Here is a 57,671-nt window from a genome sequence, read left to right as displayed (position 1 = left end):
TAGGGCGCCAGACCAGCCAACCCAACAAAAGCGTACTGCCGATTCTGCCCGTCAGGCGTGTCAAAGCGCAGCCCAGCTTTGGCATCAAAGAAGGTGGAGACCGGAACCTGCAATGCCAGCTGATTTTCCAGCGTCTCGTAAACCTCTTCCTGGAGGTCATACTCCCCTTCGGTGATCCAGCGCAGCTTGAGATCATCGGTGCCGTAAAAGGCATCGGCACTCCAGTAACCCAGCTCCTCGCCGCGATCACCCGCGCGGTACTCCAACTCCTCGACCTGCACGCCATAGAAATAGCCGCTGTGCATCGAATGCTTCATTTGCGCTTCCATCGCCTGCAAGGGCAAGGCTGGCAGCAAGCCGGTTGCCAGCGCAAAAATTACTTTCCTCATTGCGCACCTCCTGCTGCTGTGGCCGGTCCACCTTCTACAATCACGGTGCGGAACATGCCCGCCGCCGCGTGGTAAGACAGATGACAGTGAAACGCCCATTTACCCGGCGCATCCACTTCGGTCTCCATGTATACGGTAGTGCCCGGCGCCACGCTGATCACATGCTTGACCGGGTTCCACTTATCCGCACCCACGTCCAGAATCGACCACATGCCGTGCAGATGCATGGGGTGAGTCATCATGGTTTCGTTGACGAATTTAAAACGCACCCGCTCGCCGTACTGCAACCGTATGGGCTCAGCATCCGACTCCTTCACGCCGTTGATCGACCAGATATAGCGCTCCATATTGCCCGTTAGGCGCAGTTCGATTTCGCGGGTGGGTTCACGGTCGGCGTATAAGGGTTTTTGAGCCCGCAGGTCTGCGTACGACAGAAACTTACCATCGTTGTAGGCGCTGGGAATCAGGCCGCTGCCGGCGGCGTAGAAAGGGTCGGCAGGCAGCGCCGCTTCGCCCATCGCCATCTTGGAGTGATCCATCCCAGCCATATCCATCTTCGAATGATCCATGCCCTGCATATTCGACATATCCATCTTCGAGTGATCCATGCCCTGCATATCCGACATATCCATCTTCGAGTGATCCATGCCCTGCATACCTGACATATCCATCTTCGAGTGGTCCATGCCCTGCATATCCGACATATCCATCTTCGAGTGGTCCATGCCCTGCATATCCGACATATCCATCTTCGAGTGGTCCATGCCACTCATGTTGCCGTGGTCCATGCCCATATCAGCCATGGTTAGCAGTGGCGCGGGGCGTAGCGCCGGTATTGCGCCTTGCATCCCCGGTCTTGGCGCCAAGGTGCCGCGCGCATACCCGGAACGCCCCATCGACTCGGCAAACAAGGTGTAAGCTTTGTCGTCCTTGGGCTGCACTATGACGTCATAGGTTTCCGCGACACCAATGCGCAACTCATCAACCTGCACTGGCTGCACGTTATTGCCATCGGCTTGCACCACCGTCATTTTCAAGCCTGGGAGCCGCACATCGAAGTAGGTCATGGCGGATGAGTTGATTAGCCGCAGCCGCACTCGCTCACCAGGATTGAACACCCCAGTCCAATTCTGCTCCGGTCCTTTGCCGTTTATCAGACCGGTAAAGCCCTGCACATCTTCCACATCAGCAGCCATCATGCGCATCTGCCCCCACATCAGCCGGTCATCCAGCGTCGCGGCAATACCATCACGTTTGCTGTCGGCCCAAAAACTGGCGACAGTCTGCTGCTGGCGATTGTAGTAATCGGGCATCATTTTTAAATTGCGCATGATGCGATCGCCCGAATGCGGATGCTTGTCGGTGAGTTGCACCACGTAGTCGCGGTCATACCGATAAGGTTCACGACCCTGCGGCTCGATGACGATGGCGCCGTAGGCCCCGTCCGGCTCCTGAAACCCGGAGTGACTGTGGAACCAGTAGGTCCCGGACTGCTTGATCGGAAAGCGATAAACAAAGGTTTCACCCGGCGCAATACCGGCATAGCTGATACCCGGCACGCCATCCATTTGAAACGGCAGAACCAGACCGTGCCAGTGAATCGAGGTCATCTCGTCCAGGTTATTGGTTACCTTGATGACAACGTCTTCGCCCTCTTTAAACCGCAACACTGGCCCCGGCGAGGCGCCGTTGTAACCGATGCCCTGTTTTTGGAAACTGCCGACATCGATCATCACCCGATCAACCGTCAGCGCGTATTCACCACCCAGCGCCATCATCGGCGCCAGTAACACCAGTAGCAGCATCTGCCGCATCACATTCATATACATCCGCGTCTACACCTCAGGTATTGGTCGATCCACCCCATCTGCTCACTGCACGCTAATCTCGCCCTGCATGCCCGCTTGATAGTGGCCTGGCACATTGCAGGCAAACTGCAGATTGGCCGTTTTAGCGAAAGTCCAGATGATCTCGCCCTGTTCACCGGGTTCCAGCAGCACACTGTTCGGATCGTCATGCTTCATGGTCTGGCCGTTGCCCATATCCATCTCCATCATGCTGCGATCCAGCTTGTCGCCTTTCAGCACACCGTGCTGCACCATCATCAGCATTTCGGCCTGATGCCCTTCGTGCATCGCCGCAGTACCAATATTGAACTCGTGTACCAGGCCGCCCTGATTGGTAATCTCAAACCGCACCGTTTCTCCCTCGCTGACGCTGAGGTCTTCCGGTTCGAAGTAGTTATCGTGCATGCTGACCTCAATAGTTCGCGTCACTTCGGAGGCTTTGCCCGGCTGGCCCATGGGCGCCGCAGCAGCGTGCTGATCGTGTCCCGCAGAGGCCTCTACGCCAGAAACAACAACCAATGCCAACAGTCCTGCGCCAGCCGATAATAAAATCTTCTTCATAACGTCCCGCCCCTGCTTCACAAGCGAATGCACACGACTCCGAGCACTCACAAAAAATCGGTTTGAATTGACAACCACCCTGGTGGCCGATGCACTCTCACTGCCAGCTAACCAGTGATTAGGCGCTCAGCATGTCGCGCGAAACTGAATCCTGACTGAACACACCTGAAAAAAGAGGCATCCCATGCGGCTGCTGTTGGTAGAAGATGATCCCTTGCTGCAAAGCAGCTTGCGCCAAAGTCTGGAACAAGCTGGCTTCGCGGTAGACGCCAGCGACTCGGCCAGCACGGCAGCGCAGTTGGGCTTGCAGGAAAGCTATCGAGTAGCCGTGGTGGATATTGGCCTGCCCGATGGCAATGGGCTGGAGGTCATGCAGCAATGGCGGCAGGCGGGCTGTGAGATGCCAGTGCTGCTGCTGACTGCCCGCGACAGCTGGCAGGACAAGGTCAACGGATTAAAAGCCGGAGCCGATGACTACCTCGCAAAGCCGTTCCACTGGGAAGAGCTACTAGCTCGGTTGCACGCACTGATCAGACGCAGCGAAGGGCGCACCTCCAGCACCATTGAGGCCGGCCGTTATCGCCTCGACGAAGAGCGTCAGCGGGTGTGCACCCCCGATGGCCAATGGCACGGTTTGACCGGCACGGAATTTCGTTTACTACGCTGTTTCATGAGCCGCCCCAACCGTCTGTTCTCCAAGGAAGAGTTGCTGGAGCAGCTCTACAACCTAGAAGCCGAGCCCAGTTTGAATACCATAGAAGCCTACATCCGCCGGCTGCGACTGTTGATTGGCCGCAACGCAATTCAAACCCAGCGAGGCCAAGGCTATGTCTTTACTGCCCAAGAGTAAGCCGGGCCGTTCGATACGCACCACCCTGCTGTGCTGGCTGCTGCCGTTCGCCGCCATCTTCATGGGCGTTGCCTGGGTTCTGCACGGGGTACTACTGGAGCGCATGACCCGCGACTTCGTAAAAGACCGCCTTTACCAGGAAGCCGCCTTTATCGAGCAGAATCTACGCGCCACCCCTGCCGGCGACGGCAACCAGATCGCCTTCCAGCACGACTCTTTTAACGCGGCGTCCCACCACGTTTATGCGGTGAGCCTAGCTGGCCGCGAGCTGTACTCACATCCGGACTGGAGCGCCCAGCTGCAACCCTGGCTGACCCAACCTGAAGAGGGCCTACAGACCTTGAGTACAAAGCTGCCCGGCCAGTCGGCCCCCAGTTACTTCCTCGCCTACCGCGCTACGTCTTCCGTAGAAGGCCAGCCCCTGATCATCGTGGTGGCAGAGGATTACAGCGTACTCAAGGCCGGAGAACAGGAACTCCACCTTTGGACCGCCCTGGTCGCCGTCGCTCTGCTATTGTTGTTGATCGGCATGATCTGGCTAGCAGTGCATTTGTCTCTGCGCCCCACCACTCAGTTGCGCCACCAGTTGCAACAGCTGCGCCAGGGCGGACGATCACGGCTAGACGAAGCCGTCCCAGCAGAGTTTCAGCGACTGACGCAACAGCTCAACCAATTACTCGACACACTGGACCAGCGCCTGGAGCGCTCCCGCCACACCAACGCCAACCTCTCGCACAGCGTTAAAACGCCGATTGCGGCCATCACCCAGATGCTCAGTAACACCCAACAACCCATCGATGACGCGATGCGCACGCAGATAACCAGCAAGCTGGCGGAAATCAACCTTCAGCTCGATACCTCCATGCGAAGCGCCCAAGCCGCAGGACCTCAAGCAGGTAAGAACGCCAACCCCGTAGTGCAGGCGCGCGACATGCTTTGGATGCTCGGACGCTTGTATGCCGACAAACGCTTTGAGCTCGACATCCAAATAGACGAGTACCAGCTGTGGCCGATTGAGGAGCAGGATTTGAATGAGTTACTAGGCAACCTGATCGACAATGCCGGCAAGTGGGCGCGCTCACAGGTCCTGGTGTGCTTGCAACAGGATGCACAGGCGTTCGAAATCCAGGTCGCGGATGATGGTATTGGCGTCGCGGAAGAACAACTCGAGCAGCTCGGCACACGCGGGCTTCGCCTGGACCAGCAAGTGCCCGGTCATGGCCTTGGCTTAGCCATAGTGAGAGAAACCGTCGCGCGCTATGACGGCACGCTGAGGTTTGCGGCCAGCGCTCAGGGGGGCTTACTGGCATGCGTTCGCTTGCCCCGCCAATCCTGATCTACAGACACAAACAAAGAGGGCGCCCGATGGACGCCCTCTTTGTTGTTTCCGGTATTGCCAGTCAGCTTACTTCTTGCTGCTGGTGAATTCCGGATAGGCTTCCATACCGCACTCGGAGATATCGACGCCTTCGTACTCTTCTTCTTCGCTAACGCGCAGGCCCATCACCAGTTTGATGATGCTCCATACGATCAAGCTAGAGATGAATACCCAGAGGAAGATAACTACGATGCCCAGCAGCTGCGCTTTCAGAGAAGCGTCGCCGTTGGTCAGGCATACAGCCAGCAGACCCCAGATACCGACCACACCGTGAACGGAGATGGCGCCGACCGGATCATCGATCTTCAGCTTGTCCAGACCCAGTACCGCGAAGACGACAATCACACCGCCTACCGCACCGATCAGAGTAGCTTGCAGACCACCAGGAGTCAGCGGCTCAGCTGTAATGGCAACCAAACCAGCCAGCGCGCCGTTCAGAGCCATGGTCAGGTCAGCCTTACCAAACAGGATACGAGCAACCAACAGACCTGCAATCAGACCACCGGCAGCCGCCGCGTTAGTGTTCAGGAAGATCTGAGCAACCGCGTTGGCGTCAGCAATGTTGGAAATAACCAACTGCGAACCGCCATTGAAGCCGAACCAGCCCAACCAAAGGATGAACATACCCAGGGTAGCCATCGGCAGGTTAGAACCAGGGATGGCACTGATCTGACCATTAGGACCGTACTTGCCTTTACGAGCACCCAGCAGCAGTACACCAGCCAGTGCAGCGGTAGCACCTGTCAGGTGGACCACACCAGAACCGGCGAAGTCGAGGAAGCCAGCCGCGTTCAGGAAGCCACCGCCCCATTTCCAGAAGCCCTGGATTGGGTAGATGAAGCCCGTCATGACGACGGCGAAGATCAGGAATGCGAACAGCTTCATGCGCTCGGCTACCGCACCCGAAACGATCGACATAGCTGTAGCGACGAAGACCACCTGGAAGAAGAAGTCGGATGCAACCGAATAGTAAGGTGCATCATCGCCGCCGGCGAGTACGTCTTCAACCGAGTTTTCTGGCCCGATCAGTACGCCAAAGCTCGGGAAAATGCCGCCTTCCGGACTGGAGTACATGATGTGGTAACCAATCAACAGGTACATGGTGCACGCAATAGCGTACAGGGCCACGTTCTTGGTGAGGATTTCGGTGGTGTTCTTGGCGCGGACCAAGCCGGCTTCGAGCATGGCGAAACCTGCCGCCATCCACATAACCAGCGCGCCGCAAATCAGAAAGTAGAACGTATCAAGTGCGTACTTGAGTTGTACGATATCTTCCATTTTTCAAGCCCCCCATATAGGCTTTTTTACTGCATTCGGTGAAAGAGCGTGCCTTAAATGGCGTCGGTGTCGGTTTCGCCGGTACGGATGCGGATAGCCTGCTCGAGGTTCACCACAAAGATTTTGCCATCGCCGATCTTGCCGGTGTTGGCCGCTTTAGTGATGGATTCGATCACGCGATCAAGCATGTCGTCGCCGATGGCTACGTCAATTTTTACCTTAGGCAGGAAGTCCACAACGTACTCCGCACCGCGGTATAGCTCGGTATGACCTTTCTGCCGGCCAAAACCTTTGACCTCAGTCACAGTGATGCCCTGCACACCGATCTCGGATAGCGCTTCACGCACATCATCCAGTTTGAAAGGCTTGATTACCGCCGTTACTAGTTTCATTTTGATACTCCCGTGGAAATGGACTGCCCTGGGGGACAGGACAAGTCTATGCCGAGTTAGAGGCTTTTAGAAACGGACAATACAAAAGTGCTGCCGCAGTAGTCAGAATCACCGGCAAAGCCGGCACATTCATCCGAGCTCATATATGTTTCGGCATATGGCAAGTCCGTGGCGCTCAGAGCGATGGCCGATTTAGCCAGGGTCAAACGCTTCATTGTTATGCTCCTGATGTGATCAACACTGTTCTGGCTGCGATTTGGTGTTGCGCCCTGCAATAGGACTGCACACCGCCTTCAGCTACAGCACACATTGCAGAAAACCTGCCAATTTTGTTTTCTTCTTAAAAATCAATGATATGAAAAATATCGTACAACAAACAACCAGCCTTCACGCCCTCTCTTGCACCAGTGTAGTGCACGCCTGTAGGGCGCGCGCGCATTCGGCGCACGATCAGGGAGCGCGTTTCGGTCTGCCTGCACTCAGTGCTACACTGCGGTGCTAGCAAGGGCATATGCCCAACCAACACTAATCATCGCCGCAGGTATCCGGGATGCTGCATAAACTTGTAATAGACGCCGTCAGCAGCCAAGCAAGCAAGCTGCTAATGAGCGAAAAGGGGCTGCCAGCCCCCGACGTCGAAAAGCATCTCAAAGCCATGCTACAAAGCGCTTTGAGCAAGTTAGACGTGGTCAGCCGCGATGAATTTGAGACCCAACAGGTCGTGCTCATGCGTACCCGTGAGCGTCTGGAGGCATTGGAGGCGCGCGTCGCGGCCTTCGAAAACTCGAGCTCCGAACACCCCGATAAATAACCTTACCTACGCCTGAGCCCGGCTGTATCAGGCACCAGATTTAATGATCAAGGAGTGATCATGTCACTGGCGATAGTCCACAGCCGCGCCCGCCTGGGCATCCAGGCTCCTCCGGTTAGCGTTGAAGTGCATCTTGCCAACGGCATGCCTAGCCTGACCTTGGTTGGCCTGCCCGAGACGGCCGTACGCGAGAGTAAAGATCGCGTGCGCAGCGCTCTACAGAATGCTCAGCTGGATTTTCCGAGCCTCAAGCGCATCACTATTAATCTCGCACCCGCCGATTTACCCAAGGAAGGCGGCCGATTCGATCTTGCCATCGCATTGGGGTTGTTAGCGGCCAGCGGACAAATACCCCCTGAACGGCTCGCGGACTGTGAATGCATTGGCGAGCTGGCGCTATCCGGTGAGCTGCGTCCGGTACAGGGTGTATTACCCGTTGCCTTAGCCTGCCGCGACGCCGGGCGCACACTCATACTGCCGCGCGCCAATGCCGCCGAAGCAGCATTGGTCAATGGCGTAGAGCTGATTGCTGCAGATCACCTTTTGGCCCTTTGTGAGCATTTGCGCAACGGGCAGCCGCTGCCGCCACTGAGCCCGGCCCCCCCACCCACGCCCGTTAAAGTCGCCGAGCTGGCTGAGGTGCAGGGCCAACAACAGGCCAAGCGGGCGCTTATTGTTGCCGCGAGCGGCGGCCATAACCTGTTGCTATTTGGCCCACCCGGCACCGGCAAGACCCTACTCGCCAGCCGTCTGCCTGGCATACTACCGCCTCTCCTGGAACAGGAAGCCTTAGAAGTAGCAGCCATTCAATCGGTGTGTGATCGCACGCCACTGACCTGTTGGCCGACGCGCCCTTTTCGCGCGCCCCATCATGGTGCATCAGCTGCCGCATTGGTTGGCGGCGGCAGCCAACCGCGTCCCGGCGAGATAAGTCAGGCGCACAACGGCGTACTGTTTCTTGATGAACTGCCCGAGTTCGACCGCAAGGTGCTGGAGATGCTGCGTGAGCCAATGGAGTCAGGCTGCATTCACATAGCCCGTGCCCGTGAACAACTGACCTTCCCTGCCCGCTTTCAACTTATCGCCGCAATGAACCCATGCCCCTGCGGCTTTCAAGGCGATCCCAGCGGGCGATGCCGCTGCACACCTGAACAAGTGCAACGCTATCGCAGCAAGTTGTCTGGCCCGCTGCTGGATCGCATAGATCTGCATTTAGCGATGCACAACGAGCCGTTTTCGCTCAGCGCCGAACACACCTTGGCGGAGCCCAATAGCGCGACAGCTGCGGCGCAGGTATTGAGCGCACGACAACGTCAAGCCGAGCGGCAGCAAGGTCTCAATGCCCACCTGGGTATGGATGGCTTGCGCGATTTTTGCGCACTGGTAACTGAGGATGCCCGCTGGCTGGAGCAAGCCAGTGTAAGGTTGGGGCTGTCGCGGCGTGCCAGCCACCGCACACTCAAGGTAGCGCGCAGCATCGCCGACTTGGCCGGTGTCGCGCAGATTGCGCGTGCTCACTTGGCAGAAGCGTTGCAATACCGGCAACTGGATCGGCAACCCGGCGGTGGCTAAACAGGGGCGCTGCTAAAGCGCTCGGCCTGCATTAGTAACAGTTCCGGATAAACGGAGCTGGCGCTCTACGCGATGTGCACTATATTAAATCGCAGCGGGGCGGCGTCGGTTTTGAATAGCATGGCGCCAGCAAAGTCGATAGTCGCCTCGCTATTCACCTTCCAACCCCCGATACAACTCAGCTAAATAGCGAAGACACCTTGTCGTCGGCATTCTGGGCTTCGGTGCGGCCCATGCTGTAAGCATCCATGAAGTAGCACAGCTCATCAAAAGCCAAGGCCGGGCTGATGAAGTAACCTTGCACCTGCTCACAGCCCAGACCCCGCAAAACCTCCAACTGTTCGCGATGCTCTACGCCCTCTGCGACAACCTCCAGCCCAAGGCTATGCCCCATATCAATCATGGCGCCGACCAATTGCCGGTCCGCCGTGCGTTCGGCAATGCCTTTGACGAAGCTGCGGTCAATCTTCAACAGATTGATCGGCAAGCTGTGCAGGTGCACAAAAGATGAGAAGCCGGTGCCAAAATCATCCAGCGAGAAGCGCACGCCCAGTCCGGTCATCCCGTCCATGGTCATCAGCACCTGTTCGGGCTGCTGCATTACTGCCGTTTCGGTCAGCTCGAACTCTAACCAATGCGGGTCGATACCAGTGCGTTCAAGCAAGCGCTGGACAGTCGATAGCAAACGGCTGTCCTGAAACTGACGGAACGACATGTTCACTGCGACATGCACAGGCGGCGTGCCCATCTTCTGCAGCCGCGCCAAGTCCTGACAGGCCCGGGCGATAACCCAGTACCCCATCGGGACAATCAAACCGGTATCTTCCGCCAGTGGAATAAACTCGTTCGGCCCCAGCAGCCCGCGCTCCGGATGGCGCCAGCGGATCAAACCCTCGAGCCCCACGATGTTGCCAGTGCTCAATTCCACACGGGGCTGATAATGCAGCTCAAACTCGTTGCGTCGTAAAGCCTGGCGCAGAGAAGACTCAAACTCAATCAGGCTGTTGGCTTGGAGGTTGATGCGCTCATCGTAAAAATGGAAGTTGCAACCACGCTGCCCCTTCGCCTGCAACATGGCCAAATTGGAGTGCAATAACAGACTGTCTACTGTTTGTCCGCCTTCGGGGTAAGTCGCGATGCCAATACTGCAGCCCAACAATAGGCCCTCACGATTGACTGTAAAAGGCTCAGCCATTTCGTTAGTCACCTTTTGCGCGACCTGCAGCAAATTACTGGCAGTGGTGTAATCCTCGATCACCAGCGCAAACTCATCGCTGCCCATACGGCCGATGGTGTCGGTATTGCGCAACACACTGCGCAGACGGGTAACCACCTCACAAATGATGGTATCGCCAGCGCTGTGGCCCAGGGTGTCGTTCACATGGCGGAAGTTGTCGAGGTCGATAAAGAGCACGGCGAGAGGCTGATTAGTGCGCAGCGCGCGGCGCATGCCCTGCTTGAGCCGATCCTGAAACATTTGCCGATTGCAGGTTCCGGTCAACGCATCAAAATTACCGGCGTGCGCCAAGGCAGAGCGCAGCTTGTGGCGCTCGATCGCATACTGAAAACAACGGATGACTTCACTGCTACTGGACTGATCCCAAAGAACATCGTGGAGAGCGCTTCCAACACCGTTGAAATCCGGCTCAGTCGATAGATGAATCACCGGCACACCACAATCAGCCAACAGCGCAAGATTTTCTGCGCGGGCAATGACTGCCTGCACCTCGCCGCGATTGATCTGCGTCTGCAACTCGTGCCAACTTTCCTGTCGCTCAAGCATAAAAATACTGCTTTTTACGGCAGATAGCCGATGACACAGCCGCACAAAGGCACCGTGATCGGTATCAAGTAGCACAATTCGCTGCGTTGGACTCTCAGCGCTCAACTAGCGATCCCCCAAGGATCAGGACAATATCCGAATCAATTGGTACCGACTCCCAGCGTCAGCACCCTCTCAACCCACTGCTATCTATATGATTTACTTCGGGTCTTGCTTGCACAGGGCAACTACACAGGCCCTCACGCAAATGATTCAGAACACCCCAAAAAATAAGTTTCTTTTAAATTTAGTTATATACAACGCTTTTATGAAGTCAGTTATAGCGAAAATCCAGCCATTAACCAAGCCTAGTGTTTGGCTATTACACGGTCAGTTGAGCAAAAACTGCTATTATTGCCCACCCCCACCGCAGGAGCAGCCGACCAGTGGCAAGCCTCAATCCCCGTCAACAAGAAGCCGTCGAGTACATCAGCGGTCCACTGCTGGTATTGGCTGGCGCGGGTAGCGGCAAAACCAGCGTCATTACGCGCAAGATCGCCTATTTGGTCAAAGAGTGTGGCATTCGTGCGCAGCACATTATTGCCGTGACCTTTACCAATAAAGCCGCGCGCGAAATGAAATCCCGCGTTAGCCAGTTGATCAAAGGCCCGGATGCACGCGGCCTGACGGTATCTACCTTTCATAACCTGGGCCTGAATATCATCCGCAAGGAACATCAGCGGTTGGGTTACAAGCCGGGTTTCTCGATCTTCGATCAGCAGGATGCTTTAGCGTTGATCACGGATTTGATGCGCCGCGACTATGGCGCCGACGACGGCATCGACGGAATTCAAGGGAAAATCTCCTCTTGGAAGAACGATCTCATCCTGCCGGACGAAGCCTTGGCGCTAGCCAAAACGCCGCAAGATCAGACCGCTGCCAGCGTTTACATCCACTATCAACGCACACTCAAGGCCTATAACGCGGTCGACTTTGACGACCTAATTCTGATTCCGGTGATGCTCTTTCGCGACAACCCCGACATACTGGAAAAATGGCAGTTTCGCATCCGTTACATGCTAGTCGACGAGTATCAAGACACTAACGCCAGCCAGTATCTATTGGTCAAGATGCTGGTCGGGACGCAAGCGCGCTTTACCGTGGTGGGCGATGACGACCAATCAATTTACGCCTGGCGTGGCGCGCGGCCAGAAAACCTCGCACAGCTTAAAGAAGATTTTCCGGCCCTCAAGGTAGTGATGCTGGAGCAGAACTACCGCTCCACCAGCCGCATTCTGCGCGCGGCCAATACCTTGATTGCCAATAACCCGCACGTGTTCGAGAAAAAGCTCTGGAGCGAACTGGGCTATGGCGACCCGCTACGCGTGATTCGCTGCCGCAATGAAGAAGCCGAAGCCGAGCGTGTGGCGGTGGAGATTCAGAACCAGCATTTACAACATAAGCGCGCCTGGCGTGACTTCGCCGTGCTCTATCGCGGCAACCACCAGGCAAGATTGATCGAGCTTAAACTGCAACATCACCAGGTGCCTTATCACCTGTCCGGCGGCACCAGCTTCTTCGCCCGGCAGGAAGTGAAAGATCTAATGTCCTACTTCCGCTTGCTGGTCAATCAGGACGACGACAACGCCTTGCTGCGGGTCATCAACGTACCACGCCGCGAAATAGGCCCAGCCACCCTGGAAAAGCTCGGCACCTACGCCAACGAGCGGCAATGCAGCATGTACCAAGCCTGCACCGAGACCGGCCTGAGCGAACGCTTGGACGCCCGCTACGCCGAGAAGCTGCAGCGCTTTATCCACTGGATGGATGGCGTGCGCATGCAATGCAGCAAGGAAGACCCCATCGACGCGCTGCGCAAAATGGTGCTCGATTTGGACTATGAAAACTGGATTCGCCAGAACTGCTCCAGCGACGGTATCGCCGCCAAGCGTATGGGCAACGTCTGGTTCCTGCTCGATGCGCTAAAGAGCATTCTCGAAAAGGACGAAAGTGGCAAAACCACCATCGAGGACGCCATCGCCAAATTGGTGCTACGCGACATGCTCGAACGCCAGGAAGAGGAAGAGGACAACGACCGCGTCCAGCTGATGACCCTGCACGCCTCCAAGGGCCTCGAATATCCGCATGTATTCATCACCGGCATGGAAGAGGAAATTCTCCCGCACCGCTCCAGCATCGAAGCCGACAGCGTAGAAGAAGAGAGACGCCTGGCCTATGTTGGCATTACCCGCGCACGTAAAACGCTAACCTTCACCTTTGCCGCTAAGCGCCGCCAATTCGGTGAAATATTTGACTGCCTGCCCAGTCGCTTCCTCGCGGAAATCCCCTCCGAAGACCTGGAGTGGGAAGGCACTGACGAAGCGCCCGTCGAAGAAAAACAGGCGCGCGGCAAAGCAGCTCTTTCCAACCTACGCGGCCTGCTAGGCGGCTGAACCAAGCCTTAACTTAAGCCCGAACGAAAAACGCCCCGCAGATGCGGGGCGTTTTTGTATCGCCACTAAAAATCAGAGGCCGGACATATGATGGATCGCGTTCAGGATTTCTTCATCCGAACAATCAGCACAGGTGCCTTTTGGCGGCATTGAATTCAGGCCAGTGACGGCAGACTGGACCAGCGCATCCATATCACCACCGTGCGAGTCCAGACGCGCCTGCCAAGCAGCGCTATCGCCAGCTTTGGGAGCGCCCAATACGCCAGTCGAATGACAAGCAGTACAGAACGTACCAAAAACAGCCTCACCCGTGCGGGGCTCGCCACCAGCAGCTGCGCCGCCGCCAGCTACTTCTTCAGCACAAGGATCGCCTACCAGACACACTTCACCGTAAGGCTTAAGGCGCTCCGCGATGGCCTCTTCGTTGGCCGTTGCAGCAAAGGCATTACCGGCAATTACTACCAGCATGGCCGCCGAGGCCAGCAAAATATTTTTCAAAGTCATCAGCTTATGCATCCTCATCATAGCTATAAGAGTCGTGCCCAAGTACGTTGCCTGGACAATGATCGCGAGTATACCGGGAAACCATCAAGCGACAAAATAGCCAATGCCCAGAAGATACACCCGACAGTGCGGCCATTCACCGCACAAGCATGGACGCCGGAGATTTCAATGCGTATCATTGCGGCGCTGAAACCCGGCTCGCCACCGCATGGCTCCGCGCTTCACACCACGCACCAATAGTTCAGCTGGATAGAGTACCGCCCTCCGAAGGCAATACTCACCCTCTTGTGCCACGGTGCGGCTAAAGGTCAAAATGGCCTCGTATTACTTATATGCACCCGTAGCTCAGCTGGATAGAGTACCGCCCTCCGAAGGCGGGGGTCACTGGTTCGAATCCAGTCGGGTGCACCATCTCGTTATAAATCAACAACTTACACCTCCTCTAAATCGACAAATTCACAAGCCGATCCCTGCCCCAATCAGCTAGCACTCAATTTCGAGTCAGACAGCTGATGAATACCATGACATCTAGCTCAAATCACGAGCAAACCCCTTAAAATCGTCAGTGCCCAGCATGTGCCCAAATCGTGCCCACTTGGTTTTGGTGATGAGTGGGTGAACTGCTAATTTGAGTACTGCCTCAGGTGGGGCGCATAGGCATCCTGCAAGCATTAGCAAATGTCGATGGCACGCTGCGCCTTTGATAGTCATAACCGAGCAGTAGATTTTGGCTGATAGCCTTCCTTCACCACCGGCCGGTATCGGCCAGACTCGGTCTTTACCACGGCGTACCAATTAGAGATTTTTGCAGCCACTGAATTGCGTGTGGCAAGCGAGCTAGTCCCTTTTTAGCTAGCCCTGTCACAATTGTTTCCAAACCTTTTACCGGCAAGCCTTTCACCTCTGTGATTAACTGGCTTTTAACGCTGCCTTCTAACTCCGAAGCTTCGATCTGCTTGGCAAGCAGGTCGCGGACACTGTCAGCGTGCAGCCGAACGGTCAGGGTGCCCAAAATGGCAGTGAGCCCGCCGTCTTCCTCCAAGAAATCCAATCCGCTGGCTGTCAGTGTAAGTCTCGTCGGCAAGAAGTCGCCACGACCTGTGGAGGTCATCCGTAAATCACCGGCCACCAAGCCGTACTCGATCAGATATGCAGCGTTTGCAGTCAGGTGCTGAGGATCACCGTGTAGATGCTCCATACGGTTAGTGAAAAATGGCATCGGGTAGTGTTCTCACAATTCTTCCAGCAGCTTACGCTGTAGATCACGATCCAGCTTCATATAGCCTCCATGCAGTTGTTATGGGTCACTGAATCCTAGCTTGGACAAGCGAGCAGGCTCAGAATCAGCTTATGGTTCTTAGGCAGGTCGGCCAGCGTCATTAGGAAGAACAACAGCCCGATGCCGGCGATTTCCTTACAGCATCATGCGGCGGGTTCGTCAGGCGGGAATTGATCAATCAGCGCAGTCAGCTCCTCTACCAGACGCTGATGACCTGCTGGGTTCAGATCTATATTCGTGAGGATGCAAGGTTGCGACATTGCCATTCGTTTTTCCCCCGTTTCATCCCACACCTCTATTTGACCATTGCAGTACATGCACCAGAGAAAAGCGTGGACTGCAAGCTCCTCCTGAACTGTGGCGCGGCTGTTGCGATCCTGTTTGAAATCTACATCCCGTAATGGATTGAACAGTAAGCGCTCGTTGGCGAAATCGAGCATTATTCGAACTAGGACGTTCTGGCTCTCACTTTCGAGATCAATAACCAGTTTCCCTTCGAGTAGCCCGCCCCCGGACATTTTCATTTTCCCCAACGGATAGAATTTGCCTTGCTTACGGGCAAGAACCAAGTAGTGCTCTGGACCTTCGTACCTCTCACCTGGCGCCAGCGCTCCGTGTCGAAGTGCTTCCAGCTCGACATCGTTGAAGAGTTCCCTGAAGCCCGCAAGCTCATAGAGGTGGTCTCTCTGGTAAGCGTAAGGTCGGGTAATTTCGAGACGTTCTTCCATAGCAATTTCAGCCAAATGGCGCATGAGAGGAAGGTCCTGGATGATGCGTTGATGGTCGGAGGGGTCGTCAGGATCAACAATGTCATCCCGCTCCGCATGAGCGATCGCGTGACGACCTTGGTTGGCTACATAGGTTGCGATTTCCTCGCCTGCTCGGATCAATTCATTTCTTCGCTCGATTGCCTCCCTGGCGGTTAGCCGCGGTAGCGTCGCGACGATCCAAGGCCCGCGTTCCCTCCCATTGGGCAATGATCGACTGAAGGCCTTGTAGAACCCCAGAAACGAGTAAAAGGGGTTGTCTATGGACAGGCCTTCCCGATAATAAGCCAGCGCTTTGCGTGCCTCGTCACTCGCAGGTGCGCAAAGGTTGTCAGATGGAAGGTAGTCCGTAATTGCATTGTTTCGTAATTTACCTAATCGGAAAGGAGAACTCCCACCGGCCCACATAACCAGCTCTACTTTTTGACCTTCACGCCAAGCTATGGCGGTTGCGAGCCGCATGATTACTGCCCTGCACTGGTCGTCAGTCAGGCCTAGACCATCGGTACGAAGCGCGATAGCGGGTAGGGCGCCCCCTTGTTCACCACGCTCTGCGGGCTGGAGCAAGAACCGTATACCCTCGAAGGATAGAACTTGTGGCCGCATTGGCCAAAAGACTCTGCTTTCCACGCCTGCCGTTATCCAGTGTCCGCGCTGCCGCTGGGGTTCTACCCCGTTACTGCGGACACTCTTGAAAAGAGGCACAATGTGCCAAAGGAGTGTTCATGTCCAAACGCAGAAAATACAGCCCTGAATTCAAGCGCGAAGCCATCGCGCTATCTCGCCAGCCTGGTACCAACTGTCGTCAGGTGGCCTTAGAGATTGGCATTAACCCCAATTTGTTGTCGCGGTGGGTCCGTGAAGCGGACGATGTGCCAAGCAAAGCGTTCAAGGGCTCTGGTACGCCTCGTGACGAGGAGCTTGCCAATCTGAAACGCGAACTGGCGCGGGTAAAAAAGGAGCGCGATTTTTTGCGCGAAGCGGCAGTGTTCTTTGCAAAGGAGTCGTCCTGAGGTATCAGGCGATTCAACGCTGTCGCAGTCTTTTCCCGATACGCCTTATGTGTCGATGCCTGAAGGTCTCGGCCAGCGGTTATTACGCCTGGGCATCTCGACCTCTATCCAGCAGGGCTATGGCTAATCAGCATCTGTTGTCGCGAATCAGAGAGATTCATGATGATAGTGGTGGCATGATTGGTTCGCCCCGGATGCATGAAGACCTGGCTGCCGAAGGCACTTCTACGAGCCTGAATCGGGTTGCAAGGCTAATGGCTAAGCACGGTATCCAGGGGTGGCCTCGCAAAAAGCGGGGACGAATGGGGCGAGCGTCGAGTCGGCCACAGGGTATTCAAAACCATCTACAGCGGGACTTCTCAGCGCTTGAGCCTGATACCAAGTGGGTCACGGATATTACGGAGATCTCCACTCAGGAAGGAAAACTGTATCTATGCGTGGTCCTGGATCTGTTCAGTAAGCTGATTGTGGGCTGGTCCATGCATCACAGACAGGATCGGCAGATGGTAATCAGAGCTGTTCAAATGGCTGTGTGGCAACGCCAGGGCGAAACCCCGGTGATACTGCACTCAGACAGGGGTACGCAGTTCACCAGCGGCGATTACCAGCGTTATCTGGGCAGCAATCGGTTAGTCAGCAGCATGAGTGCCGTTGGCCACTGTGGCGATAATGCCGCCTGTGAGGGCTTCTTTGGGATGCTGAAGCGAGAGCGAGTACATCACCGACGTTACCGTACTCAAGACGAGGCAAGAGCAGACCTATTTGAATACATCGAGCGGTTCCATAATCCTAGGATGCGACGTAGAGTTGCTGCGCAGGATCAAAAGCTCTTAGCTGTTTTATAACCGTCCGTGGAAACGGGGTAGAACCCAACAGACGGTAATTGGCGGTAGATGGCAGACCTCTCCAAAACCAAAAGGTATTAGTGGAGGAGCCATGATAAAGGCTAAAGATATACCGGTGGCACTGCGGCCTGGTCTTTGTTTGTACGAGGAGGCTGCGCAACAATTACTCAGCGGGGTCACCATTGCTATGCGTCGCGAACGTGGAGGTAAACCCGGAGCACTCATAGCAACAAGAATAGGGGTCCACCTTGGGTTGATACAGAACTATCTGCCTGAGCTTTTCATCGAAGCCGACCTAAAGTCAGACTAACAGAATTTTATTTCGCGCGATTGATGATCGTTGTGATTTCAAAGGACTGCGCGTTCGCAAATACGGCGACGCGCTTCTTTCCAGAATATTTAAGTGTTTCAACCCGCACCCATTATCTCTTTCTGGGCATTAAGTCCCTCCACTCTTGTGTATCCAAACCGCTATTGGAGTTCCGCTATCTGATCCGAAGCCACCGCTTTTCGCTGCGTAAGAGAAGGCCTCTGATCTAGTCGGTGACTACCGAGATGGTTTTGGCCGACTTCTGCTTACTACTACCGTTCCGAAGCAGCTACCGACGGAGGTTCGCTTCTAGCTTGAAGCTGTCGCTTGGAGAACTTTTCAATTTTTTTACATACCTTAACTATCTTTGACACGCCGCCACTTCGTTTAGCTTCGGCCCAGGTGACTTATGGTTGATTAGCGAGAAGACTGCAGCCTGCCAATCTTCATTGTGTTGCTTGTAGTAGGTTAGTAGGAGCTGGAGATGCGAGTAGAAAACCTTGTGCAAGGTAATTTCGCGTTGCGGCACAGTTGGGGGGCGGTGCAGCCAGAATGCGCACGGGAAGCTAAAGCGAAAATCCCAGGCGTGCTGGGGCTTTGAGAGACTTAAGCCCTCCAGCCCGTAAGCCCGGCTGAATCGCAAGGTGTTGACGATGCCCGAATGGAGGAAGCCAGTCAGACACACCACCACAGCATCGATGTTGGTCATGAGTGACAGGTTTGGGACGACCGAGTTTGGTAGCTCGTGACTTTTACCTGCATTCCTAGAAGCTCTAATTAGGCCATAGGGTCCGTGTAGACTTTCCATGACATCGGCGTATTCATCCGGCTCGTTGCAGCAAAGTAGTACAACGTTCATGTCTTCATCACGGGGCGGTAACTGGTCATTCGCATCACTAAGAAAGCGCCCGATAGTGGTTGCAAGGGTGGGGGTCATTTCGACACCTGCGTCGCACAGGGTCTGCTTGACAGGCTCTGGCAAAAAATATTTTGTGCCTCCTTTGGCGCTTGCGTTATAGGCTTTGGAAAACGCTTTCACTTCAACGTTGAAGCGGATGCTCTCAGCTTCGAACGTGAAATCGAAATTCTTTACTAGGCTAGTGCTCGACCTGACCTGGTTTGGAACATGGTTTTTAAAACCCTCTGGATGGGCAGCCCTGAAGTATTCCGCAGCCCCTAGTTCCGAAATTTGCGAGAGAAACCCCTCAATATTGTCTACCCAAAGCAGTCCGGCTAAGCCATCAGCTATTATCTGGGATGTTTTGTTTAGGGGCTTCTGGCACTCGATAGCTGTAGCCATTAGAGCGCAGTACTGGTCGAGGATCACACCTTGAATGACGTCGGAGCGCTCCTGCAGGGCGAGGCGAATGACCCAGGCGGCGGCTTCATGACTTCCCGGTTTAGGGTCGAAGGCTGGATCGTAAGGAATGAAGCGTTCCTTGGTGAGTTGCCACACCAGATCAGGCTTACGTTGCCTTTTGCTCTTGTGGTTCGCTGCCGAGTTGCGGAGCAGCGCTCCGAAACGCTGCGGGTCGACATCAGGATATCGCGCGTCAATCCATCGAAGGGCTTCTTCCATGGTAAATGACTGGTTTGCATTTGCTTGCCAGTCACTCAGCATTTCTTTGAGATGACCTTCAGTAGGCACGACTACAGTTTTGCTGTTCATGGTGCCTTCTTTTTGGGGAGATACCATATCCTGCCAGTTGGATAGCAACCTTTCAACAAGTGGGCGTGGTCTTTCCTGGAAAGCGGGATTGAGGTAGGCAGTTATAAGATAGCACTTGGAAGGACGCTAAATTCCCGGACGCAGGCAAAGAACGGTTTGCCAAGCAAGGGCATGAATTTCGCACGCTGGGTGTTGGGAGCTTACGGAGTTTTAATGCCCACTTCTGGCCGGTGAGCGACGGTGAGGCTTTGAGACTTTCGCTTTGCTTAGCCTTGCATCGGCCCTGATCCGTTGCTAGATAGGAAAAAGGGAACAGATTTATTTATTAGCCGGACAGTCAGCTCCTGGTCTCAATCGGACTTAACTGGTGGGCTGCTATCGGCAAGAAGCGGCCGGTAGCCTTGTAAATAATTCTGCCCGCCTTTCCCTCTTTTTTCACTCGAGCCCACCGTATTAAGAGTTGATACTGATCCATCTTATGCCCTTAGACGGCTTTGGGGATTGACGGTTTTGCCAATGATCCGGCGCTCGAACGTGTCGAGGCCGGTGCGAGTATCTATCTACTGCACCTGAACTCCGAGGGGGCATTCCTAAACTCAGGTTTGCCTGGTGCAGTGTCAAATTGATAGCTTATTGAGGCTGATGCCCCATCAGCTGCCTAGGGACAGAGCACGCGCTTTCCCCAACAACGCGCACGTTAGAAGGAGTGAACATGCCTGCTATCAAAAAAATTGTGGTCAAGAACTTCAAAAGCTTCGGTGACCTGACCCTTGAGTTCGACCCAGGCAAGAACGTCCTGATCGGCGACAACGAGACTGGCAAGAGCAGCGTGCTATTGGCCTTGGATCTGGCGCTGAGCGCGAGTCGCAGCCGCGTCGAGAACATAGGCTATGAAGCCTTACTGAATAAGGCGGCGGTGCAGAGATTCCTGACAGGCCCTGCGACGCTGGACTTGCTTCCCGAGGTCATCGTGGACGTGTTTCTCGAAGAAGGAGACGAACAGGGTTTTCATGGTACCCAAAACGTTCTGGGAACGCCGACAGATGGTCTACGCATGGCCATCGTCCCATTGATTGAGGAGTTCGGCCAGACGATAGTCGACCTACTCAAAGCTAACAGGGACAGCTTTCCCTTTGAGTATTACAGCGTGCAGTTCTTGACGTTCGCCGGGGCGCCTCACGTCACCTACCGGCGGCCAGTCAAGCATCTGATGATCGACAGCTCTCGTATTGACAGTGAATACGCCGCTCGCGAATACACCCGGGCGGTGTTCGGATTCCATACCGAAGTGCAGGATCGCTACCGCCTCGAAAATCGCTACAGGCAAGGGAAGGAGGCGTTCGGTCGAGAGAGCCTGAAGGACTTGAGCGATACGCTCGGCGACTATCAGTTCGCCTTGCGAACCAGCTCGCGCTCCAACCTTGAAACCGATTTGATGATCACTAAGGGCGGCATCCCTATTGAGAATCGTGGCAAAGGTGAGCAGTGCTTCATCAAGACCAATTTCGCCCTTCAGAAACACAAGGAAAAAGGGAGCCTGCACGCGCTGTTGCTGGAGGAACCCGAAAACCATCTGAGCCACACCAACATGAAGCGCTTGGTTGAGAAACTGGCGGGTACGACAGACACTCAGTTGTTCATCGCGACGCATAGCAGCCATATTTGCGCACGGCTCGATCTACGCCACGCGCTGCTGCTCGGATCTGGCCATGCGGGACGTTTGAAAGACCTGTCAGAGCCCACTGCAAGCTTCTTTATGAAAGCGCCTGATAACAACGTCCTTGAGCTAGCTCTCTCCAAGCGAGTTATTTTGGTCGAGGGCGATGCAGAATTCATACTCATGGAGCAGTTCTATACGCAGCAGGCAGGCCATCTTCCTCAGGATGATGAAGTGCACATCATCTCGATCAGCGGCACGAGCTTCAAACGATACCTGGAGCTCGGAAGGCTCTTGAACACCAAAATCGCCGCAATTCGGGATAACGACGGTGACTACCAACAGAACTGTGTAACGAACTACGAATGCTGCCTTTACGAGTCAGCCAAGATCTTTGCCGATCCAGGTCCTGAACGAAGCACCTTCGAAATAGGGCTGTACAGCGACAACCAGAGAACCTGCGACGACCTTTTTGCTGCGGAACGCAAAACGCTGACCGTTCAAGAGTACATGCTAAAAAATAAGGCGGATGCCGCTTTCGAGCTGCTGACCAAGAAGTCCGCTGAGCTGATCGCCCCTAAGTACATACAGGAAGCGATCGAATGGATAAGAGCGTAATTTTTTCTGTTGCAGGGTCCGGAAAAACCAGCCTGATTATCGAGCGTCTGAGCCGTGGTCAGCGGGCATTGATCATCACTTACACGGACAACAATCACCGACACCTGCGTAATAGGATCATCCAGAGATTTGGGGTGATCCCATCCAACATCACGCTCATGACGTACTTCTCGTTCCTGCATGGGTTCTGCTATCGGCCGTTGATGCAATTGCAGCTAGGAACCCGAGGTCTGAATTTCAGGCGCCCGCCGGACAGGCGCTACCCACTGGACGATCTCAATCGGTATCGCGATGGCAGCGGCAGACTCTATCACTGCCGCCTCGCCAAACTACTACAGGTCGTGAAGGCCGTACCAGACGTGCGCGCCCGCTTGGAGCGCTTTTACGACTGCCTGTACGTCGACGAGGTACAGGATTTCGCGGGCCACGACTTCAACCTGCTGCTGGAGGTTGCCCAGGCGAAAATTGGCATGACATTCGTCGGTGACTTCCACCAGCACACCTTCGATACCAGCAGAGACGGAGCGACAAACAAAAACCTTCACGACGATGTCGCCCGCTACGAGAAGCGCTTTCGTGATGCCGGTATCACTGTAGACAAGGCAAGGCTGAGCCGCAGCTGGCGATGCGCAAAAACGGTCTGCGACTTCATCAGCACCAAGCTACAAATTGCGATGGGTGCCCATGAGGAGCGGGCCAGCCGGATCATTACGGTTGCCGACCAAAACCAAGCCGACTTGTTACACGCTGATCCAGCCATCGTGAAGTTGTTTTTGAGCGAACACTACAAGTACGGCTGCTATTCCGAGAATTGGGGGGCAAGTAAGGGTATGGATCACTTTAACGATGTTTGCGTTGTGATGGGCCCGGGTATCTGGAAAGACTATGTGGCTGAGAGGCTACACCAGGCAAACCCGCACACCCGCAATAAACTTTACGTAGCCTGTACCAGGGCCCGAGGTGATCTGTATTTCGTGCCCGAGAAGCTGTTGAAGGCGTTTAAGCAGGGAACATAGCTGAATCGCCCCAGCATCGGTAGATACTCGATGACCGCTATTAGCCAAGAGCAGTCACTAGGTGTGGCTACGGCATCCAAGACGATTCACGACTGTAGCCAGCTAGCACCGCAATTTTCTACGCTGGGGAGTTCTGGGCGGAAGTAAGCGGCCATTTCCGCTCAGCCACCTCGTAACAATCCACACCAGCACATTCACGGGAAATTAGCTCCAACTGCAGCTCCCCAAAGGTCGGTGAGTTGGTCCAGTAATGACCTCTGAGGAGCATACAGTTATTGATCAGGCGTAGGTCACCTGCGCCAGTGGTAAGTTTGTTTTCGCCTTGATAAAGCCTTTTAAGCTCGAAAACATAACAAAGGCGGGTGGCCTCTGTTCTACTGTTCTGAATCAACGCTTCGAGTTTCGATTCGCCTTCTTGAGACTTCGTGAATGACTCTATCGAAATGGTCAAGTACGTTTGCCGGATTACAAAAATGATAGGTATCTGTAACGGCGACTTATTCTCCTGATGGAAGTCCGAGCTAAGCGTGCCGCGCCATACGCCATGCACTATTGGTCTTCGCATCCATCGCGCGATTCGGGGGGACCTCCACGCCAACTTGAAAAAAACACCGAATAAGAAAGTGATACCAGTTAAACCATATGAAACTGCACGCCACGCCGCGGTAAGCGTTTCATATCCTAAAAGTACGAGGACAAAATAAAGACAGATCGCAACAGCTAAAACCAGGCTGAAGTATACCTTCAATAGTCGCTGCAGCTCGGCTTCTGTGAGGCTTAAGTTATTCATATTTCTCATTTGCTCGTGCTAAAATTTTTCCATTTTTGTACACAACGACATCATTACCCATACTAAGCACACCTACAAACGCTATGCCCGGCACGAGAGATGTAAGCAGCGCTGTCATCTGCCTTGCTCCGCTGGGTCGATCCTCTGAAATCTGTGCCGAGCCCTTCAACGGAGGCGCTAGAAACTGTGAAAGATGTGTGAGTGATTGCGACTCCATGTCGATCATGTGGAATCCGTCGTGCCAGGGTGACTCGTGGTCTGAAACCTTAGCTAATATGCGGGAAATCGCTTCGACTCCGAAGATCGGAAGATCTGGTTTCATCGCGTTCTGATGTCCCAGTGGCATGCTCGGCAACTCATCAAGACGGAAGTAGAAGACAAGCCCAACTCCAGAGAACGATTCCGATCTCAACTTTTTGATCTGTTCCAACAGTCTTACTGGAAAGTCTCGATCTTGCGATGCGGTGTCGTTTTCCAATGTGTAATATTCCGCTAGCTGGGCCTGCATGTGTAGAGGCCGATGAACCCATGATGATGTACCGAGAAGGTTAAGGTAAAGCGAGAAGACCATTTAACAGGAACGTTTATATCCGCTCTCGGCCCAGAGTGTTTGAAAACGCTGAACCTCGCAGGCTGATTGATTGATCAGATCTTTGTAGCCTGATCAAAGCCCGAGGTGCCTTCCCGATGAGCTAAACCACCCCACCAGCGCGCCAGATAATCGGAGACGTAAAACTGGACGGTCTTTAGGCCGTTGGCGCCTTCACTAAGTGATGGTTACTGAATCGCCTCTAGCTCACGTGTTGCACTTGGACCTTGAGACCACCCTCTGATGTCCGGGACTTTGCTCAGGCGTTTATATGCACTCTGGTTCAAAGGCACCTTCCCCAGTACCCCAAAACTAACAACATAGACATCGACAAATCTCTATCCCTAAAGGCTATGCATTCTTATCACGCTACTTGCGCGAGTATTCACTATTAACTGCACCCCCCTTGGAACGAAGATCTTTCCGAACACTCTGGCGATGCCAGAGTCAGCAGACCATTAGTTAAACCCAGCCATCCTTGTCCATTTTCAGGCGTCAAAAATAACCCACAACACCTCTTTTAAAAGTTCGCTTCTAAAATTGTTTTCATCAAACGGCCCCAACCTATAAAGCCTGGCACTTAGAAACTGTATCCACATACACACCAACAGATCAATCCTTGCTAATGCCAATAAATCACTCTATGTTGTGTGAATTGAGCCATCTGATGCGCACATATAGCTTTACTAGGTTTTGGCATGAGATATGAAAATAACGCTTTTTTTGCACACACCCACTAGCGAGGAGAATTGCAGTGGTTGAACCGAAGCGGGAGCGCTTTCAGATTCTTGCGCTATCGGGTGGTGGTTTTAGGGGGCTGTACACAGCTAAAATCCTCGCGGATTTAGAGGAGGAGATTGGGGCGCCCATAGCTACGCGATTTGACTTGATCGCAGGCACCTCTATCGGAGGCATTCTTGCATTGGCAATCGCTTGCCGTATCCCTGCGAAGACAATGGTTGATTTGTTCGCTGAGCATGGCGAGGAAATCTTCAGACGCCGATTCTCTCTGATGGGTATGCTGAGAGCACCGTACTCTGCGAAACCTTTGCAAAACCTGCTCAGTGCCCCGTCGCTCTTCGGTGAACGCACGCTGGGCGACTGCAAACATCCAGTGCTCATACCCGCAATTAATTACTCGAGCGGACAGCCTCAGGTTTTCAAGACCTCACATCATCCTAGCTTCAAACGCGACCACGAATTTCGGCTGGTAGACATCGCTTTAGCCACTAGCGCTGCTCCTGCTTATTTCCCTCGGCACACTTTCAATAACAACCAGTACGTCGACGGGGGCTTGTATGCCAATGCCCCTGGCTTGTTAGCCAACCACGAAGCGCAGACTTTCTTCCGCCAACCTTCTGAGGGCGTGCATCTGCTATCCATCGGCACCATGTCTTCGAAGTTCACCGCCAACCCCGGCCGCAATCGTGAAGGAGGGACTTATGACTGGGGAGGAATCAATCCCGCAAATACACCCAAGCGCCTCTTTGGCCTGTCCATATCGGTTCTTGAGTCGTTAAGCGACTTTATGCTTCGTCACCATCTCCCGGGCCGCTACATCCATATCGACGAAGCCTTGACCGACGAACGCGCTAGCGCCGTTGCGCTCGACAAAGCAGACCGTGCCGCAAAAGAGACCCTGCTGGGGGCCGCCTCTGAGCAATCTAAATATTGGCTCGGAAAGGACGAATTTCAACCATTCCTTAATCACCAGTCGCCACCGCCGCAATTCTTTTGTGGCGCTAACGCTACCCAAGGGAGCCGTGAAAATGTTGAAACTGAATAAGCTTTTCCATAAGGGTGGCGCGGACGCCAATGTGTTTGAGGATCGAATCGCACCTACGCGCGAGCAGCGCAAGTTCCTGATGGAATGTAAAAACAAGGTTCGTGAACATTTGAAGCCGCGCATTCGCGCAGCTACAAAGACTATCTTAGGTATGGAACATGTTGTGGAGCCACGATTCAGAACTCAAGGGTCCTGGTCTTATAACACGTGCGTTGTGCCTGCCAAGTCCCCAGCTCAAGAAATGGACTGGGATTATGGAGTTTACCTGCCTGTCACTGTATGGGAGGAAAATGGTCCACCCCACCAGATGGCCAAAGCCTACTTCACTCTTGTCGAGGAATTGCTGAAAGACTTATGCGATAAAGAGAAATGGGAATTGGTCACTGGGAAAAAGACCTGCATTCGCATCCAAATTGCCGACTGGGCCCATATCGACCTGCCCCTGTATGCGGCACCCGAAGACGAGTTCGAGGCCATTACCGAGCGGGTCTCGCTTGAAAAAGCGATGCTGAATCGAATGGATCACGTCGCAAATGGCAGTGCTATGGATGAAAGCTATCAGTCGCAACAGTGGAAAGATCTCGACCATATTGCAATGGCCACTCGTAGTGGTGAATGGCGTAATTCTGATCCGGAAGCAGTAGCAAACTGGTTTCGAGACCGCGTCATAGAGCATGGCGAACAACTCCGTCGAGTATGCCGCTACCTCAAGGCTTGGCGGGACGAGCGCTGGGATAGCGGCGGTCCAACATCCGTCTCTATCATGATCGCAGTTAGCCAGAACTTTGTTGCCCAACCCGGTCGCGATGACATAGTAACTGAAGCTGCAGCCAAACATTTGGGTGTGGTTTTCGAGGGCGAAATAAGGGAAGCCGGGATAGATGATGAGAAAGAGGACTTCAACCGCCTAGAGGGGCCCGACCGTACAATTGCTGCGCGTCGTTTTGCTAATCTGGGAGCCTCAATTTACGAAAGCCGGTTGATGCGAGAGCATCAAAAAAGCCAAGCGGTGACCCAAATGATAGCCCAGTTCGGTAGCCGAATGCCCTGGGACATCACACTGATTGAGGTGGGCGGTGAAGCGGATGCGATCCGCAACTCCACCCCAGAAAAGGTAGCCCCACCCGTCGTTCTGTCCAGTAGTGCAGGCTGACAAACCCTATGAGCGCTTTAGGTGAAACCTTACGGGCGCTCAGAGCGCGTGGCTTTGCACCGGTAGCAGCCAAGCTCCCTGTGCGTGCCTTTAAAGGGGAGCTGGCGTGTAAAAAAGGTGGCGTGTCAGTCAAGTTCACAATTGAAGATTGGGATTTCATGAGCTATCCGGTGATCTGTATACTGGATCGCCCTGATTTCCTCCCCGATCTGTTACCCCACATCGACGTGCTGGGTAATCTCTGCTACTTCGCACCAGGTTCCGTAACGCTTGATCGATACGATCCTGCGACCGCTGTGTTGCAATGCCTCAACCAAGCGACTGCGATACTCGACCGAATCGCAACGGAACCGCACTACCGAGACAGTGACATTCAAAATGAATTTCCCGCTCATTGGGAATATGGCCAGATCAGCGCCCCGTGGAACGTCCTCATGGGACACACTAACGAAAAAGACCAATACGCGCACTATTTCATCATCGAAAAATCCGGTAAGAAGCGTGTATTGATTTCAAGTGACCGTGAAGAAGCGGAAACACTAGCCTCGTCATTGGGTTGGGCTCTAAAGCCTTCGAGTTATCGTTGCTGGCTGTTGAAGACTCAAACCTCACCGTCAGTACCGAAAGCATTGCCAAAGACTGTTAAGGAATTGTTTTCCTGGTTACGCACGTGGGATAAAACTCTTTCCACCAGTATTCAGAAAATCCTATCTGAGCCTGACTACCTAAAATTCAAGTATATTTCTTTTGCCATCGAGACACCTGTCGGCCGAATCGGCTTTGGGTTTAACCTGGACCATTTAAAAAGAAAAGGCTACAGCCGAAGCCCCAATCGTTTCAGGCAGTGGCTTCATAACAAGGGAGGAAAAACGCCCCTCATCCGGCTATCTATCGAGCAAATCAGCAGTCAATTTGTTCATAGCAGAAACCTTCACTTCCCGGACCTATATAACAAAAGGGTTACAGTAGTGGGCTGCGGAGCCATTGGCTCGTTTGTTGCGCATGCAATGCTGCGCCTAGGGGCCGGCACAGGCAAACTGGGCGGCTTGAAACTGATTGATCCAGACAGAATTGGGCCAGAAAATTTAGGCCGCCATATACTTGGCTACCCGTCCCTTTTTGAGTTCAAAGCCACTGCACTTGCAGCAGATTTGAATCGTCAGTTTCCCTTCACCAAGCTCAAGGCGGTCACGGGCAGCGTGTTTACTCATCAGGGGCTATGGGGATCTGAACTGATAATTGACGCGACTGGTGAAGAAGCTGTCAGCGAACTGCTTAACGGCCTCCGATTACAACGAAAAAGCCATATCCCTATTCTACATGTTTGGATCCGTGGCAACGGGGAGGCAGTGCAAGCGCTTTGGACTGACAACAATGGCGGTGGGTGCTATCGCTGCCTTCTTGTTCCTGGTACCAATTCGCATCGGCAAGAACGCTACCGGTTGCTAAAAAATCCGTCTGTTCGCAGAACGGATGGTTGTCGCGCGTACACACCTTATGCTGTGTTCGCACCTCTGCATGCTGCAGCGCTAGCGACAGAGATGGTGTGTGACTGGTTGCAGGGATCACCTACTCCATGCTTCAGAACGCGAGCCACAGCGAACGCTGAAGTGTTCTCCTTGAGAAATCAAAATCTTTCGAAGATCAAGGGCTGTCCTGCATGCGAGCCGCAATAGTGTGGGAAGCTGCGCCTCATCATCACAAAATCCTTGTAGAAGGCACACCTCTTCAGACCATGGAAAGGTATCGCCAGAACCGAACTGAGAAAGCCGAAGCGGGGGGCATTTTACTGGGATACCGGAAAGGTCCAAACCTTCACATCGTCCAGGCTACAGTTCCACAGTTGACAGATCGACGCCGGCGCTTCCGATTTGACAGGGCCGCTAATCGTCATCAGCAAATCGCCTTGGAGCAATGGCATATTAGTGAAATGACCATGGACTATCTTGGCGAATGGCACACACATCCAGAAATCAATCCATCTCCATCAGGCGTGGATATCGATGAGTGGAGAAAGATCACCAATCGACAGCCAAGACCAATGGTTTTCATGATTTTAGGTCTGACAGGAACCATATGGCTGGGACTCTCGGTTAACCACATGCTTATCAAATGCAGCACAACGTCCATCGAGAGGCCATAAGAAATCAGGGCCCAATGTGGTTAGGATTTGAAGTCCAGTGAGTTGTCGCCACCGGCAGCTATTGGCCCAGGCTGTGTAAAAACTCCCAGGACGACTCACCTGGTCAAAACCTGACCCAAAAATCGCGCTTCTACGTGAATTCTTGGTCTGTAGACCAGCCGCACTTTTTCAGAAACCACGTAGCAGCGTGCACTTCGATTTCTGGTCGACGTTTTTACACACTCTGGGCCGGAAGCCGACGGTCGCAATGACCAAAGTTGGCTGACGGGAAGCATCAGAAAAAACTCAACCACGGTTACATTTTGTGTTCGATAGAGAGATCAGCTATCGACTCAAATAGCTGTCGCTTGAACACGTCCGCCAAGACAGGCGTTCGGGAAATTTAGTTACTACCTATCCAACATGCTGAAAAGCACCTCAGATTCTGATTTTAGCTAGCGCTCGCCGCCAAGCTAACGCTGTAGCTCAAGCAGCTCGCCGACCTCGCAATCTAAATACCGGCAAAGCTCTTCAATGACATCCAGCTCTATACGTGTAGCTGTCTCATGATAGAGCCGCGTAATCGTTCCGCGGTTGATACCAGTATCTCGAGAAACGTCGATCACCTTGAGCTTCCTCTCGCCCATCAATCTCGAAAGATGACACTTAATCATTGTTCCACCAAAAGACTATTTGACCCGCAGGAGAACAAAAAGACTTGCAGAAGGCCTTTTTGCGTGCATAATGATCTTCAGGAGATCAGATTAACCTTTAAGGGGACTTGATGACCTCCAGCGAGAAACATTACCAGAGGATGATTGCTATGTCACAGATATACCTAACAACCGACGAACTGGCCGCTCGTATCAAATACGACGCCCGCACCATCCGCGAACGCCTCAAGGACTCCGTGTTATTTGAAGGCACTCATTACATCCGGCCCTTTGGTGGGCGGAAGATCCTATATCTATGGGACGCGATTGAGCGAGATATGGCAGCCACTTCGGGCGCTTCCAATTTCAGCATTCCGATGGCAAATGGAGGTGTGATGCATGGCTAGTATTCGTACACGAGAGCAAACCGGAAAGCTGTTCTTTGATTTCCGCTACCAAAGCACACGCTGTCGCGAACAAACCGCGCTGGATGACACTCCCGCCAATCGCCGAAAGCTCGAAACCATTTTGAAAAAGATAGAGGCAGAGATAACGCTTGGCTCCTTCGAGCACGCCAAGTACTTCCCCGGTAGCAGCAATGCACGCAAGTTCAGTGAGGCTGATGCATTAAGGGCGCGAGTAAGCAAAACCACCACTCCGCTGTTCAGCGATTTCGCTGATACCTGGTTTAGCGAAATGCAGGCTCAGTGGCGACGTTCACATAGCGAAACAGTTGCCAACACACTGAGTAGCCGCTTGAAACCCGCATTTGGAGAGAAAGAGGTCGGCTCCATCACCAAGGCAGAGATTTTGTCATACCGTTCCCAGCTCGCCAAAGTCAGAAACGGTAAAGGCAACCCCCTGTCAGCAGAGCGAATCAACCACATCATGACGCCTTTGCGAATGATCCTTAACGAAGCAGCCGACCGACATGAGTTTACCCCACCCTACCAAGGTATCAAGTCGCTTAAAGTGCCCCGGACCGATGTGGAGCCGTTCACGGTTGAGGAAGTGAAAAAAATAATCGCGAACGTGCGTGTCGATTTTAAAAATTACTACGTCGTGCGGTTTTTTACCGGAATGCGTACTGGTGAGATTGACGGACTGCAGTGGCAATTTGTGGACTTTGAGCGCAGGCAAATTTTGGTGCGGCAATCATTAGTACGGGAAGAACTGGTCTACACCAAGAATGATGGCTCTTTCCGGTCTATCGATATGTCGGGCCCTGTTTACGACGCCCTCTTGGAACAGAAAAAAGCAACCGGTGCACTCGACTTCGTTTTTTGCAGTCGCAATGGGTCCCCCTTATTGCATCGTAATGTCACCCACAGGGTGTGGTACCCGCTGCTACGTCATCTAGACCTGCGTAAACGCCGTCCTTATCAAACACGCCACACAGCAGCAACACTGTGGCTTGCAGCAGGTGAAGCACCCGAATGGATCGCACGGCAAATGGGCCATACCACCACTGAAATGCTTTTCAGGGTGTATTCACGCTATGTCCCCAACCTCACCCGGCGCGATGGCTCAGCAATGGAGCGACTATTACTGCAAGCCCTCGATCAACAAACCGCTACCCACAAGGAGCAAGACCATGCCTGAGTTTTCTAAAAAGACGTGCCTGCGACTCGCCAGCGCCATGCAAGTCGCACTCAGGATTCCTGACGGGGATAGTCTGGTTTTTTTGATTGGTCGCGGGCATGAAACCGACAATCTGGCAGCGCTGGAGACCTGGGTCTGCGAAACCTTACCTCAGCTGGAAGATCAGTGCGGTCAAGCAATGCTTCCCTACCTGCTTGATCGTCTGGATCAAACTATTAGCCAATGGGGGCAGCGTTATGACTAAGGTCTTGCCACCCGAAATAACTGATGAGCTTGTTGAACCCTTCTGGCTGACTGGCTGCCTGATTCCCCAGCACGCCTATCAAGTATCCTCATTGAGCGAGGGTATTTTCCTCGGCGTGGAAAACCTCTCTGGCAACCAGGAGGTACTACTTGAACTAGCTGACCACCCTGGCGCATGGCCCACCAGCAACCTTACTGCTGTGAGCCTTCTCGTAAAGCGTCACGGTAGATACCTGCTGGGTAGCCACAGCCAGATAAGCATACTGGACACCTTCCAATCGCTGACCCATTTACCCATCAGCATGGTTGACTCAGAGGCAGCGGTAATGGCGGTGGAGCAATGGCTACAGCCTTGCCCCTATGAGCCCCTGAAAAGCTTCGTCTACCAGGTTCTTGGGCAACCAAATATAGGCTGTCCATTCTTTACCTACCCAGCGAGCGCCAATTACCACCACTGCTCCAGTGGTGGACTCGCTCAGCACAGCCTTGAGGTTGCACAAACAGTTCATGGCATGACCACGTGTTTTCCGGAGCATGAGCGTTGGCTCGCAGCCGTCGCTGGGCTGCTGCATGACCTGGGCAAAGTGCGTAGTTTTCTACCGGATGGGAAACGCACCTCAACTGGTTATCTAGTTAGTCATGAGCTACTAGGATTTGAGCTACTTGTGCCCGCCCTGAGGAGCCTTGAAGAGTCATGGGCTGACGGAGCAAGTGCCCTGCGCAACATGTTCGACTGGATAATACGCCCCAAGCAAAACCGGCCTCTGATGCCAATTGCAATGAGCATCCAGCAAGCGGACATGATGAGCGCCTCTGCCGACAATCGTCGAAGGACATTCAGTGGCAAACCTGACTGGACCAGCTTTGCCAAGTTTGACGGTTCCGGTCCTGCAAGCAGCTATTGGCTACCCAGCCCACCTTGAGGATTGGCAGTGAGCCTTCCAGCCTTGAATCAAACGTTAGCTCGGAGCAAGCTCACGACAAATGCTCTGCACGAGGCTCTACTTACAAACAAATAGTACACATCACGCTTATGGGTCTTTGCATATACAGCATAGGCGTGAACCTACTTTGATTAATGAACAAGGAACACGATATGGAAGACCTAAACGTTATGACTGAACTGCTTCTCGGAGACGGAGAACCAATGCCAGGTGGCGACCTGACTCTTGATGAAGCCATTGCTTTGGGCCAGTCGGAGGCCAAGAAAAAGCCGTTCCGAGTTGTCCGGAACTGGATCTGGGCTGACCTGGCTGTAAGCGAGACAGAAGCCAAAACCATGAATGAGCAAGGGTTCCAACCCGTTATGGTTTATGCAGAAGACGTGATGTACGACAGCAGCTATAAATTCGACATCGGGTTCTGGGTAAGGACTTCCCCTTTAAAACACTTCACCCCGCCCTGTATTTTTGAAACAGCTAATACAACCTACATTCTAGTCGGTGAAGGAAAGCGCAAAACCACGTCTGTAAATGCGATCATGAGGATCTTTTGATATTAATGAAATTATCATGTGGGCTTTGTAATCTCCATACCGACTACGCGCCAGCCAATACAATGTCGCCATCCTAACTGTAATCAGGTTCGAATACTTGGCTCGAGCTCTAGTGCAAGGTAATTAGCTACGGTTAGTATTCTCTAACCCAGCAAGCCAGCATGATTTAATGAGAATGCGTAACAACAACTCATTCTTTAACGGGCTTACTCCGCTGGCAATAAGTAAATCAGGCGATTTCAAAGATTTGTACGAAATCTGGCATAGAGTTAAAAGCCTTGAGCAACCGATGTAGCTGGTTAAACCAAGAAACCTCAATAGAATTTAACAAAGCAAACCACTGACCACCCCTTAAGGTGTTTTCAAAGCCTCGGGCAGCCGTGCTTTGAAGCCATCCGATAGACGCTTAACAAGCTCTCGTCGCACCCCCGCGCCGGAAAGCCCTAGGCTCGGGTCTGTGCGCACCAGATGGTCACGCTTATCGTCGGGCCAACCGGCTACGTCATCATCGATTGCCATCCAGCTCTGTTTGGAGGGCAAGCGCTTCAGATAGGACTCAATTTGCTCATAGCGACTTTGCTCGTCCCAAATAATGTGCCCCGGCCCACTTAGCTTCATCGCAGAGTGCCAAGTAGCACCCACCACTCTTGATGACAAAGGTTCTGGCAGAGCTTTAAGCGCCCGCTTGAAACCAAGATGCCTGACCCAGCTGGTGGATAGCACAACCTGCACATCCAGATCAGAAACCAGCTCAACTAGGATTGGCGCCCACATGAAAAGACTACCGTCCGCCCGCAGCTCTACACGCCCATCTTTCATCAGGAAAACATCATCGGGATGGAGCACACCGTCGTAATCCAGGAACAACAACATCTAGTTTCCCCTCAGCCTATCCAAACTCGATTAACGTAATGATATATGTCTCAAGCTTATTCCTGAACAGGGGATTCATAATGAATCCGGACACTCCATAGAGGCGCTATAGTAGCGCCTCTATGGAGTGTCTATTTAGAATCAACGTCGAGCGTTTACCCCGAAATTCAAACTCGAAGCGGTGGATTTGGTACTAAACTAAAGCTACTCCGTTACCGAAGCCTTTGACGCATTGGATATTGGGCCCACAGCTATGCGCGCTGGATTGACCAGTACAAAAAGAAAGTTGAGTATTATCCACGAGAGACGCAAAGCGCTGACGTCGGAGCAAAGGCAGATCCTAGAGCTGCCGAAGCGCGTTGATCGTCTCGATCTGACGACTTTCCTGCTCTAGCTGCCGAACGCGCTGTTGCTCAGGCGTCAAGGGCTTACCTATTCCAGGCTGCCCACACCGCTCAGCGTCATACTGCTGTAACCAGCGGCGGACGGCCGCTTCACCGACATTAAGATCACGGCATACTGAATACCTGGCCACGTCAAACGTTGGGCTGGAAATTTCTAGCAGAAGTACTTGTTGAATACCTTCAGCTCTCGCAGAGCAATAACCTTCTGTGAACCGCCCCGGGTTTCGCGGAGGCTGTTTGGTTTAAGTCAAGCCGCCACCTTGGAAGCCTGACTGGCTAGTTGCCGATAGTAGTTTGCCTCAGCCTCTGCGGGCGGTATATATCCGATGGGTTCGAGCAGTCGCTGGTGATTGAACCAATGCACCCATTGGAGCGTGGCCAGTTCCACCTGCTCACGATTGCGCCACGAGCGTCTGTGGATCACTTCGGCCTTGTACAGGCCGTTAATCGTCTCAGCCAAGGCATTGTCGTAGCTGTCCCCTTTGCTGCCTACCGACGGCTCCACGCCAGCCTCGGCCAACCGTTCGCTGTAGCGGATACTGACGTATTGCGACCCGCGATCGCTATGGTGGATCAGATGGCTACCGCGTTCAGGCTGACGTGCGTATAAGGCCTGTTCCAGCGCATCCAGCACGAAGTCGGTTGTCATCGATGGGCTCACCCGCCAGCCGACAATGCGCCGGGCAAAGACGTCCACAACGAAGGCCACGTACAGCCAGCCTTGCCAAGTGGAAACATAGGTGAAGTCGGACACCCACAACTGATTCGGTCGGTCGGCTCGGAACTGCCGGTTCACCTTGTCCAGCGGGCACGGAGCCTTGTGGTCGCTGACTGTGGTGCGGACGATCTTGCCACGCCGGACTCCGCGCAGGCCAAGTCGTCGCATCAACCGCTCGACCGTGCAGCGGGCCACGGCGTCTCCTTCACGGTTCATCTGCTTCCAAACCTTGTCAGCACCGTAAACTTGCAGGTTCGCGTTCCACACAGCTTCGATCTTTGGCATCAACTTGCTGTCGCGCCGGGCTCGGTGGCTTTGCAAATCCGGATTTCGACGGCGGGCGGCATACCGGCGATAGGCTGACGGGGCAATCTGCAGCACCGTGCAGATTGGCTCGACCCCAAAAGCATCCCGGTGTCCATCCACCAGAGCGTAGATCACTTCAGCCGGCGGTCGAGCTCCGCCTGGGCGAAAAACGCACTGGCCACCTTGAGTATTTCGTTGGCCCGGCGCAACTCCTTGACCTCGCGCTCGAGCTCTTTGACGCGTTGCGCGTCGGCTGTGCTGACGCCCGGCCGTACGCCGGCATCGACGTCTGCACGCTTGACCCATTCCAGCAACGTTTGGGGTACGCAGCCGATCTTGGGTGCAATCGACTCGACCGCCGACCACAGCGAGGGATAGTCGCCGCGATGCTCTTGCACCATCCGCACGGCTCGTTCACGGACTTCAGGGGAAAACTTGTTTATCTTGTTCATGGCTTCATCTTCTCAGGAGTTGAAGCCTCCGCGAAACCCGGGGCGGTTCATCTGACCATTAACTAAGTGTTGCACTTAGACCCTGAGACCGCCCAACCCAACATTTATACAAGGAAGACACATGGCCCGAAAAATGGTGAGAATCATTATCCAGACGATGGTCTTCGGTGAGAGTGTTTGGCTCGAAGGCGTTGCCATAAACCTACCCCCTACAATTTTTCAGCACCTGAACGGCGACTTGAAAAACAAACTTGATCGCGACTATTAGGCGACAATAATCAGGATGAAAAAAGCATCTCAATAGTCTATCCATCATAATGTGGGCTATTTCTCTGCTATAGCGCAGTGTGGTCCCGCTAACAGCCATCCCGGACGAGCGGCCTGTTTAAAGCACAATATTCCTGCGCCTAGGAATCGCACAATTTACTACAACCACGAGTCTAAAATGAAAGATGTAACTCAGGAAAATAAACAATCGGTTGATAGCTACTCGGAGCGTCTAAACCGGGAGTGCTATTGCGTAACCCTTGATCGTGTTGCCCTCAAAGAGAGCTTTGAACATCAATTTGTAGCCGCTGGATACGTGCCATCGATCACTCCTGAATTCCATCAGCTTTTTTCAAACACGCCGGTCTTCGTCCCCCAGTCCGACATCAAAGCGATGGAACGAATCGTTGAAGCGATCGAATCAACCGCAGAGCTTTCTTCCTATCGAGAACGCGTTCTGTCCTGGGCGCCGGAAATTGCAGGCTTCGATCCAGGTCCCATAGGGGCGTTCATGGGCTATGACTTTCACTTAGGCAAAGACGGTCCTCAACTGATCGAGATCAATACCAATGCCGGCGGCGCATTTCTGAACTCGTTGCTAGCTCGGGCTCAACACCGATGCTGTAAACCATCTCAACAGACCGCAGCAACCAAACAGGCGCTGGATGGATTTGAGAATGCTGTGTTCGATATGTTTCGACAGGAGTGGCAAAGGCAACGTGCTGACTCGATGCCCAAAAGCATGGCCATCGTGGACGAAGCCCCGGAGACCCAGTTTATGTTCCCTGAATTCGAACTGGCCCAACAGCAACTTCAAGCCAGAGGAATTAATACCCTGATATTGGACCCATCGGAGCTTGAATATGTCGATGGTGCATTGATTGCACAAGGAAAGCACATCGACATGGTGTACAACCGGCTAGTGGATTTCGCACTGGACGCCCCAGCTCATGAAGCGCTCAGACGTGCGTACGTCGACGGCGCAGTGGTGGTAACGCCAAACCCCCGTGCGCACGCACTGATGGCCGACAAACGAAATCTTATCCTACTCTCCGATCCCTCGACCCTTCGCGACTGGGGACTCAGCGAAGTTGAAGCCCGATACCTGGAGAGCTCCGTACCCAAGACCCGGCTGGTTACAGCAAGCGACGCAGCGGAACTGTGGGGTTCCCGGCGCGAACTTTTCTTCAAGCCGGTTGCCGGCCATGGCAGCAAGGGCGTATACCGCGGCGACAAGTTGACCCGGCGTGTTTTCGACAACATTTTGCAAGGCGACTATATCGCGCAGAAATTCGTCCCGGCGGGGGAACGAGCCATGAGAGTTGACGGCACTGTAACCACTAGGAAAGTCGATATTCGCCTTTACACCTACGGCGGAAAAGTTTTGCTCACCGCTGCACGGGTATACCAGGGCCAGACCACTAACTTCCGCACGCCTGGCGGTGGCTTTGCACCCGTGTTTCAGGTGTGATTTTTTGCCTGTCATTGAGTGCATACTAAGTCATGCTAATGAATCATCTGACCTCGTCCACGGCTCAGTGGCCAGTCAGTGCTTGCAGCCCTTTATGGGTGCCTTGATTATAAGACCTGGAGGTGTCTACTAAACTAGAGGCTATTCAAAATGGATTACAGTTCGGTCCTTTTCAGTCGAACTGAATAGCCCCTCTTTTCGGACTACACACTTAATAAATTACATCATTTCAGCTTAATGCTGCGCAACCGCAAAGCGTTGCCGATCACACTGACCGACGACAAAGACATAGCCGCAGCGGCGATAATCGGTGACATCAACACCCCCATAAAGGGATATAAAATCCCTGCCGCGATGGGCACACCTACCGCGTTATAAACGAAGGCGAAAAACAGATTCTGTCGGATGTTGCGCATGGTAGCGCGAGAGAGCTTGCGCGCTTCAACTATGCCCATGAGGTCGCCACGCAGCAAGGTGATACCGGCGCTTTCAATCGCCACGTCGGTGCCTGTTCCCATGGCAATACCTACATCCGCGGTGGCCAGCGCGGGCGCGTCATTCACGCCGTCACCGGCCATCAGCACCACCTTGCCCTGATCCCGTAGCGCTTGTACCACCCGGCCCTTATCCTCGGGCAGCACCTCGGCTTCGACTCGGTCGATACCCAGTTTGCGTGCGACCGCCTGTGCGGAGGTGTGGTTGTCTCCGGTCAACATCACCACTTCGATGCCTTCATCTTGCAAGGCCTTAATGGCCTCGGCCGTGGTGGCCTTGACCGGATCTGCAATAGCGATCAGGCCGGCCATGCGCCCATCCACCGCCGCAAAAATAACCGTGGCACCGTCATGCCGTAGCTGCTCGGCAGCCTCGGTATGGGCGGCAATATCGACTTCCAGTTGCTGCATCAACAAGCGGTTACCAAGCGCGACTTGCTGGCCGTCGACCTGGCCAACCACCCCTTTACCGTTAGGTGAGTCAAAATCGGTCGCCTCGCTGAGCTGCAGCTCTAACGACTTGGCCTTTTCCACTATGGCGTTGGCCAACGGATGCTCACTGCCACGCTCTAACGACGCCGCCAATTGGAGCAACTGGGCTTCGTCAAAGCCTTCTGCAGGGCGGGTTGCCACCACGCTGGGTTTGCCTTCAGTAAGCGTGCCGGTTTTGTCGATAACCACGGTGTCGACTTTTTCCAACCGCTCAAGCGCTTCGGCATCGCGTATCAACACCCCGTTTTGCGCACCACGGCCTACGCCGACCATAATCGACATTGGCGTGGCGAGGCCCAAGGCACAAGGGCACGCAATGATCAGCACACTGACTGCCGCAATCAGACCGTAAGCCATAGGCGGCTCAGGCCCCCATATCGACCAGGCAACAAAGGCCATCACCGCCACCAGCACCACAGCCGGGACAAAGTAACCGGCAACCCGATCAGCCAGGCCCTGAATCGGTGCGCGGCTGCGCTGCGCACTGGAGACCATCTGCACGATCTGCGCGAGCATGGTGTCGCGGCCGATCTTGTCGGCACGCATCACGAACGAACCTTGACCGTTGATGCTGCCACCGACGACCTGATCACCCACAGTGCGACTCGCCGCTAAAGGCTCGCCAGTCACCATGGATTCGTCTACGTTCGAGCGCCCTTCCAATATCTCGCCATCCAGCGGCACCTTATCGCCGGGGCGGACCCGCAAACGGTCACCCACGGCTACCTGTTCGAGTGCTACGTCCTCTTCATTACCCTGCTCGTCGAGGCGGCGCGCCGTTGCTGGCGATAAATCCAGCAGCGCCCGAATCGAACCCGAGGTTTTCTCCCGTGCGCGCAACTCCAGCACTTGCCCCAGCAGCACCAATACAATGACCACCGCTGCGGCTTCAAAATAAACCGAGACTGCGCCATCGGCCTGACGAAACGCCTGCGGAAAAATATCCGGCATGACCGTCGCCAGCACACTGAACAGCCAGGCGGCGCCAGTGCCTATGGCAATCAGGGTAAACATATTGAGATTGCGCGACACCAGCGAGCGCCAGCCACGTACAAAAAACGGCCAACCGGCCCAGAGCACGACCGGCGTTGCCAGAACCAGCTGTACCCAATTCGATAACTGAGGCGCCATGAGCTGATGTATGCCGAATAGATGACCGCCCATTTCCATCAAAAAAACCGGCAGGGCAAATACCAGACCTATCCAAAAACGACGCGTCATATCGGTCAGTTCGGCAGAGGGGCCAGCGTCCGCCGTGACCTCTTCCGGCTCAAGGCCCATGCCGCAAATCGGGCAATCACCCGGCCCGGATTGGCGCACCTCTGGATGCATAGGGCAGGTGTAGATAGCGCCCGGCGGCGCTTGCTCTGCTTGCGTTGAAGCCTTGCTGGGCGCCAGGTAATCCTGCGGACTGGCGATAAACTTCGCTCGGCAACCGGCCGAGCAGAAGTACCAGGTCTTGTCAGCATGTTCAGCGTGATGCTCCGTCTTCTCGGGATCTACGGTCATACCGCAGACCGGATCTTTAACGGGTTCAGAGGCGTTTTCATGATGACAACAACTATGTTCAGCAGACATTTCAGCGTCCTGTATCGAGTCCGGTAGCACGCCCTGACCAGAAGGCCGAGCAGAGCAATCCGAGAGTGGGGTCAACTGTACAACTACCTCCGTTCAGCTTGTTTGCTAACCACATGCAAAAAAATCTTTTCAACCAGCCATATGAGCGACATCAGCACAATAGCTACCCAGATAACCAACGGGTCGCTTTGCAGCTTTACGTAAATAAAACCAAGCAGCACCACCATATCCAAACCAATCGCAATCAACGGAATGCTGCGCGAGGCGTCTATTTCTTCATGCAGATGGCGGACCAAGCCCCAGTGAATGGCAATATCCATGATCAGATAGAGAATGATACCCAGCGCGGCAATCCGCGACAGGTCGAAAAATGCTGTTAGTACAACCCCCAAAACGATTGTGTAAACCAGTGTGTGCTTCTGGATGCTACCGGGCATACCAAAATGCCGGTGCGGTACTAATTTCATTTCAGTTAGCATCGCCAGCATGCGCGAGACTGCGAAAACACTGGCGATCACGCCACCCGCCGTCGCGGCCATAGCCAGCGCCACTGTAAACCAGACGGCGTACTCGCCTAACGCTGGGCGGGCTGCGGCGGCAAGCGCGTAATCCTTGTTCTGGATAATTTCACTAATAGACAGGTTGCTCGACACGGCGAACCCCACAAAAAGATACACCACAACACATAGCGCGATGGAAATGACGATAGCTCGCCCGACATTGCGATGCGGATCTTTCACTTCCGCACCACTGTTGGTGATGGTAGTAAACCCCTTGAACGCTAAAATCCCAAGTGCGGTAGCACCTATAAAACTGGTAATGGCAGAGGGCATCTCCGAACCTGCAGTTTGAGTGGCGGAGCCGAACAAGCTCAAGGAGTCCGCCACCCATAACCCGGTGAGTGCAAAAATTACCACCCCCAATATTTTTGCATAACCAAGAACTGATGCGACGCCCTGAATCAGGCTATTGCTCGCCAAATTCACCAGAAACGCCAAAATTAACAGTCCTATCCCTAACAGTGGCACCCATCGCTCAGCCTGCCCGAGATCGAAAACCTGTAGCGTGTAAGAACCAAAGGTGCGAGCCAAGAAGCTCTGCGCAATTACCATGGAAAAATACATCAACAACGCATGAAAAGCGGTAGTGATGCTTTTACCGTAAGCCTTCTCAAGATACATCCCGATGCCGCCAGCAGAGGGATAAGCGTTGGATATCTTTATATAAGAATAGGCGCTAAAGGCAACCACCAGAGCTGCAGAAAGGAAGGCTAACGGAAACCACCCACCGGTCATCTCTGCCATCTGTCCCGTTAACGAAAAGATACCCGCGCCGATCATTACTCCCGTTCCGAGCGCCACCGTACCGATCAGGCTCAAGCTACCTTCACGGTACTCCGGCGTGCGATTATCAGTATCTTGCATGTCGCCTCCTATATAACGGACGAAAAGAGCTGCCATTGCGTGCTACGTGGAGGTTGAGCTGTGCTCACCGCGCTGTAAATAAGACCTCTAAAGCTTAACGTAAACGGCAGCAGAATTTGCTATGCGTGTAAAACTACTCTCATAAATAGCGTCAACACAAGACGACACATTGCGCGCAGCTCTGTTTCAACGAAATACTCTTAGTAGAGTTCGCTGCCGGTATACCAGCGCTTACGAGCTTTTTATCAGGCGTGACATATCAACCTATTGACCGTTTAACAATTGATCATAGCTATATCTGAGTTTTCCGAATCAGAAAGATCCATCTACGTCATTTCCCATTACCCGTCTTAGATCAGTGATTGTGCCGGAGTGCTAATTGCCACTTCCGAAGAGTTATTATGATGGCGTGACTTGAACCACCTCAAGAACTAATTGAGCACTGATCCTTATGACCAAACCCATATGATACTGAGGGGTGAAAAACCCTTATTTATTGAGCACTTTATTTTGAAATAAGCCTTTATCATGAAGCTTCACATGCGACTCGCCCCAGTTACGCTCCTCAACATCGTCCTTCCGACTTCCGACTTCCGACTTCCGACTTCCCGAAAGGCTCAGATGCCGAGCATGGCTGTGCGCCATCCATTTTTAGTATTTTCCGAAAGTAGATGTCAGGCCGCGATGACCAACTTCTGTTTCGGGTAATGCTTAACAGCGCCAGATTTGGTCGTTCGTGATTATATGTCCAGTACCATCGAGTTGCAGGTTCCTGCACTTCTGCGATCGACTCGAAAAATATAGTGCTCTAGTCTGCCATAGCGCACTATGCGTCTGTAACGATCGACATAAGCATTTTGCCGGAAATATCCCTACTGGATGCGCTCAAGGCGAATCCAGTACTTTTCTGCCCAGAAGTCGAGCCTACTGTTGATTTGCACCGACCCGTTGTCGCTGCGGATAACCCCGGGTTTACCGCGCGATTTGTAGAAGGTCACCGTGCTCGGGGCGCCGCTCTGGGGTTAGGCTGCCAGCTTCAGATCGATTAGGAATGGCAATGACCTGGTTGTCCGATAAACGTAATATCTTCACGTAAAAACTCATTGATCCGATTAAGAAAAACTCCATTTTCTGGTGAATTTTTTTAAGGATGATTACTCAGTCGTATAACTAGAAAGCTTACATAAATGTAACTTTGATATCAGTTTTCTGACAGGGCTCATGCGCTATTGTAACTACAAGCCAAAAGCTTAACCTAACTAATTTCTAGTTAGGATCACTTATTAAAATGGTGGTTTGAAATGAAAGCTATTAAAGCAATGCTAATTATTGCTGCTGTCGGCGCCTCTTCATTGGCAATGGCCGAAGGCGGATCGGACCGTATTTTTGACCGAGCGCATGCAGCGAACAAAGCTGCGATGCAAGTCTATAAAGGTGTGCATGAGCAAAGCCATATTTCTAAAGATGAGCGCGTAAATAAGGAGTAAAACTTACAAATGATGTGCATTCTTAGCACCCCGCTGTGACCCTCCATACATATCATACAAACTTTGCCTCATAACCAACACTAAGTTTGCAGGATTGCAGTAGTCTTTGACTCAGTAATCACCGGCCAAAAAATATGTCCCTCGAACTATAAAGAGCAGATTTAGATATTGTGGGAAAAGTCAAATCTCTGCAAGCTGAAAAGGACTCAAATTGAAACCTACAAGCAGACGACGAGCCAACGAAATATCCGTACAGCATTTATCAGCCAACCTGACATAAATGTAATCAAGCAACAGGTTGAAATGTGGCAATTTGTAGGTATGAGGGTCGTAGTATTAATTTGCGATCGCAAACCATAGCATCAAACTCATGCGCTAGGATCGGACTGATTCAACCTGGTTTTAAAATTTCAATATCGGATTACTAAGCTTAAGAGGCTTATCAGAATGCATTATAAAACCTCAAGACGAACCTTCGTTAAAGGCTTGACCGCCGCTGGTATTGTCGGAGGCCTAGGTTTGTGGCGTACCCCGGTTTGGGCTCTTACTAGTCCCGGCCAACCGAACGTACTGGCCGGCTCGCAGTTTGATCTGGTGATTGGCGAAACACCCGTCAACATCACTGGTAAAACGAGGCTGGCTAAAACTATCAACGGTTCTATGCCGGGGCCTATCTTGCGTTGGCGCGAGGGCGACACCGTCACTTTAAGGGTGCGAAATCGCCTCAAAGAAGACACGTCGATTCATTGGCACGGCATTATTTTGCCGGCAAATATGGATGGCGTGCCCGGCCTAAGCTTTGCTGGCATAGCGCCCGACGGCATATACGAATACACGTTTAAACTCAATCAGAACGGCACCTATTGGTATCACAGCCATTCCGGACTACAGGAACAGGTTGGCGTGTACGGCCCATTGATCATTGATGCCATTGAGCCTGAGCCCTTTGCCTATGATCGCGATTATGTAGTGATGCTCAGCGATTGGACAGATGAAGATCCGGATAGAGTTCTCAGTAAGCTGAAGAAGCAGTCCGATTACTACAACTATCACAAACGTACCGTCGGTGACTTCGTCGATGACGTCGGTGAGAAAGGTTTGTCTGCCACGCTTGCAGACCGAAAGATGTGGGCTGAGATGAAGATGAGCCCTACCGATCTTGCTGACGTCAGTGCGTTTACTTACACCTATTTGATGAATGGTCACGCTCCCAATGGCAATTGGACCGGGCTTTTCAAACCAGGTGAAAAAATTCGTTTGCGCTTTATTAATGGCTCTGCAATGAGCTATTTCGACGTGCGTATTCCTGGCCTAAAAATGACTGTCGTTGCTTCCGACGGGCAGCACGTTCATCCGGTTAGCGTCGACGAGTTACGTGTTGCAGTTGCTGAAACGTATGACGTAATAGTCGAAGTTTCAGATCAAGAGGCGTACACCATTTTTGCACAATCCATGGATCGCACAGGTTATGCGCGAGGCACCTTAGCAATCCGCGAAGGCTTAAGTGCTCCGGTACCCGAAACAGATCCTCGGCCTTTGATTTCCATGAGTGATATGGGTATGGACCATGGGGGTATGTCGGGCATGAGTGGTATGGACCACAGCAGCATGCAAGGTGACATGGGCACAATGGATCACAGCAAAATGGCAGGCATGGATCATTCTGCGATGTCTGGTATGGGTGCCAGCATGCAGACTCATCCCGCATCAGAGGAAGGTAACCCGCTGGTCGACATGCAAACCATGATGCCCACGCCTAAGTTGGACGATCCTGGCATTGGCTTGCGCGAAAATGGACGTAGAGTACTCACTTACGCTGACCTTAAGAGCACGTTTGAAGACCCCGACGGCCGGAAGCCAAGTCGCACGATTGAGTTGCACCTTACCGGACATATGGAAAAATTTTCCTGGTCTTTCGACGGTGTTCCGTTTGCAGATGCAGAACCTGTGCGCCTGAAATATGGCGAGCGCGTAAGAATCATTTTGGTAAACGACACCATGATGACGCACCCCATCCATCTTCACGGCATGTGGAGCGATCTGGAAGATGAGAACGGCAACTTCAAAGTCCGCAAACACACGATTGACATGCCGCCTGGGACTAAACGCAGCTACCGCGTTACCGCAGATGCGCTAGGTCGATGGGCTTATCACTGCCATTTGTTGCTACATATGGACATGGGCATGTTCCGCGAAGTGCGTGTCGAAGAGTAGAGGACTAAACAGATGAACCTACCCATACAACGTAAAGCTCTAATTGGTTTCGCCCTTTCCTTCGGGTTAAGCACACTATTCGCTGTGCCTTTGGCATTTGCTGACGAGTCGAGAGCTGAGGCGAAAACGCATCAATCAACGAGTGCCAACCCGACATTGGCGGAAAGCCATCTGCAGCAGGGCGAATCAATAGAGCTCGAAGCGATAAACCACGACGGAATGGATCACGGTTCGATGGAGCATGACATGATGGGTGCTGATATAAACGCCGACGACAGTAAGGCGGAGGCTAAACATGATCACTAAATACTCATCCGCTACAGTCATCGCTCTTGCGGTGTCCATGACTGCCCCGTATGGCGTGAAGGCTTATGCTGCTGAGCCCATGGACCACTCGACCATGGATCATGCCGCTATGGGACATGATTCTATGCCCACTATGGATCACAGCAAAATGGGTTCCATGCCCGAGGGTCCTGAAACCGGCATTATGGATCATAGCCAAATGAACCATACCCAAGCCGCCGACCCGATCACTACCAGCAGGACACCAATCCCTGAACTAACTGATGCTGACCGAGAGGCAGCTTTTTCAGGGCTACCAGATCACAGTAATATGCACGAAAGCGGGATCAATAGTTTTTTCCTGCTTGACCAGCTTGAATATCAAGACGCAAATGACGGCAGTACCTTGTCATGGGATGCCTCAGGCTGGATTGGCGGAGATATAAATCGTCTTTGGCTTCGTTCGGAAGGGGAACGCACCAATGGCGTGACTGAAGAGGCCGAAATACAGGCGTTGTTTGGGCACTCCATAGGCCCATGGTGGGACGTCGTCGCGGGTGTTCGACAAGACTTTAAACCGAGTTCTCCGCAAACCTGGGCCGCATTGGGAATTCAAGGCATGGCTCTCTATGCTTTTGAAGCTGAAGCAACGGCATATATTGGCGAAGGTGGGCAGTCAGCTGCCAGGCTCGAAGGCGACTACGACATATTGTTAACTAATCGTTTGATATTACAGCCGACTGCGGAAGCGAACTTCTACGGCAAAAATGATCCTGAACGAGGGGTTGGCTCCGGGCTGTCTAACATTGAATTGGGCGTGCGTATGCGCTATGAAATCGTTCGCCAGTTTGCACCCTACATCGGCGTGTCGTGGAATCGCTCTTACGGTAATACGTCAGATTACGCCCGAGCTGAAGGTGCTGATATTGATGAGGCTCGCTTCGTTGCGGGTATCCGGATGTGGTTTTAAGAGAAATATATGAAAAACACAATTAAAGCGCTCGTCGCAGCCACTGTTGCTGCTGGTTTCGTCATCTCTGCTGTTGTCTATTTTGGCATCGTAAATGTAGGCGCTGACGACCCTCACTTTAAAGTTGTTCACTCGTTTTTAGCCATGGCTCGTGACCGTTCCATCGAGGTCCGCAGCAACGCTATCGAAGTACCTAACCTCAATGATCCCGCAATGATTAAGGCTGGTGCCGGCAACTACAACTCTATGTGTGTTGGCTGTCACTTGGCTCCTGGCATGGCTGACACGGAGCTCAGCAAAGCCTTGTATCCCGCGCCTCCCAATCTCGCTGAAAAAAGTATCGAAGAGGGTCCCGCAGCGGCATTTTGGGTTATCAAGCACGGGATAAAAGCCACTGGCATGCCTGCTTGGGGTAAAAGTATGGCCGATCCATATATATGGGGCATGGTCGCGTTTTTAGAGCAACTGCCAGAAATGGATCAAACCCAATACCAAACCCTTGTTGCATCTAGCAGCGGCCATCAACATGGTGGCGGTGAAACTGCTATGCATAAGGATGAAGGGCAAGGTAATAGTCCTGGTGGGCACCATTCAGCTGCTCCATCAAGTAATTCGGATCATCACGCTTCTGGCATGCCTCAAGCTGGCAGCATGCCGAACCATCATGCTGGTGAGGCAACAGATACAGATCATCATGCGGGCGATTCAAAGGTAGAGCAGGGCAAGCCTGAACTAGCTCCGAAAACACACATGCATGAAAACGACGAACAGCATGTTCATTGAATAGCTCTGGGGCAGCATTCACAGACCGGAAGCTTGAAACTGACGCAAATGTAATCTTCAGCTCAGTTTTGTGTCAGCGAGCTCTGATATCATTACTTGCATTATCCCGAGGGAGGAGAGGAAAGGACATAACCGGCTGCATCCGTTTAACTTTCCAATATCTTAAGCCTACTATGACGTGCCGAAATGTATTTATCGTTCTGCTTATGATTCTTGCGCTTCCTATCAGCGGGACGGCGCAAACCATGACGCTTGACACTCGTCATACCATGAGCCTTTCGGCCATTGCGTCCAACGACGACACTTCGGCGTTGGACGCTTCTGCGCATGAATGTTGTGATCCAGACGCGCTCAAGTCAGCCTGCGAAAACGGGCAAGAATGTAAAACCAGCAGCTTACTCCAACTTGCGGTCAACAAAACCGTTTCGCTGGCGCTCCCCCCTCGCCACCCCACCCTCCTTCCTGTTCGAGTACCGGCTCGCACGCCTGATATTATCTGGCACCCCCCTCGCAGCTGATGTTTTTGCCCCCTAGTTTCGCCTGATCGACTGGAGCAGGCGGTGAAGGTATGCCTATGGCATGCGCTAGAACATCAACGGAATCGAAGACATGAATCACCGAATTCACGGCGTGCGCATATGTGCCACTGCCATGTTTATTGGCTTGGCTGCAGTTCCCGGCATATCAGCAGCACTTACGCTCGAGGAGGCGATCACTCTAGCGGAGCAAGGAGCCCCTTCCCTAGGGGCGCGCAGCGCGAACCTGCAAGCTGCCCAAAACCTCGTCACGCCAGCGGGCGAGCTGCCGGACCCCAGGCTGAAGCTTGGAGTCCAGAACCTCCCTATTGAAGGTCAGTCCAGACTGCAATTGGGCGCAGAGGCGATGACGATGCAGATGGTCGGCGTTATGCAAGAGGTCCCTAACCGCGCCAAACGCCGTGCACGAGTGGAAACCGCCGAAGCCACCGTGGCATTGGCCCGGGTACAGCGAAGGGTCGAGCGAATCAAGGTCCGCCAGATGACAGCCGAGGCCTGGATTACAACCCTGGCAGCCGAGCGCAAGCTGATCATTTTTGACCAGCTCTACACCGAGAATCGTCTTTTTGCTCAGGCGATCAAGGCAAACATTGCCGGCGCTCGTGGACTGTCGAGCGATAGCGTATTACCCAAACAGGAAGCCGCGTACTTAGCTGAACAGGAAGATGTCTTGATCCGGAGTAAAGCGGTTGCCCGGGCGGAGCTCCGACGATGGATCGGCGAGGCTGCAACCCAGCCACTGCAGGGCAGCTGGCCGGAATGGACAAGCAGCCCTGAGCTTTACCTTAATAACTTCACACACCACCCTGAGTTACTGGAATTTGACCCGATGACAAGTCGAGCCGAAGCCCAGATTGCACAAGCCGTTTCGGAAAAAACGTCGGACTGGGCCTGGGGCGTGGATTATCAGAAGAGAGGACGCGGCTTTGGCGACATGATCAGCCTCAACCTCAGCTTCGACCTGCCAGTTTTCGCAGGATCCAGACAAGATCCGAAGATAAGCGCTGAACGCGCGCGATTGGAAGGGCTGGAAGCCGAGCGGCAGGACCGGCTGCGACAGCTCCGGCAGGAGCTGTCAGCAGACCTGGCTGAACTCCGACGTCTGGAACGGGCACTAGATCGCACCAAGGAGACACTGTTGCCTCTAGCTGATGAAAAAGTTCGTCTGACCATGGCCGACTACCGCTCAGGCAAAGGTGAACTAACTGCCGTGATCACAGCACGCGAGGAGCTGTTAGAGATGCGTCTGCGCCTTGTCGATCTAGCCAGTAACCGTTCGCTGACTAATGCCCGCTTACATTTTTCCTTAGGAGACACTCAGCCATGACATTTCGAATCAAACGGCTAGCTCTGCTGATCGGCCTACCCATGTTTTTAACCAGCGTTGCAGTGACAAGCATCACCGTGTTCGCAAGTAGTGCCCAGGCTCAGTCCGCCGATCAAAGCGAGAAAGAAGTGCTGTATTGGTACGATCCCATGTATCCGCAGCAACGTTTTGACGCGCCTGGCCCATCGCCGTTCATGGACATGGACTTAGTGCCTCGTTATGCCGAAGAAGGGGCAGGAAGTGCTTCCATGCTCATCGACCCTTCAGTGACGCAGAATTTAGGAATGCGGGTCACACCGGTTACCCGGGAAGCAATAAGCCAGACCGTCAAAGCGTCAGGCACGCTGGGCTACGATGAACGTGACGTAGCCATTGTGCAGACACGCAGCGCCGGATTTGTCGAGAAAGTTTACGATCTGGCCCCGGAAGACGTGATACCAGAAAATGCGCCGCTGGCCGACCTTTTCTTTCCCGAATGGTCGGCTGCACAGGAGGAATATCTAGCATTGCGTGGAATGGGTGAGCCTCAGTTGCTGGCTGCAGCTCGTAACCGCCTGCGTCTTGCCGGCATGCCGGACGAGCACATTACAGCGCTGGAACGCAGCGGCAAGGCCAGCTCAAACTGGACCATTACCAGCCCTATCAGCGGTGTACTTCGCTCACTTGATGTCCGTGAGGGTATGACTCTACCTGCTGGCGCGTCCCTTGCCCGCATCAACGGCCTGGAAAAAGTCTGGCTGGACGTTGCCGTCCCAGAAGCGCAGGTGAGCAACCTGAAGGTCGGGCAAAAGGTCGAGGCCATACTGCCTGCCTACCCGGGCGAAATCTTGGGCGCGGTGATTGAGGCGATCTTACCCCAAGCCAACCTGGAAAGCCGAACCGTTCGGGTTCGAGTCGTGCTACCCAACCCCGATCAACTCCTGCGCCCCGGCATGACCGCAGACGTGACCTTGAGCCGTGATGAAGAGGTAGCCCTGGTGGTACCCACTGAAGCACTAATCAGAACAGGTCGGCGCACGCTTGTTATGCTCTCCGAGGATGAAGGCAGGTTCAGGCCCGTAGAAGTCAGGGTCGGCCGCGAAACCGATTTCAAGTCAGAAGTGTTGTCGGGACTTGACGAAGGCCAGCGCGTGGTTGCGTCCGGGCAGTTCCTGCTCGATTCCGAAGCCAGTCTGCGCGGACTGACCACCAAACCAGAGCAATCGCCAGTAAACACCGCGCCCACATTGCACGAGGCCGAGGGCACCATCGTGGGCATAGAAGATGACAAGGTCAATTTGTCTCACGGTCCATTCAAGACATTGAACATGCCGGGCATGACGATGGCATTTCCGATCGCAGACCCGGTGCTGCTGAAAGGACTTAAAGAAGGTAACCGGGTACGGGTAGGTGTAAGCGAAAGCGATGAAGGCCTTGTTATCGAGCGGATCGAGCAGCTCGGAGACCAGCCATGATTGCCAACATCATTAGATGGTCCGTCGCCAACCGATTTCTGGTATTGCTGGCGACGCTATTTTCGGTTGCCTGGGGTATATGGTCGATCCAGAACACCGCCGTTGATGCGCTGCCTGACCTGTCCGACGTTCAGGTCATCATCCGCACACCCTATGCCGGACAGGCCCCGCAGATTGTTGAAAATCAGGTGACCTACCCGCTGGCGACTACCATGCTCTCGGTTCCCGGAGCAAAGACAGTGCGCGGTTATTCATTTTTCGGCGACAGCTATGTTTATGTTCTGTTCGAGGACGGCACGGACCTGTATTGGGCGCGCTCGCGGGTGCTCGAGTACCTCAGCCAGGTGCAGAGCCGACTTCCCGAAGGCGCTGCGCCAGCGTTGGGCCCTGACGCCACCGGGGTGGGCTGGATCTATCAGTATGCTCTGGTGGATCGCACCGGCCAACACGACCTTGCTCAATTGCGGTCGCTGCAGGATTGGTTCCTGCGGTACGAGCTAAAAACCCTCCCAAATGTTGCAGAGGTCGCGCCAATCGGCGGCATGGTCAAGCAGTACCAGGTGGTGCTGGATCCGCTACGGATGGCCAATCAACAAATAACTCAGCAGCAGATCAGGCAAGCGGTTGAAGAGGCCAACCAAGAGACGGGCGGAAGCGTGTTGGAGCTCGCCGAAACCGAATTCATGGTTCGCGCCTCGGGCTATCTCTCGTCACTGAAGGATTTTCGTACCATTCCGCTGGGCTTGAGCGCTACCGGCACACCGATAACACTTGGCGATGTCGCGAATATTCAGCTGGGCCCGGAGATGCGTCGGGGGATTGCCGAACTGGACGGCGAAGGCGAGGTAGTCGGTGGCGTAGTGATATTACGCAGCGGAAAAAATGCTCGCGAAACCATCACCGCAGTGCGGTCCAAGCTTGAAGATCTGAAAAAGAGCCTGCCTGATGGAGTTGAGGTAGTCACTACCTATGACCGCAGCAAGCTGATTGATAGCGCCGTTTCCAACCTCAGCTTCAAGCTTCTGGAAGAGTTTATTGTCGTTGCGCTGGTGTGCGCGCTGTTCCTCTGGCACCTGCGTTCATCGCTGGTAGCAATTGTCTCTTTGCCAGTGGGTATCCTGATCGCATTCATCATCATGCAGCGGCAAGGGGTCAACGCCAACATCATGTCCCTGGGGGGAATTGCGATCGCAATCGGGGCCATGGTCGATGCTGCGATTGTGATGATCGAGAATGCCCATAAACACATAGAAGCGTGGCACAAGAAAAACCTGAACAAGAAGCTTGAAGGCGCCGAGCACTGGAAAGTCATCACCAATGCAGCGATCGAAGTCGGTCCAGCGCTGTTCTTCAGTCTGCTTATCATCACCTTGTCGTTTATTCCGGTTTTCACCCTGGAAGCTCAAGAGGGTCGGTTGTTCGGCCCACTAGCCTTCACCAAGACCTATGCCATGGCTGCAGCCGCAGGGCTGTCGGTCACCTTGGTTCCGGTACTAATGGGCTATTGGATCCGCGGAAAGATCCCCGACGAGCATCGCAATCCAATCAATCGTGGGCTGATTTGGATATATCAACCGGCTCTCGAAGCAGTACTTCGCTGGCCCAAAACCACCGTCGTGATCGCATTCGTAATTTTTCTGACGGCACTCTGGCCTATCTCCCGACTGGGTGGAGAGTTCCTGCCGCCACTAGATGAAGGTGACCTGTTGTACATGCCAACGGCGTTACCCGGTCTGTCTGTTCAAAAAGCATCGGAACTTCTGCAGCAGACCGACCGCATGATTAAAAGCGTGCCTGAAGTAAAACGCGTTTTCGGCAAGGCGGGTCGTGCCGACACAGCGACCGATCCGGCACCGCTGACCATGTTCGAAACAACTATCCAGTTCAAGCCCCGGGACCAATGGCGCCCGGGAATGACGCCTGAAAAGCTGGTAAAGGAACTCGATAATGCGGTACAGGTCCCTGGACTGGCCAACCTGTGGATACCGCCTATCCGCAATCGTATCGATATGCTGGCCACCGGCATCAAGAGTCCGATCGGGGTCAAGGTTTACGGCTCGGACCTGGTACAAATTGACAAGACCAGCCAAGCGATCGAGCGCATAGCCAAGACGGTTCCCGGCGTAAGTTCGGCTGTGGCCGAGAGACTAACCGGTGGGCGCTATATCGACGTCGACATTGACCGCAGTACGGCTGCACGTTACGGGCTGAATATTTCTGAGGTGCAGTCCATTGTGGCCGGTGCAGTCGGAGGCGCCACCATTGGCGAAACCGTAGAGGGGCTCGCTCGTTACCCCATCAGTTTGCGCTACCCGCGCGAATGGCGTGATTCATTGACCGACTTGCGCAATCTGCCGATCTACACTCCCGAGGGAAGTCAAATCACTTTGGGAACGGTGGCTCAAATCAAAGTCACGGATGGCCCACCAATGCTCAAGAGCGAAAATGCTCGACTCACCGGATGGGTCTATATAGACGTGCGCGATCGCGACATGGCTGCGGTGGTGAACGACCTGCGTACCAGAATCGACAGCGAAGTGTCCTTGGAATCAGGCATGAGCATTAGTTATTCCGGACAGTTCGAGTTCATGGAGCGCGCCAATGCCAAACTGAAGATGGTTGTACCAGCTACGCTACTAATCATTTTTGTGTTGCTGTACCTCATTTTCAACAGGTTCAGCGAAGCTTTGCTGATAATGGCGACGCTTCCATTCGCTCTGACTGGCGGTGTCTGGTTCCTTTACCTGCTTGACTACAACCTGTCGGTAGCAACTGGCGTCGGATTCATTGCGCTGGCAGGAGTGTCGGCCGAATTCGGCGTCATCATGCTCCTATACCTGACTAATGCCTGGAGCGAGCGCGTGAATGCAGGACGTGCGGACAGACCGGCACTCCTGGAAGCGATTCGCGAGGGCGCCGTACAACGCGTGAGGCCCAAGGCGATGACCGTAGCAGTCATCATCGCGGGCTTGCTACCAATCCTGCTTGGCAGCGGTACCGGTAGTGAAATCATGAGCCGCATCGCAGCGCCAATGGTCGGCGGCATGATTACCGCACCGCTTCTGTCCCTATTTGTACTACCGGCAGCTTATCTGCTGATGAGACGCCGGTCCATTAAGCAAACCAAACCACAAACTGGAGATTCATTATGAAAACCAAACTGGCACTAGTTCTTACTCTGGCACTGACGCCGGCAGCCTTCGCTGAAGAAATGAAAGGCATGGAAATGAAACACAGCATGCCCATGGACAATATGCAGATGGAGCAAACGCATACCTCTACGCAGAGCGCGAAGGCAACAGGTACCGTGCGCAAGATCAAACAGAATGGAGGTTCTGTCACCATCGCCCACGGGGCCGTACCAGAGCTTGAATGGCCTCCTATGACCATGGATTTCAAGGCAACGTCTGAGCAGCTTCAAGGCCTCAAGGAAGGCGACGAGATCGAGTTTGAATTCACCTCAGAAGGGATGAACTCAATCATCACGTCGATCAAACAACGTTAAACTGGGTTCATGGCTATCAACCCCATGGAAAAGGTAGCCATGCCGCCTAGGCATTACACAATAGTAAGTACCTCACAGCTTGTCGTCAGGTTCAAACCGTCAAGCTAAATAGCACTCCCAAAAGAGAGGTGTCTAATGAACAAGTTTTCCAAAGTAATTACCCCGCTCGTCGAAGACGGCAGCGATTATGAGCTGAGGTACAAGCGCCTTCCATCATGAGGCGCCAGGTGCCGCACCAAAGCCCCTATAGGGTGAAGGGCGGCCCTTGCTGATAGCCAAATAAAAGGCAGCGATGAAATAATTAAGTGTTTTATATGAATTTGTATAGAAACAGTCGAGAAGTTGTAATAAAAAATTCCAGACGACAGGAATAGCAGTGACTAGGTTCAGCTTCATACTGCTGAACCTTAACAAGCAACTATTCCTCGGCTTCCTGCCTTGCCTATTACTCTTCTTGACCTATTTATCAATGATTGTGGTACGCATGAGATATGGAATGGGACAGAAATATGAGCAGCAAACAGCGCTTGAGGCCTAACTGACCAGCGTAAAAAATTCTGATTGAGTAGCAGAACAGTGATGCGTAAAGTGGCCTTCAACATTGTGTTGTTCGCCCTATTGGCAACCGGCACCACTGCAGCAGTATCCGCAGCGGCAGAATAGGCTAAAAAGTCTGAGCACCAGCACATGGGCGGCAATATAATGATGGGCATGATGTCTGAGATGCGCCAGATGATGGACATGATGAAGACTCAGCAAACCGCCGAATAGTAAAAAACGATGCTAACTTAACCAAGGGTTCGTTATAGAGCCCTTTTCTCTTCGACTCTAATAAAGACAGCCGCCTAAATCCGCATTCAATCGAATGCTGTTAGTCCGTCTTATTTCGTACCGAAGGAGTTATCTATCAACAAAAATAGAATACTGAACACACCAGAGCTACACGTCGCAATTTTCTCATTCTTCCTGCATTTTATCTGGGAGCTGATGCAGATGCCATTATTTGCCGGATTCGACGATACTCATTACTTCAGCGTCATTCTGCATTGCACCAGAGCCACCGGCGGCGACGTCATTATTTCCCTTGGAGCGTTCTGGACTGCTAGCTTATTCGCCCGTTCAAGGTACTGGTTTCTGGCAGATCGATTCCTGCCCCTTGGCATATTCCTAATTGCTGGCCTACTGATTACCGTAGTTTTTGAGCTCCTGGCGACAGGCCCATTTCAACGCTGGACCTATGAACAATCCATGCCGGTGCTGCCCTTTACGAATGTAGGTTTGTCACCCATTGCCCAGTGGATCGCGTTACCTCTGCTGCAAATGTGGTTTGTCCGGCGCCAGGTGCTTGGCGGACACCTTTAGGGCGTTCAGATGCGGAGGTAAAGGGTAAAGGACGAAATGCCTGGTCATTTTCACTAACGCTGCCTTTGGTACTGAGCGAGAAACAGTTATGAGTATGTTGTCTATGCGCGCCAGAATGGCGCTTCTTTTTATATTGGTAGTAACAACAGTTCTGGCGTTCGCTGCCGTAAGCTTTGATTTTTTTTGTCGCCTGCATTTTGAGCGACAGGATGAACAGGTTCTCCAACACAAGATACAGTCGCTGGAGGCAGTTCTGTCGCGCAATGACGGCCTTGGGTCATCCATAATGTCCGACATCGACCGATTGCTTGACACCTCATTTGGCTTTGCTGTCGTGATTAAAGCCGGAAACCGCGTCGTTTATTCACATCACAACCTACCCGAAAAATACCTGCCTTTTAATAACTCCGGCAATGCTGACAAGTGGCTGATTCAAGTGGGCCCCAACATCTACACGGGGACGACCCAGCGGATCGGGGAGTGGGCAGATGGAGAAGGAAAGACGATTCACTTGGCCCTAGATGTCACACACCGCACCCACTTTTTCGAAATGATTCGTCAATGGTTCATTTATACGCTTCTCATCAGTGCTGTGCTCAGCGGCGTACTTGGTTACGCATTTATTGGCCGGGGTCTCAAGCCGATCTCCCGCCTGTCAAAGACAACTTCCACCATCACTGCCAACTGCCTGGAAACGCGAATCCCTGCCGAATCGGTACCAACCGAACTGCATGAGCTCGTGAACAGCTTTAACGCCATGCTTGAGCGATTGGATAATTCCTTTCTTCGCCTATCGGGCTTTTCAGCTGACATCGCGCATGAGCTGCGCACACCGCTGAACAGCATGCTGACCCAAACTGAAGTCGCGCTGATGAAGGATCGCTCTGGCGAAGACTACAAAGAAATTCTTTTGTCGACCCTTGAGGAGCTCCGCAGGATGTCGCGAATGGTCGACGACATGCTATTTCTGGCCAAAGCCGACAACGGCATGATTACTCCCGATTTAGAAGATCACAACCTGGCAACTATCGGAGCGAGCGTGCTCGAATATTACGAATATGCGGCCGACGAAAAGGGCTTAAAACTGATCATGAGTTGCGAAGGCGTCACCTGGGTACAAGGTGACAATCTCATGTTGCGACGCGCCCTTTCGAACATCTTGTCCAATGCAGTGCGTTACGCAGATGAAGGCACTGTTGTCGTTATTGAGGTCTCGAGAGCGGATGATTGGGTGCTCTTGAAGGTGAGTAACCAAGGCCCGATAATTTCTGCTGAGCATATCGATAAGCTTTTTGACCGTTTTTACCGAATCGATACCGCAAGGCGCGAAGGAAGCACCTTGAATGCGGGTCTTGGAATGGCTATTACCCGGTCGATTATCGAAGCGCACAAAGGAACAATTGAATGCAGTTCTGCGGATAGAATCACCACATTCGAGATTAAATTAGCAGCAATCGTTTAAGCATGTAACGCCAAGCTCAACTTGACTCTGTACTATCGATGAAATAGCCCATGCCTCGAACGGTTTGAATCAACTTTACAGGGAAGTCATCATCAATTTTTGCGCGTAGTCGTCTAATAGCGACCTCAATAATATTAGTGTCGCTATCAAAGTTGATATCCCATACTTTGGATGCAATAAGCGATTTAGATAACACTTCACCCCGACGGCGAAGCAGTAGCTCAAGCAACATGAATTCCTTTGCAGTCAGATCGATGCGTTTGCCTCCGCGCTCGACTCTTCGCTTCAACAAGTCCACCTGCATGTCTGCAATGGCCAAGCTCGTCTGGACAGTTGCATTGGTTCCACGACGCAGCAACGACCTTACTCGGGCCAGCAACTCGGAAAAGGCGAACGGTTTGAC

49 protein-coding genes, 1 tRNA gene, 1 pseudogene and 1 other annotated feature (2 of these 52 only partly in view) are annotated in these 57,671 nt (G+C 53.3%); of the genes and pseudogenes, 30 read left to right on the top strand and 21 right to left on the bottom strand.

Annotated elements, in window-relative coordinates:
- The 3 genes in view from AC1XYH_RS18855 to AC1XYH_RS18845 are tightly spaced (at most 48 nt apart) and all read right to left on the bottom strand, a layout consistent with a single transcriptional unit that may run on beyond the window.
- Window positions 1-389, bottom strand: the 5' portion of a protein-coding gene (locus AC1XYH_RS18855) for a copper resistance protein B (RefSeq protein ID WP_483324611.1). It extends 343 nt beyond the left edge of the window; 389 of the gene's 732 nt are visible here — the first part of the coding sequence; its start codon is at window positions 387-389; its stop codon lies off the left edge, out of view.
- Window positions 386-2,212: a copper resistance system multicopper oxidase gene (locus tag AC1XYH_RS18850; RefSeq protein ID WP_483326418.1), complete on the bottom strand. Its 1,827-nt coding sequence runs from the start codon at window positions 2,210-2,212 to the stop codon at window positions 386-388. Before AC1XYH_RS18850 ends, AC1XYH_RS18855 begins: the two co-directional genes overlap by 4 nt.
- A gap of 48 nt (window positions 2,213-2,260) precedes the next feature.
- Entirely contained in the window at window positions 2,261-2,797 is a 537-nt protein-coding gene (locus AC1XYH_RS18845; RefSeq protein WP_483324610.1) for a cupredoxin domain-containing protein, read from the bottom strand.
- 184 nt (window positions 2,798-2,981) lie between these two features.
- Here AC1XYH_RS18845 and AC1XYH_RS18840 point away from each other — a divergent pair, with 184 nt between their 5' ends.
- Window positions 2,982-3,647 (top strand): response regulator transcription factor, encoded by a 666-nt coding sequence (locus AC1XYH_RS18840; RefSeq protein ID WP_483324609.1) that lies wholly within the window; start codon window positions 2,982-2,984, stop codon window positions 3,645-3,647.
- Window positions 3,625-4,983, top strand: a complete 1,359-nt coding sequence (locus AC1XYH_RS18835; RefSeq protein WP_483324608.1) for an ATP-binding protein — start codon at window positions 3,625-3,627, stop codon at window positions 4,981-4,983. Before AC1XYH_RS18840 ends, AC1XYH_RS18835 begins: the two co-directional genes overlap by 23 nt.
- Window positions 4,984-5,052: 69 nt before the next feature.
- On the opposite strand, the gene AC1XYH_RS18830 is transcribed toward AC1XYH_RS18835, so the two are convergent.
- Genes AC1XYH_RS18830 through AC1XYH_RS18820 form a run of 3 tightly spaced genes read right to left on the bottom strand, consistent with a single transcriptional unit; the run spans window position 5,053 to window position 6,910 of the window.
- The gene (locus AC1XYH_RS18830) at window positions 5,053-6,303 is read right to left on the bottom strand and encodes an ammonium transporter (RefSeq protein ID WP_483324607.1); all 1,251 of its coding nucleotides are present in this window, start codon (window positions 6,301-6,303) and stop codon (window positions 5,053-5,055) included.
- 53 nt (window positions 6,304-6,356) lie between these two features.
- Window positions 6,357-6,695: a P-II family nitrogen regulator gene (gene glnK, locus AC1XYH_RS18825; RefSeq protein ID WP_092286485.1), complete on the bottom strand. Its 339-nt coding sequence runs from the start codon at window positions 6,693-6,695 to the stop codon at window positions 6,357-6,359.
- Between the two features lie 56 nt (window positions 6,696-6,751).
- Complete coding sequence (locus AC1XYH_RS18820) at window positions 6,752-6,910, bottom strand: hypothetical protein (RefSeq protein ID WP_483324606.1); 159 nt, start codon at window positions 6,908-6,910, stop codon at window positions 6,752-6,754.
- 335 nt (window positions 6,911-7,245) lie between these two features.
- On the opposite strand from AC1XYH_RS18820, the gene AC1XYH_RS18815 reads away from it, so the two are divergent.
- Complete coding sequence (locus tag AC1XYH_RS18815) at window positions 7,246-7,506, top strand: accessory factor UbiK family protein (protein ID WP_483324605.1); 261 nt, start codon at window positions 7,246-7,248, stop codon at window positions 7,504-7,506.
- 60 nt (window positions 7,507-7,566) lie between these two features.
- Entirely contained in the window at window positions 7,567-9,078 is a 1,512-nt protein-coding gene (locus tag AC1XYH_RS18810; protein ID WP_483324604.1) for a YifB family Mg chelatase-like AAA ATPase, read from the top strand.
- A gap of 178 nt (window positions 9,079-9,256) precedes the next feature.
- Here the strand turns inward: AC1XYH_RS18810 and AC1XYH_RS18805 are convergent, their stop codons facing one another.
- The gene (locus tag AC1XYH_RS18805) at window positions 9,257-10,966 is read right to left on the bottom strand and encodes a putative bifunctional diguanylate cyclase/phosphodiesterase (protein ID WP_483324603.1); all 1,710 of its coding nucleotides are present in this window, start codon (window positions 10,964-10,966) and stop codon (window positions 9,257-9,259) included.
- A gap of 320 nt (window positions 10,967-11,286) precedes the next feature.
- Here AC1XYH_RS18805 and rep point away from each other — a divergent pair, with 320 nt between their 5' ends.
- Window positions 11,287-13,293, top strand: a complete 2,007-nt coding sequence (rep, locus tag AC1XYH_RS18800) for a DNA helicase Rep (protein ID WP_483324602.1) — start codon at window positions 11,287-11,289, stop codon at window positions 13,291-13,293.
- 72 nt (window positions 13,294-13,365) lie between these two features.
- Here the strand turns inward: rep and AC1XYH_RS18795 are convergent, their stop codons facing one another.
- Complete coding sequence (locus AC1XYH_RS18795) at window positions 13,366-13,797, bottom strand: c-type cytochrome (protein ID WP_483324601.1); 432 nt, start codon at window positions 13,795-13,797, stop codon at window positions 13,366-13,368.
- Window positions 13,798-14,131: 334 nt separating this feature from the next.
- Here AC1XYH_RS18795 and AC1XYH_RS18790 point away from each other — a divergent pair.
- Window positions 14,132-14,208: transfer RNA gene (locus AC1XYH_RS18790), tRNA-Arg, on the top strand.
- Between the two features lie 367 nt (window positions 14,209-14,575).
- Here the strand turns inward: AC1XYH_RS18790 and AC1XYH_RS18785 are convergent.
- On the bottom strand, window positions 14,576-15,016 hold the full coding sequence (locus tag AC1XYH_RS18785; protein WP_483324600.1) for a hypothetical protein: 441 nt from the start codon (window positions 15,014-15,016) through the stop codon (window positions 14,576-14,578).
- A gap of 203 nt (window positions 15,017-15,219) precedes the next feature.
- Window positions 15,220-16,305 carry a methylamine utilization protein MauJ gene (mauJ, locus tag AC1XYH_RS18780; RefSeq protein WP_483324599.1) on the bottom strand — a complete coding sequence of 362 codons (1,086 nt, stop codon included), beginning with the start codon at window positions 16,303-16,305 and terminating at the stop codon, window positions 15,220-15,222.
- Window positions 16,306-16,568: 263 nt separating this feature from the next.
- On the opposite strand from mauJ, the gene AC1XYH_RS18775 reads away from it, so the two are divergent.
- A protein-coding gene (locus AC1XYH_RS18775; RefSeq protein WP_123891117.1) for an IS3 family transposase occupies window positions 16,569-17,701 on the top strand; the annotation gives its coding sequence in 2 pieces (ribosomal slippage) (window positions 16,569-16,809 and window positions 16,809-17,701; 1,134 coding nt in all).
- A 671-nt stretch (window positions 17,702-18,372) separates the two neighbouring features.
- Here AC1XYH_RS18775 and AC1XYH_RS18770 read toward each other — a convergent pair.
- Window positions 18,373-19,680: a hypothetical protein gene (locus AC1XYH_RS18770; protein WP_483324598.1), complete on the bottom strand. Its 1,308-nt coding sequence runs from the start codon at window positions 19,678-19,680 to the stop codon at window positions 18,373-18,375.
- 712 nt (window positions 19,681-20,392) lie between these two features.
- Between AC1XYH_RS18770 and AC1XYH_RS18765 the strand changes: the two genes are divergently transcribed.
- Window positions 20,393-21,955, top strand: coding sequence for an ATP-dependent nuclease (locus AC1XYH_RS18765; protein WP_483324597.1), 1,563 nt, complete (start codon window positions 20,393-20,395; stop codon window positions 21,953-21,955).
- Window positions 21,940-22,971: a DEAD/DEAH box-containing ATP-dependent helicase gene (locus AC1XYH_RS18760; RefSeq protein WP_483324596.1), complete on the top strand. Its 1,032-nt coding sequence runs from the start codon at window positions 21,940-21,942 to the stop codon at window positions 22,969-22,971. Before AC1XYH_RS18765 ends, AC1XYH_RS18760 begins: the two co-directional genes overlap by 16 nt.
- 118 nt (window positions 22,972-23,089) lie before the next feature.
- On the opposite strand, the gene AC1XYH_RS18755 is transcribed toward AC1XYH_RS18760, so the two are convergent.
- Both AC1XYH_RS18755 and AC1XYH_RS18750 read right to left on the bottom strand, forming a co-directional pair.
- The gene (locus AC1XYH_RS18755) at window positions 23,090-23,761 is read right to left on the bottom strand and encodes a Cap15 family cyclic dinucleotide receptor domain-containing protein (protein ID WP_483324595.1); all 672 of its coding nucleotides are present in this window, start codon (window positions 23,759-23,761) and stop codon (window positions 23,090-23,092) included.
- Window positions 23,754-24,269, bottom strand: coding sequence for a hypothetical protein (locus AC1XYH_RS18750; RefSeq protein WP_483324594.1), 516 nt, complete (start codon window positions 24,267-24,269; stop codon window positions 23,754-23,756). The genes AC1XYH_RS18755 and AC1XYH_RS18750 overlap by 8 nt, the downstream gene beginning before the upstream one ends.
- A gap of 835 nt (window positions 24,270-25,104) precedes the next feature.
- On the opposite strand from AC1XYH_RS18750, the gene AC1XYH_RS18745 reads away from it, so the two are divergent.
- The 4 genes from AC1XYH_RS18745 to AC1XYH_RS18730 are packed head-to-tail and all read left to right on the top strand — an operon-like array spanning window position 25,105 to window position 29,432.
- Entirely contained in the window at window positions 25,105-26,136 is a 1,032-nt protein-coding gene (locus AC1XYH_RS18745; protein WP_483324593.1) for a CBASS cGAMP-activated phospholipase, read from the top strand.
- Window positions 26,120-27,289: a CBASS cGAMP synthase gene (locus tag AC1XYH_RS18740; protein ID WP_483324592.1), complete on the top strand. Its 1,170-nt coding sequence runs from the start codon at window positions 26,120-26,122 to the stop codon at window positions 27,287-27,289. The genes AC1XYH_RS18745 and AC1XYH_RS18740 overlap by 17 nt, the downstream gene beginning before the upstream one ends.
- A gap of 8 nt (window positions 27,290-27,297) precedes the next feature.
- Complete coding sequence (locus tag AC1XYH_RS18735) at window positions 27,298-28,965, top strand: ThiF family adenylyltransferase (RefSeq protein WP_483324591.1); 1,668 nt, start codon at window positions 27,298-27,300, stop codon at window positions 28,963-28,965.
- Window positions 28,950-29,432 (top strand): Mov34/MPN/PAD-1 family protein, encoded by a 483-nt coding sequence (locus AC1XYH_RS18730; RefSeq protein WP_483324590.1) that lies wholly within the window; start codon window positions 28,950-28,952, stop codon window positions 29,430-29,432. Before AC1XYH_RS18735 ends, AC1XYH_RS18730 begins: the two co-directional genes overlap by 16 nt.
- Window positions 29,433-29,884: 452 nt before the next feature.
- Here the strand turns inward: AC1XYH_RS18730 and AC1XYH_RS18725 are convergent, their stop codons facing one another.
- Complete coding sequence (locus AC1XYH_RS18725) at window positions 29,885-30,058, bottom strand: helix-turn-helix domain-containing protein (RefSeq protein ID WP_483326417.1); 174 nt, start codon at window positions 30,056-30,058, stop codon at window positions 29,885-29,887.
- A gap of 176 nt (window positions 30,059-30,234) precedes the next feature.
- Here AC1XYH_RS18725 and AC1XYH_RS18720 point away from each other — a divergent pair, with 176 nt between their 5' ends.
- From AC1XYH_RS18720 to AC1XYH_RS18700, 5 genes are all read left to right on the top strand, one after another.
- Complete coding sequence (locus tag AC1XYH_RS18720) at window positions 30,235-30,471, top strand: hypothetical protein (RefSeq protein WP_483324589.1); 237 nt, start codon at window positions 30,235-30,237, stop codon at window positions 30,469-30,471.
- The gene (locus AC1XYH_RS18715; RefSeq protein ID WP_483324588.1) at window positions 30,464-31,666 is read left to right on the top strand and encodes an Arm DNA-binding domain-containing protein; all 1,203 of its coding nucleotides are present in this window, start codon (window positions 30,464-30,466) and stop codon (window positions 31,664-31,666) included. The genes AC1XYH_RS18720 and AC1XYH_RS18715 overlap by 8 nt, the downstream gene beginning before the upstream one ends.
- Window positions 31,659-31,910, top strand: coding sequence for a hypothetical protein (locus AC1XYH_RS18710; RefSeq protein ID WP_483324587.1), 252 nt, complete (start codon window positions 31,659-31,661; stop codon window positions 31,908-31,910). The genes AC1XYH_RS18715 and AC1XYH_RS18710 overlap by 8 nt, the downstream gene beginning before the upstream one ends.
- Window positions 31,903-32,832 carry an HD domain-containing protein gene (locus tag AC1XYH_RS18705; protein WP_483324586.1) on the top strand — a complete coding sequence of 310 codons (930 nt, stop codon included), beginning with the start codon at window positions 31,903-31,905 and terminating at the stop codon, window positions 32,830-32,832. The genes AC1XYH_RS18710 and AC1XYH_RS18705 overlap by 8 nt, the downstream gene beginning before the upstream one ends.
- Window positions 32,833-33,005: 173 nt before the next feature.
- On the top strand, window positions 33,006-33,404 hold the full coding sequence (locus AC1XYH_RS18700; RefSeq protein WP_483324585.1) for a DUF6957 family protein: 399 nt from the start codon (window positions 33,006-33,008) through the stop codon (window positions 33,402-33,404).
- A 351-nt stretch (window positions 33,405-33,755) separates the two neighbouring features.
- Here AC1XYH_RS18700 and AC1XYH_RS18695 read toward each other — a convergent pair whose 3' ends face one another.
- From AC1XYH_RS18695 to AC1XYH_RS18685, 3 genes and pseudogenes are all read right to left on the bottom strand, one after another.
- Window positions 33,756-34,277: an HAD domain-containing protein gene (locus AC1XYH_RS18695; protein WP_483324584.1), complete on the bottom strand. Its 522-nt coding sequence runs from the start codon at window positions 34,275-34,277 to the stop codon at window positions 33,756-33,758.
- Window positions 34,278-34,635: 358 nt separating this feature from the next.
- A pseudogene (locus AC1XYH_RS18690) lies at window positions 34,636-34,800 on the bottom strand (transposase); the annotation flags it as partial.
- 128 nt (window positions 34,801-34,928) lie between these two features.
- Window positions 34,929-36,157 (bottom strand): IS3 family transposase gene (locus AC1XYH_RS18685; RefSeq protein ID WP_483324583.1). Its coding sequence is split into 2 segments (ribosomal slippage): window positions 34,929-35,869 and window positions 35,869-36,157, totalling 1,230 coding nucleotides; the frame shifts between segments, so codons are not numbered across the junction.
- Window positions 35,763-35,879: a sequence feature (AL1L pseudoknot), on the bottom strand. Its footprint overlaps the gene before it by 117 nt.
- A gap of 445 nt (window positions 36,158-36,602) precedes the next feature.
- Between AC1XYH_RS18685 and AC1XYH_RS18680 the strand changes: the two genes are divergently transcribed.
- On the top strand, window positions 36,603-37,895 hold the full coding sequence (locus AC1XYH_RS18680) for an ATP-grasp domain-containing protein (protein ID WP_483324582.1): 1,293 nt from the start codon (window positions 36,603-36,605) through the stop codon (window positions 37,893-37,895).
- 224 nt (window positions 37,896-38,119) lie between these two features.
- Here the strand turns inward: AC1XYH_RS18680 and AC1XYH_RS18675 are convergent, their stop codons facing one another.
- Window positions 38,120-40,459, bottom strand: coding sequence for a heavy metal translocating P-type ATPase (locus tag AC1XYH_RS18675; protein WP_483324581.1), 2,340 nt, complete (start codon window positions 40,457-40,459; stop codon window positions 38,120-38,122).
- An 83-nt stretch (window positions 40,460-40,542) separates the two neighbouring features.
- Window positions 40,543-41,883, bottom strand: coding sequence for an APC family permease (locus AC1XYH_RS18670; RefSeq protein ID WP_483326416.1), 1,341 nt, complete (start codon window positions 41,881-41,883; stop codon window positions 40,543-40,545).
- A 1,301-nt stretch (window positions 41,884-43,184) separates the two neighbouring features.
- On the opposite strand from AC1XYH_RS18670, the gene AC1XYH_RS18665 reads away from it, so the two are divergent.
- From AC1XYH_RS18665 to AC1XYH_RS18625, 9 genes are all read left to right on the top strand, one after another.
- Window positions 43,185-43,370, top strand: a complete 186-nt coding sequence (locus AC1XYH_RS18665) for a co-regulatory protein PtrA N-terminal domain-containing protein (RefSeq protein WP_439271046.1) — start codon at window positions 43,185-43,187, stop codon at window positions 43,368-43,370.
- 447 nt (window positions 43,371-43,817) lie between these two features.
- Entirely contained in the window at window positions 43,818-45,584 is a 1,767-nt protein-coding gene (locus AC1XYH_RS18660; protein WP_123891406.1) for a copper resistance system multicopper oxidase, read from the top strand.
- A gap of 12 nt (window positions 45,585-45,596) precedes the next feature.
- Window positions 45,597-45,890 carry a hypothetical protein gene (locus tag AC1XYH_RS18655; protein ID WP_123891407.1) on the top strand — a complete coding sequence of 98 codons (294 nt, stop codon included), beginning with the start codon at window positions 45,597-45,599 and terminating at the stop codon, window positions 45,888-45,890.
- The gene (locus AC1XYH_RS18650) at window positions 45,880-46,839 is read left to right on the top strand and encodes a copper resistance protein B (RefSeq protein ID WP_123891408.1); all 960 of its coding nucleotides are present in this window, start codon (window positions 45,880-45,882) and stop codon (window positions 46,837-46,839) included. The genes AC1XYH_RS18655 and AC1XYH_RS18650 overlap by 11 nt, the downstream gene beginning before the upstream one ends.
- A gap of 9 nt (window positions 46,840-46,848) precedes the next feature.
- The gene (locus AC1XYH_RS18645) at window positions 46,849-47,622 is read left to right on the top strand and encodes a c-type cytochrome (RefSeq protein ID WP_123891409.1); all 774 of its coding nucleotides are present in this window, start codon (window positions 46,849-46,851) and stop codon (window positions 47,620-47,622) included.
- Window positions 47,623-48,231: 609 nt separating this feature from the next.
- Window positions 48,232-49,485 carry a TolC family protein gene (locus AC1XYH_RS18640; RefSeq protein WP_123891410.1) on the top strand — a complete coding sequence of 418 codons (1,254 nt, stop codon included), beginning with the start codon at window positions 48,232-48,234 and terminating at the stop codon, window positions 49,483-49,485.
- On the top strand, window positions 49,482-50,939 hold the full coding sequence (locus AC1XYH_RS18635; protein ID WP_123891411.1) for an efflux RND transporter periplasmic adaptor subunit: 1,458 nt from the start codon (window positions 49,482-49,484) through the stop codon (window positions 50,937-50,939). The genes AC1XYH_RS18640 and AC1XYH_RS18635 overlap by 4 nt, the downstream gene beginning before the upstream one ends.
- Window positions 50,936-54,091, top strand: a complete 3,156-nt coding sequence (locus tag AC1XYH_RS18630; RefSeq protein ID WP_123891412.1) for an efflux RND transporter permease subunit — start codon at window positions 50,936-50,938, stop codon at window positions 54,089-54,091. The genes AC1XYH_RS18635 and AC1XYH_RS18630 overlap by 4 nt, the downstream gene beginning before the upstream one ends.
- A complete protein-coding gene (locus AC1XYH_RS18625) occupies window positions 54,088-54,444 on the top strand; it encodes a copper-binding protein (RefSeq protein WP_123891413.1) in 357 nt (118 codons plus the stop codon). Before AC1XYH_RS18630 ends, AC1XYH_RS18625 begins: the two co-directional genes overlap by 4 nt.
- 213 nt (window positions 54,445-54,657) lie before the next feature.
- On the opposite strand, the gene AC1XYH_RS18620 is transcribed toward AC1XYH_RS18625, so the two are convergent.
- Complete coding sequence (locus tag AC1XYH_RS18620) at window positions 54,658-54,840, bottom strand: hypothetical protein (RefSeq protein ID WP_123891414.1); 183 nt, start codon at window positions 54,838-54,840, stop codon at window positions 54,658-54,660.
- A gap of 597 nt (window positions 54,841-55,437) precedes the next feature.
- On the opposite strand from AC1XYH_RS18620, the gene AC1XYH_RS18615 reads away from it, so the two are divergent.
- Both AC1XYH_RS18615 and AC1XYH_RS18610 read left to right on the top strand, forming a co-directional pair.
- Window positions 55,438-55,806, top strand: a complete 369-nt coding sequence (locus tag AC1XYH_RS18615) for a hypothetical protein (RefSeq protein WP_220469433.1) — start codon at window positions 55,438-55,440, stop codon at window positions 55,804-55,806.
- Window positions 55,807-55,894: 88 nt separating this feature from the next.
- Window positions 55,895-57,268 carry a heavy metal sensor histidine kinase gene (locus tag AC1XYH_RS18610; protein WP_439270922.1) on the top strand — a complete coding sequence of 458 codons (1,374 nt, stop codon included), beginning with the start codon at window positions 55,895-55,897 and terminating at the stop codon, window positions 57,266-57,268.
- A gap of 16 nt (window positions 57,269-57,284) precedes the next feature.
- Here the strand turns inward: AC1XYH_RS18610 and AC1XYH_RS18605 are convergent, their stop codons facing one another.
- On the bottom strand, window positions 57,285-57,671 hold the 3' portion of the coding sequence (locus tag AC1XYH_RS18605; RefSeq protein ID WP_123891422.1) for a heavy metal response regulator transcription factor. 297 nt of this gene lie beyond the right edge of the window; 387 of the gene's 684 nt are visible here — the last part of the coding sequence; the start codon falls outside the window, past its right edge; the stop codon is at window positions 57,285-57,287.

The sequence above is a fragment of the Pseudomonas sp. GW-45 genome, assembly GCF_056896675.1.
Note: the sequence above shows the minus strand (reverse complement) of the source record. Positions and strands in the feature narration are given on the sequence as shown.

What these genes read in the sequence shown, in the direction of transcription:
- AC1XYH_RS18700 (WP_483324585.1), top strand. Translation starts at nt 33,006, where the DNA reads ATGGAAGACCTAAACGTTATGACTGAACTGCTTCTCGGAGACGGAGAA.
- AC1XYH_RS18735 (WP_483324591.1), top strand. Translation starts at nt 27,298, where the DNA reads ATGAGCGCTTTAGGTGAAACCTTACGGGCGCTCAGAGCGCGTGGCTTT.
- AC1XYH_RS18725 (WP_483326417.1), bottom strand. Translation starts at nt 30,058, where the DNA reads ATGGGCGAGAGGAAGCTCAAGGTGATCGACGTTTCTCGAGATACTGGT.
- AC1XYH_RS18640 (WP_123891410.1), top strand. Translation starts at nt 48,232, where the DNA reads ATGAATCACCGAATTCACGGCGTGCGCATATGTGCCACTGCCATGTTT.
- AC1XYH_RS18705 (WP_483324586.1), top strand. Translation starts at nt 31,903, where the DNA reads ATGACTAAGGTCTTGCCACCCGAAATAACTGATGAGCTTGTTGAACCC.
- AC1XYH_RS18755 (WP_483324595.1), bottom strand. Translation starts at nt 23,761, where the DNA reads ATGAATAACTTAAGCCTCACAGAAGCCGAGCTGCAGCGACTATTGAAG.
- AC1XYH_RS18850 (WP_483326418.1), bottom strand. Translation starts at nt 2,212, where the DNA reads ATGAATGTGATGCGGCAGATGCTGCTACTGGTGTTACTGGCGCCGATG.
- AC1XYH_RS18695 (WP_483324584.1), bottom strand. Translation starts at nt 34,277, where the DNA reads ATGTTGTTGTTCCTGGATTACGACGGTGTGCTCCATCCCGATGATGTT.
- AC1XYH_RS18635 (WP_123891411.1), top strand. Translation starts at nt 49,482, where the DNA reads ATGACATTTCGAATCAAACGGCTAGCTCTGCTGATCGGCCTACCCATG.
- AC1XYH_RS18770 (WP_483324598.1), bottom strand. Translation starts at nt 19,680, where the DNA reads ATGAACAGCAAAACTGTAGTCGTGCCTACTGAAGGTCATCTCAAAGAA.
- AC1XYH_RS18730 (WP_483324590.1), top strand. Translation starts at nt 28,950, where the DNA reads ATGCGAGCCGCAATAGTGTGGGAAGCTGCGCCTCATCATCACAAAATC.
- AC1XYH_RS18785 (WP_483324600.1), bottom strand. Translation starts at nt 15,016, where the DNA reads ATGCCATTTTTCACTAACCGTATGGAGCATCTACACGGTGATCCTCAG.
- AC1XYH_RS18795 (WP_483324601.1), bottom strand. Translation starts at nt 13,797, where the DNA reads ATGACTTTGAAAAATATTTTGCTGGCCTCGGCGGCCATGCTGGTAGTA.
- AC1XYH_RS18650 (WP_123891408.1), top strand. Translation starts at nt 45,880, where the DNA reads ATGATCACTAAATACTCATCCGCTACAGTCATCGCTCTTGCGGTGTCC.
- AC1XYH_RS18765 (WP_483324597.1), top strand. Translation starts at nt 20,393, where the DNA reads ATGCCTGCTATCAAAAAAATTGTGGTCAAGAACTTCAAAAGCTTCGGT.
- AC1XYH_RS18625 (WP_123891413.1), top strand. Translation starts at nt 54,088, where the DNA reads ATGAAAACCAAACTGGCACTAGTTCTTACTCTGGCACTGACGCCGGCA.
- AC1XYH_RS18750 (WP_483324594.1), bottom strand. Translation starts at nt 24,269, where the DNA reads ATGCAGGCCCAGCTAGCGGAATATTACACATTGGAAAACGACACCGCA.
- AC1XYH_RS18645 (WP_123891409.1), top strand. Translation starts at nt 46,849, where the DNA reads ATGAAAAACACAATTAAAGCGCTCGTCGCAGCCACTGTTGCTGCTGGT.
- AC1XYH_RS18675 (WP_483324581.1), bottom strand. Translation starts at nt 40,459, where the DNA reads ATGTCTGCTGAACATAGTTGTTGTCATCATGAAAACGCCTCTGAACCC.
- AC1XYH_RS18810 (WP_483324604.1), top strand. Translation starts at nt 7,567, where the DNA reads ATGTCACTGGCGATAGTCCACAGCCGCGCCCGCCTGGGCATCCAGGCT.
- AC1XYH_RS18715 (WP_483324588.1), top strand. Translation starts at nt 30,464, where the DNA reads ATGGCTAGTATTCGTACACGAGAGCAAACCGGAAAGCTGTTCTTTGAT.
- AC1XYH_RS18655 (WP_123891407.1), top strand. Translation starts at nt 45,597, where the DNA reads ATGAACCTACCCATACAACGTAAAGCTCTAATTGGTTTCGCCCTTTCC.
- AC1XYH_RS18815 (WP_483324605.1), top strand. Translation starts at nt 7,246, where the DNA reads ATGCTGCATAAACTTGTAATAGACGCCGTCAGCAGCCAAGCAAGCAAG.
- AC1XYH_RS18660 (WP_123891406.1), top strand. Translation starts at nt 43,818, where the DNA reads ATGCATTATAAAACCTCAAGACGAACCTTCGTTAAAGGCTTGACCGCC.
- AC1XYH_RS18760 (WP_483324596.1), top strand. Translation starts at nt 21,940, where the DNA reads ATGGATAAGAGCGTAATTTTTTCTGTTGCAGGGTCCGGAAAAACCAGC.
- AC1XYH_RS18670 (WP_483326416.1), bottom strand. Translation starts at nt 41,883, where the DNA reads ATGCAAGATACTGATAATCGCACGCCGGAGTACCGTGAAGGTAGCTTG.
- AC1XYH_RS18740 (WP_483324592.1), top strand. Translation starts at nt 26,120, where the DNA reads ATGTTGAAACTGAATAAGCTTTTCCATAAGGGTGGCGCGGACGCCAAT.
- AC1XYH_RS18610 (WP_439270922.1), top strand. Translation starts at nt 55,895, where the DNA reads ATGAGTATGTTGTCTATGCGCGCCAGAATGGCGCTTCTTTTTATATTG.
- AC1XYH_RS18720 (WP_483324589.1), top strand. Translation starts at nt 30,235, where the DNA reads ATGTCACAGATATACCTAACAACCGACGAACTGGCCGCTCGTATCAAA.
- AC1XYH_RS18615 (WP_220469433.1), top strand. Translation starts at nt 55,438, where the DNA reads ATGCCATTATTTGCCGGATTCGACGATACTCATTACTTCAGCGTCATT.
- AC1XYH_RS18835 (WP_483324608.1), top strand. Translation starts at nt 3,625, where the DNA reads ATGTCTTTACTGCCCAAGAGTAAGCCGGGCCGTTCGATACGCACCACC.
- AC1XYH_RS18665 (WP_439271046.1), top strand. Translation starts at nt 43,185, where the DNA reads ATGAAAGCTATTAAAGCAATGCTAATTATTGCTGCTGTCGGCGCCTCT.
- AC1XYH_RS18630 (WP_123891412.1), top strand. Translation starts at nt 50,936, where the DNA reads ATGATTGCCAACATCATTAGATGGTCCGTCGCCAACCGATTTCTGGTA.
- AC1XYH_RS18840 (WP_483324609.1), top strand. Translation starts at nt 2,982, where the DNA reads ATGCGGCTGCTGTTGGTAGAAGATGATCCCTTGCTGCAAAGCAGCTTG.
- mauJ (WP_483324599.1), bottom strand. Translation starts at nt 16,305, where the DNA reads ATGCGGCTCGCAACCGCCATAGCTTGGCGTGAAGGTCAAAAAGTAGAG.
- AC1XYH_RS18680 (WP_483324582.1), top strand. Translation starts at nt 36,603, where the DNA reads ATGAAAGATGTAACTCAGGAAAATAAACAATCGGTTGATAGCTACTCG.
- AC1XYH_RS18620 (WP_123891414.1), bottom strand. Translation starts at nt 54,840, where the DNA reads ATGAAGCTGAACCTAGTCACTGCTATTCCTGTCGTCTGGAATTTTTTA.
- AC1XYH_RS18845 (WP_483324610.1), bottom strand. Translation starts at nt 2,797, where the DNA reads ATGAAGAAGATTTTATTATCGGCTGGCGCAGGACTGTTGGCATTGGTT.
- AC1XYH_RS18830 (WP_483324607.1), bottom strand. Translation starts at nt 6,303, where the DNA reads ATGGAAGATATCGTACAACTCAAGTACGCACTTGATACGTTCTACTTT.
- AC1XYH_RS18820 (WP_483324606.1), bottom strand. Translation starts at nt 6,910, where the DNA reads ATGAAGCGTTTGACCCTGGCTAAATCGGCCATCGCTCTGAGCGCCACG.
- AC1XYH_RS18710 (WP_483324587.1), top strand. Translation starts at nt 31,659, where the DNA reads ATGCCTGAGTTTTCTAAAAAGACGTGCCTGCGACTCGCCAGCGCCATG.
- glnK (WP_092286485.1), bottom strand. Translation starts at nt 6,695, where the DNA reads ATGAAACTAGTAACGGCGGTAATCAAGCCTTTCAAACTGGATGATGTG.